Below are 50,032 nucleotides of genomic sequence, written 5' to 3'. Positions count from 1 at the left end.
GGTGGAAACCGGACTCATCAAGCCGCAGGAACTCAAGCGCGTGGTGGTGGACACCACCGTACAACCCAAGGCGGTGGCGCACCCGACCGACAGCCGCTTGCTCGAGACCGCGCGCACCAAGCTGGTGCAAGCAGCCAAGCAAGCCGGCATTGCACTGAAGCAGACCTTTGCCAAGGAAGGCAAAGACCTCAGCCGCAAGGCTGGGCGCTATGCGCACGCGCGGCAGTTTGCGCGCATGCGCCGGGTCATCAAGCGTCAGCGCACCATCGTGGCCAGGCTGCAGCGCGAGATCGAGCGCAAGGCCAGCCGCCTGGGGCAGGCCATCCAGAGCGCTCTTGGCCACACCCTCAACAAGGCGGCGCGTCTGGTGGCGCAGACTGCCAACCGAAAGACCGCCGACGGGACTCGAAAGCTCTACGCCTGGCACGCGCCGGAGGTGGAGTGCATCAACAAGGGCAAGGCCCGATGCCCTTACGAGTTCGGCGTCAAGGTCGGCATTGCCAGCACCCTGAAGCACAGCCTCATCGTCGGAGCCCGGGCCTTCCATGGCAACCCCTACGACGGCCACACGCTGCAAGCGCAGCTGGAGCAGGCCACGATCCTGATGCAGGACAGCGGCATCAAGCCCAACACGGCCTATGCCGACTTGGGCTACCGCGGGGTGGAGGCCGACATTGCGGATGTGCGCCTGGTGCACCGCGGCAAGATCAAGCGCCTGACGCACGAGGAGCGCAGACTGCTCAAGCGCCGCCAGGCCATCGAGCCGGTCATCGGGCACTTGAAGCAGGATCACCGCATGGACAGGTGCCATCTCAAGGGCGAGCAGGGCGACCGGCTGCACGCGGTGCTGTGCGCGGCGGGCTACAACATCCGCTGGCTGCTGCGCATGATCACGAAGAAGGGCGTGCCCTTCTTGAGGCGAGCTTTTTTGCGCCTCATTGCGGCCGTGCGCCTCATCGGCCGGTGGCTCGCCCAGCGGCGGCCAACCGAGACCAGTGGCGCCAACCCTGCCCAGCTGCGGCTAAGGGCGGCGTGAAAATGAATTTTTCAGGGACGACTATTTCACCGCAGGTGCCATTGTGATTGCCTAAACTGGTTTTTATGGCTTGTAACCATTGTTCATGTTGGTAAGCGATGAGCGACGAGCCCGCCGGCGGTATGGTGCAGATCTTGTTTAAATTGTAGAGTCCGTCACGGGCGCGAATGCGATCGATACGCAGTGCATCTAACATGTAGTAACCGAGCATGTTGGCTTGAGTGCGCAAATAGGCACTTTCGGCGTTCTTGAGGGCTTGAGCTTGCATGCGAACCATACCAATCACGCCTATCGAAAATACGATGATTGCGACCAATACTTCCACCAGTCCCGCGCCACGCTGGTGCGGGCGGTGAAGCCGGTTAGCCACAGTGATGGATTTCGGTGCTTTCATGGGCCAGGACAAGTCGCGTCGAGTGCGGGCGCAGCGTCGGATGCGATGCGCCCTGTTACGCTGATGACCAGGTCGCGCGCGCGCTTGCCGTCTTCGAGGTGGGGGCTGGTGCTACAGACGCGCAGCGTGCCGGCTAGCATGGCTCGGTTGAGCTGCCGACTTTGACCTTCGGCGGTAAACGAAACATATGTGGCCGTTCCATTGGCGCCTCCATTGCCAAGAACACGCAAGGGCGCGGGCAGCGCCTGTCGTGTGGATAGGATGGTGTCGCCCGAATCAACGGCGGGCGTCGCACCAACGGTGTTGTCCAAGAAAACGATCCAACCGTTGTGCCAGGCACCGCTGTTGTCACAGTTCGTCAGGCTGGTATTGGCTTTGCAAACCGTCACTCGCGCATTGCGTCGGATGGCCTCGATGCGAGCCAGTTGGAGTGAACCATAGAGGTCTTGGGTGGCGCTGCGCAGCTGATTGCTGGCAATAAACCCTTGAAAGCTGGGTAATCCAATGGCAGCCATGATACCCAGTACAGCCACCGCGACCATCAGCTCGACCAAGGTGACCCCGGAGCAGGCACGCAGTACCCGACGTGTGCGCCGCGCGCATCGGAGATTCATCGCATCCACTTGCATGTCCGAAATCGTAGCCCCAGTACGGACCGCCGGATCGCTTGGGCGATGGACGCGGTCGATCGACGGATGAGCGGCGTGTTTGCGCGCGTAGTTGGTGCGATGAGCGCCGAACAGCCGTGGTGCTGAGCTAGCCAGGGCTTGCGTACATCGTGTGGAGGGCGAAGGTGGGACAGGTGGGGTTTGATAGGTGGTGCGGCAGGTGATCGGGGACTTTGGGACCCCAGTAAGCGATGTGTGGCTCGTCCACCGGCGGCCGTGCCACTCTTGCGTTACGGTTCGTCCCGCACCACCACCTCCCCCCGCAGCGAGTGCGGCAGCGCCTGGGTGATGGTGACGTCGATCATCTGGCCGATGAGACGTTGGGCGTGTGGGCCGCCGTCGAAGTTGACGATGCGGTTGCACTCGGTGCGGCCCATCAGTTCGTGCGGGTTTTTCTTCGACGGGCCTTCGACCAGGATGCGTTGTACGGTGCCGACGCGGCTGGCGCTGATGCGCGCAACATTCGCTTCCAGCGCCTTCTGCAAGGTGTGCAGACGGCGCAGCTTGACGTCGTGCGGTGTGTCGTCGGGCAAGTCGGCCGCTGGGGTACCCGGGCGGGGGCTGAAGATAAAGCTGAAGCTGGCGTCGAAGCCCACGTCTTCGACCAGCTTCATCAGTTTGGCGAAGTCGTCTTCGTTCTCGCCAGGGAAGCCGACGATGAAGTCACTCGACACACTGATGTCGGGGCGCACCGCGCGCAGCTTGCGGATGGTGTGCTTGTACTCCAAGGCGGTGTAGCCGCGCTTCATCGCCGCCAGGATCCTGTCGCTGCCGTGCTGCACCGGCAGGTGCAGGTGATTGACCAGCTTGGGGATGCGTGCGTAAGCCTCGATCAGCCGCGGGGTGAATTCGTTGGGGTGGCTGGTGGTGTAGCGCAGGCGCTCGATGCCGGGGATGTCGGCCACACACTCCAGCAGCAGGGCGAAGTCCTCGCCTTCGCCGCCACGCCAGGCGTTGACGTTTTGGCCCAGCAGGGTGATTTCTTTGACGCCCTGCTCGGCCAGGCCGGCCACCTCGACCAGTACGTCCTCCAGCGGGCGAGAGACTTCTTCGCCGCGGGTATAGGGGACCACGCAATAGCTGCAGTATTTGCTGCAGCCTTCCATGATGCTGACGAAGGCCGAGGCGCCCTCGACCCGCGCTGGCGGCAGGTGGTCGAACTTTTCGATTTCGGGGAAACGGATGTCCACCTGCGGCCGCGCTTGCCTTTGGCGCTCGCGCAGCAGCTGCGGCAGGCGGTGCAGGGTCTGCGGGCCAAAGACCACATCCACGTACGGGGCGCGTTGGATGATGGCTTCGCCCTCCTGGCTGGCGACACAGCCGCCGACGCCGATGAGCACCCCCCTCTTCTTGAGATGCTTGACCCGCCCCAAGTCGGAGAAGACTTTTTCCTGCGCCTTTTCGCGCACCGAGCAGGTGTTGAAGAGGATGAGGTCGGCCTCTTCGGGGTCGTCGGTGGGGGTATAGCCTTCAGCGGCGGCCAGCACGTCGGCCATCTTGGCCGAGTCGTATTCGTTCATCTGGCAGCCGAAGGTGCGGATGTAGACTTTTTTGCTCATGATGCAGCGGCGCTGGTGTGGATCCAGGGGCTGAAAATGGATCAATTATCGCCCGAAAGTTCCATCAAACCAAGCGCCAGCGCCGCAACACGGCCTTTTCCAGCTCCAGCACCGCCAGCACCGCCACCCCCATGGCGGCGCACAACGCCAGCTGTGGCAGCGACAGCGCCGCACTGCCAAACCATTCGTGCATGAACGGGGTATAGGTGAAGAGGGCCTGCAAGGCGCAGGCGCCGGCGACGGCCAGCAGCACGCGCGGGGTGCCCTGTACCCCGGCCCAGGTGAACGAGGGTGCCCGCAGATAGCGCACGCTAAACAGATAAAACACCTCCATGGCCACCAGGGTATTGACGGCCAGGGTCTGCGCGGTGGCGTGGTCGTGTCCGTTGTCCAGCGCCCAGCGGTAGACGCCAAAGATACCGATGGCAAACAGCGCCGACACCAGGGCGATGCGCCACAGCACGAACGGCGTGAGCATCGGCTGCTTCGGTGGCCGCGGCGGGCGGCGCATCACGTCGGCTTCGGTGGGTTCGAAGGCCAGCACCGCCGCCAACGCGATGGAGCTGACCATATTGACCCACAGGATTTGTACCGGCGCGATCGGCAAGGCCAGCCCCAGCAGTACGGCCACCAGCAAGGACACCGATTCGCCGCCATTGATGGGCAACAAGAAGGTGATCACTTTGCGCAGGTTGTCATAGACGGTGCGGCCTTCGCGCACGGCGCGCGCGATGGTGGCGAAATTGTCATCGGTCAGCACCATGGCGGCGGCGCGCTGCGCGGCCTCGGTGCCTTTTTGCCCCATTGCCACACCCACGTCGGCGGCTTTGAGGGCCGGAGCGTCATTGACACCGTCGCCGGTCATGGCTACCACCTCACCGTGAGCCTGCAGTGCACGTACCAGGCGCAGTTTGTGTTCCGGCGCCGCGCGTGCGAAGACGTCGCAGTGCCGCACCGCACGGCGCAGCGCCGCCTCGTCGAAGGCTTCGATGTCGGCACCCGTCAGCACGTGGTCGGTGGCACGCAGCCCCAGCGCACGCGCGATGGCCTGCGCGGTCAAGGCGTGGTCGCCGGTGATCATCGTGACGCGTATGCCCGCGCCCTGGCACAGCGCGATGGCGGCGCGCGCTTCTTCCCGCGGTGGATCGATGATGCCGACCAGTCCCACCAGAGCGAGATCGGCGGGGAGGGTTTCGTGCGTGAGCGCAGCGCCGGCTGGCAGTGTGCCGCGCGCCATCGCCAGTACGCGCCGCCCCAGCGCCGCCTGGGCCTGAATGCGCTGCTCCCAAGCGGCCTGCTGCAGTGCCATGGACTGTCCACGCTCGTCGAGGGCGTGGGTGCATAGGGCCAACACACGCTCCGGCGCCCCCTTGAGCCACACTTCCAGCGAGCCATCGTCGCGCCGGTGGGCCGTGGCCATGTAGCGCCGACTCGATTCGAACGGTAGTACCGCGGTGCGCGGACGCTCCAGGGCCAAGCGCTGCGGGTCCAGCCCCGCCTTCATCGCCAGCGTCAGCAGGGCCCCTTCCGTGGGGTCGCCGGCGAGCTGCCAGTGGCCGTCTTCGGCGCGCAGCAGCTCGGCGTCGTTGCACAGCGCAGCCCCTTCGGCCAGCGCAAGCAGGGTCGGCGCTTCGCGCCAGAGTTCACCCGGCTGCAGGGGCGCGCCGTCGCGCAGCAGGGCGCCGGTGGGTGCGTAGCCCACCCCTTCGACGTCGATCAGCGCCTCGGCGAGCACGACCTGCTGCACCGTCATTTCGTTGCGCGTGAGGGTGCCGGTTTTGTCCGAGCAGATGACGGTGACGCAGCCCAGGGTTTCGACCGCTGGCAGCCGCCGCACGATGGCGCGCTGCTGGGCCATGCGCTGCACGCCGATGGCGAGCGTCACCGTCATGATGGCCGGCAGTCCTTCGGGGATGGCGGCCACGGCCAACCCCACCGCAGCCATGAAGGTGTCCAGCGCCGGCAGCCCGCGCACGCCCCATCCAAAGCCGAACAGCAAGGCCGCAGCGGCCAGCACGGCCAGTGTGATCCAGCGGCCCATCTGCGCCATTTGCCGCACCAGCGGCGTGCTGGTTTCGGCTACGTCTTGCAGCAGTTGGCCGATGCGGCCAACCTCGGTTGCCATCCCCGTGGCCACCACCACCCCCACCCCTTGGCCGGCGGTGGCCAGGGTGCCGGCGTAGCCCATGCTGCGCCGATCGCCGAGCGCGGCGTCGGCCGCCACCGCGGCCGGGTGTTTGCTCACTGGGACCGACTCACCGGTGAGGGCGGATTCATCGATCTGCAGTTCATGCGTGCTCAGCCACCGTACGTCGGCGGGCAGATTGTCACCTGCGTTGACCTGAATCACGTCACCCGGCACCAGATGGGCCGCATCGAGGGCCAGCAAATGGCCGTCGCGCCACACATGTGCTTGCGGGGCCAGCAGGCGGCGAATGGCCGCCAGGGCGCGCTCGGCTTTGCCCTCCTGCACCAGCCCGATGGTGACGTTGAGCAGCACCACGGCGACGATGACGGCGGCGTCGACCACGTGATCGATGGCGACCGTGATGGCCGCGGCCACCAGCAGCACCCAGATCAGCAGGTTGTCGAACTGCCGCAGCACACGTCGCCACAGGGGCATGGGCGGCGCTTCTCGCAGCCGGTTTTCGCCGTGCTGCAGCAGGCGCGCGGCGGCGTCGGCGGCACTGAGTCCGCGTGCGTGGCTGCCCAGATGCTCGAGGGTGGCGTCGGGCGGCAGGGCGTGCCAGAGGGGGGCACTGGAGGCGGGGTCTGACGTCTGGGAAGGTGCCGGGCGGGGCGGCAAGGGGTGCGGTGCGCGGGTCATGACCATGGGTAGTGTGGGGTTATCGGCTTTGAGTGTCCACCAGCGAACCCGTTCCGAGCCCAGACGCCCGACGCGGTCAGAGTTTGACCTAGCGCAAACGTCGCAGAGCGGCCGCCGCGCCGCGCACGAAAGCGGCCCATGCGGGATCCTGCCCATGTGCCGTCAACCACTGCGCGGCCAGCTGCAGGTCGCGCTGGGCACCGATGCGCGTTTGCCAATCGCGCGCGTGCCGTTGCCAGCGCAACAGGCGTCGCAGCAGCCGGCCACCCAGGGTCGGAGCGACCGCTTCGGCGCCGTAGCGCAGCCGTTTGGCCAGCAGGCGCGCCGCGTGCAGTATCTCGACGCGGTCTGGGCTGCCAGCCGGCTGCGCCGGCGCCGCGGCGGGCACGTTCGGCGCTTCTGGCGCGTCGGCCGGTGTGGCCGCTGGAGCCAGGGAGGCCGCGCCCGTGTCGCTCTGGGCCGCCTCTAGGGTGCGCAGCAGGCGCTGCTGCCAGCGGCGCAGACGCTCAGCCGCCCAGTCCTCGGGGGCGTCGATGCGGGCCGGCAGCGCGTGCAGCCACGCACTGCAGACCAGCAGAGCCTGGGTGACACTGGGCTCACGCAACAGGGCCCGAAGCCGTTGGCGCTGCTGCGCGGCGGCGTGCCGCAGCGCGCGCAGACTGCGTTGCACGGCGCGCTGCCGTTCGGGATGTTGAGTGGCGTCTTCGATAAAGGCGTCGGCCCAGGCGGGTAGGGTTTCCGTTTGGGCCACATCCAGATCACGCACCGCGCCCAGGGCATCAAGCAGCGGGCGCAACGCGGCGCGGTCGGGCGGTGGCGGCAACCACGGCCGCAGCAGGCGCAGCAGGCTGCGCCAGCGCCGCCAGCCGACGCGGGCTTGGTGAACGGCTTCCGGGTCGTCGCTGCGCGCAATCAGCAGCAGGTTGTCGCACAGTTGGCCCAGGGCGTCGCCCAGTGCAGCGCGTGCGACGGTGGCAGGGTCGGCGGCGCGCGGTAGGTTGGGCGTGCGCGCCCGCACCGCGGCGTCGAAGCATCCGTCGGCCAGACGCTGGGCCTGCTGCGCCTTGCTGGTTCGCGCCGGGATCAAGGGCAGGCGTGTGCCCAAGCGCGCGGCCAGTTCGTACAGGGCGGTCGCGTCGCCCTCGATCAGTTCCAATTCCAGCTCCAACAGGGGGGCGCGCCGCCCCACGGCGCGTAGGCGGCCCACGTCCAGCGCTACCTCGATGACGCTGCCGTCGCGTCGGCGCACCGTCCACAGGGTGCGCACGCATTGGGTTTCATAGACCGGTCGTAGGGCGGCAACCTGCGCCTCCCAATCGGGCAGTCCACCCAAGGGCGTGTTGGTCAACGCCGCGGTGTCGAGGGCAGTGCGGCGCAACGGTGTCGTCCACTCGCCGCGCGTACTCAAGGCGCCTTCACCCGCGGTTTTGAGGGTTTGCTCCCATTGCCGCGCGCCGCCAGGCGCCTTCGCATCGATGCCATTCAACGCGTGTTCGGTGGCGTCGAGCCGTTCGATGCCGCGCACCCGCAATGCGCAGCGCTGCTGGCGCAGCCAGCCGTCGGGGGTGTCGTAATAACGGTTGGTCAGGCGCAGGCGCTGTATGGGGCGGTGTCGCAGCAGCGGATGCGAGCGCAGCGCGCGCTCCACTTGGGCGCCATCCAAACCAGGAAGCGCCAGCTTCAGCTCGATTTCTTGCGGCACAATCCTTCTCCGTACCGAACGCATGCGCCCGTGCCCGATCAGCGTCATGCCGGCAGGCCCGGCGTGGCCCTGGGCTGCTGGATGGGATGCGAGCGCTTGCCGGTTGGTTTCCGATCGCCAGTCCACCCGGGCATCATCCTACTCCGAATCCCATGCTCCACACCAGCCGCGATCTGTCTCACCTGCAGCCCCGCGACCGCGCCGAAGTGCTGGCGCAGGCACTGCCCTACATCCGCAAGTACCACGGCAAAACGATGGTCATCAAGTACGGCGGCAATGCGATGACCGACCCCGAGTTGCAAGCAGCGTTTGCCGAGGACGTGGTGCTGCTCAAGCTGGTGGGTATCAACCCCGTGGTGGTGCACGGTGGCGGCCCGCAGATCGAGACCTTGCTCAAGCGCCTGGGCAAACAGGGCCAGTTCATCCAGGGCATGCGCGTGACCGATGCCGAGACGATGGAAGTCGTCGAGTGGGTGCTGGCGGGGGAGGTGCAGCAGGACATCGTCGGCCTGATCAACCGTGCCGGGGGCAAGGCGGTGGGCTTGACCGGGCGCGACGGCGCCATGATCCGCGCGCGCAAGCTGCGCATGGTCGATCTCAATGACCCCAGCGTCGAACACGACGTCGGCCAGGTCGGCGACATCGTCTCCATCGACCCGTCGGTGGTGCGGGCCTTACAGGAGGATCAGTTCATCCCGGTGGTCAGCCCGATCGGCTTTGGCGAGCACAACGAGAGCTACAACATCAACGCCGACGTGGTGGCAGCCAAACTGGCCACCGTGCTGCAAGCCGAAAAACTGCTGATGCTGACCAACATCCCGGGCGTGCTGGACAAACAGGGCCAACTGTTGCCTGAGTTGACGCCACGCCGCATCGACGAGTTGGTGGCCGACGGCACCATCAGCGGCGGCATGATCCCCAAGATCGCCGGTGCGCTGGATGCGGCCAAGAGCGGGGTGCGCGCGGTGCACATCATCGACGGCCGCGTGCCGCACGCCATGCTGTTGGAGGTGTTGAGCGATCAGCCCTTCGGCACCATGATTCGCTCTCACTGAGGGCGAACCCGCAGGCGGGCCGTGTGCGCCCGCCCCTCGGGTGGGTGGGTTTCATCCATCCGCCGGCGCGGGGCGGCGTGTCGTTGGGGCAGCGGCCGCGTGCGTTGGCCGGGGCGCGGCGCCCCGGCGCACATACCGGTTGACAAGACCGCAAACCCCTCTAAAATAGAACGATCGTTCGTTTTATTTTGGAGGTCCCGATGGCCGAGAGCGACGTTTCTCGCACCACTGGCAGTCGTGTCCGGGGAGCGCACACCCGCGCTGCCACCACCCGGGCCACGAAAGCGGTGCACAAGGGGCAGCAAACGAAAGCCGCCATTGTGGACGCGGCGCTGTCGCTGGCTTCCCAGGTCGGGCTCGAGGGTCTGAGCATCGGGGCCATCGGCGAGATCATGGGCATGAGCAAGTCGGGCGTCTTTGCCCACTTCGGCTCACGCGAGGAGTTACAGATCTCGGTGGTGCGCGAGTACCACGCTCGCTTCGAGCGCGAGGTCTTTCGTCCGGCGCTGGCCGCTCCGCGCGGGTTGCCGCGCTTGCGGGCGCTGTTCGATAACTGGATGCGGCAGACGTCGCTCGAAATCGACTCCGGCTGCATCTACATCAGCGGTGCGGTCGAGTTCGACGACCGTCCGGGACCGGTGCGTGACGCGCTGGTCGAGACCGTCAACACCTGGCAGGCGGCGGTGCGTCGCGCGGTCCAGTTAGCCATCGACGAGGGGCACCTGCGCGCCGACACCGACCCGGCGCAGATGGCCTTCGAGATCCACGGACTCATTCTGGCGCTGCACTACGAGGCGCGTTTTCTGCGCAGCCCGGGCGGCTTGCAGCGCGCGCGCACCGGCTTTGACAACCTGTTGGCACGGTACCGTCGCCAGGACACGTAAGCCGCCAGAGCGCAGGCGCCTGTGCCGTGCTACGCGTCGAATGCGTTTTCGTTTTCCACCCAACCCTGAACTCAGGAGACCCCCATGCCCCGATACACCCCTCCTCTGCGCGACATGCAATTCGTGCTGCATGAGGTCCTCAACGTCGTCGATGAATTGAAGGTGTGCCCGCCACACGCCGACGTGGATGCCGACACCATCAACGCCGTGCTGCAAGAGGGCGGCAAATTCGCTGCCGAGGTGATTTTTCCGCTCAACATCTCGGGTGATACGGAGGGTTGCACGCTCGACAAAAGCACCCACAGCGTGACCACCCCAAGCGGCTTCAAGGCGGCCTACCAACAGTATGTGCAAGGCGGCTGGCCCGCGCTGAGCTGCGACCCGCAGCACGGTGGCCAGGGCTTGCCGTTCGTGGTCAACCAGGCAATTTATGAGATGCTCAACAGCGCCAACCAGGCCTGGACCATGTACCCGGGCCTGAGCCACGGCGCCTACGAATGCCTGCACGCCCACGGCACCGAGGAGCAAAAGCGCCTGTACTTGCCCAAGCTGACCAGCGGCGAGTGGACCGGCACCATGTGCCTGACCGAGCCGCATTGCGGTACCGACCTGGGTCTGCTGCGCACCAAGGCCGAGCCGCAGCCCGATGGCACCTACAAGCTCACTGGGCAAAAGATCTTCATCTCCGCCGGTGAACACGATCTGGCGGAAAACATCGTCCACCTGGTGCTGGCGCGCCTGCCCGATGCGCCGGCCGGCACCAAGGGTATCAGCCTGTTCGTCGTGCCCAAGTTCAAGGTCAACCCGGACGGCAGCCTGGGTGAGCGCAACGCCATCTACTGCGGCGGCATCGAGCACAAGATGGGCATTCACGGCAACGCCACCTGCCAAATGATTCTGGATGGCGCCGTCGGCACCATGGTGGGCCAGCCCAACAAGGGGTTGCAGGCCATGTTCGTGATGATGAACGCGGCGCGCCTGGGCGTGGGCAACCAGTCGGTGGGTCTGACCGAGGTGGCCTTCCAAAACGCGCTGGCCTATGCCAAAGACCGTGTGCAGATGCGCGCGCTGTCGGGCCCCAAGGCCAAGGACAAGCCGGCCGATCCGATTATCGTGCATCCGGACGTGCGCCGTATGCTGCTGACCGCCAAAGCCTATGCCGAGGGCGGTCGGGCGCTGCTGATTTACTGCGCGCTGCTGCTGGACAAGGAACTGCACCACCCGGACGAGCGGGTGCGCCAGGACAGTGCCGAGCTGCTGGCACTGCTGACCCCCATCGCCAAGGCGTTCTTGACCGACAACGGATTCGTCGCCGTCAATGAGTGCCTGCAGGTGTTCGGTGGCCACGGCTACATCAAAGAATGGGGCATGGAGCAATTCGTGCGCGACGCCCGCATCAACATGATCTACGAGGGCACCAACACCATCCAGAGCCTGGACCTGTTGGGGCGCAAGGTGTTGGGCAACAACGGCGCCACCCTGAAGAAATTCGGCAAGCTGGTGCAGACCTTGTTGGAAGAGGAGGGCGTCAACGAAAAGATGAGCGAATTCATCAACCCGTTGGCGCAGCTGGCGGACCAGATGACCAAGTTCACCACCGAAATCGGCTTCAAGGCGCTGCAAAACCCGGACGAAGCGGGCGCAGCCGCGGTGCCCTACCTGCGCGTGGCGGGTCACCTGGTGTTTGGCTACTTCTTCGCCCGCATGGCCTCGGTGGCGCTGAAGGCGATCGCTGCCGGCAGCACCGACCCCTTCTACACCGGCAAGCTGCAGACGGCACGCTTTTACTTTGCCAAGTTGTTCCCGGAGGCCACGCTGCAGATGCGCCTGGCGCGCACCGGCAGCGCCGTGTTGCTCGACACCGAGGCGGCGTTGGCGTGAGCACAGCCCAACCCGCCGCCCGCAGCGTTTGACGCAGACCTTTGCTTTTCATAGAGAGGAGACGATCGATGAGACATACCCGCCATCCCATGCCGTCGGCGCTACGCCGCGCCGTCCTGGCGCTGTGCGTGGCCGCAGGCGCCGTTGCGCCGGCGTGGGCGCAAATGACCCCGGTGGGCCGCTGGCACACCATCGATGACGAGACCAAGGAGGTCAAGAGCGAGGTGGTGATCACCGAGAAGGAAGGCGTGCTCACCGGCCGCATCGAAAAACTGTTGCGCAAGGGCGCCGACCCGAACCGCCGTTGCACCGCTTGTACCGACGACCGCAAGGACCAGCCCCTGATTGGGCTGGAGATCATCCGCGGAGCGCGCCAGGTGCCGGGCAAGGCGGTGTGGGAAGGCGGCACCATCCTCGACCCGGAAAGCGGCAAAACCTACACGCTGCGCCTGACGCCGGTGGAAAGCGGGGCCAAGCTGGAGGTCCGCGGCTCGGTGCTGTTCATCGGTCGAACTCAAACCTGGGTGCGCGTGCCCTGACGCGCCCCGCGCAAGAGGCGCCGACAGGTGGCCTCTTGCATTCCACCAAGGATTCATACCCATGTCCCGATTCACCATTCAACGCGTCGCCGTGCTGGGCGCGGGCGTCATGGGTGCGCAAATCGCCGCGCACCTGATCAACGTTCGCGTGCCCGTGGTGCTGTTCGACCTGGCCAAAGACGGCGCCGACAAGAGTGCGATTGCGCGCCAGGCGATTGCCAACCTGAAAAAGCTCAAACCCAGTCCGCTGGGCGTGGCCGAGGAAGCCGATCTGATCCGGCCCGCCAACTACGACGAACACTTGGAGTGGCTGCGCGAGTGCGACCTGGTCATCGAGGCCATTGCTGAGCGCATGGACTGGAAGCACGCGCTGTACGCGCGCATTGCACCGTACTTGGCCGAGGGTGCCATCCTGGCGTCCAACACCTCGGGGCTGTCGATTGGCCAACTGGCCGAGCCGCTGCCCGAGGCGCTGCGGTCGCGCTTCTGCGGCATCCACTTCTTCAACCCGCCGCGCTACATGCCGCTGGTGGAGCTGATTGCCACCCCCGTCACGCGCGCCGATGTACTCGACACCCTGGAGGCGTTTTGTACCACCACGCTGGGCAAGAACGTGGTCCGCGCCAAGGACACGCCCAACTTCATCGCCAACCGCATCGGCATTGCGGGGATGCTGTCGACCATGCGCGAAGCCGAGCGCTACGGGCTGAGCTTCGATGTGGTCGATGACCTGACCGGCAAGCGCCTGGGGCGCGCCTCCAGTGGCACGTTCCGCACTGCCGACGTGGTGGGGTTGGATACGCTGGCGCACGTCATCCGCACGATGCAGACCCAGCTCTCGCCCGAGACGGACCCATTCTATGACAGCTTTGCCACCCCAGCCGTGCTGCAAGCCCTGCTCGACAAAGGGCACCTGGGGCAAAAAACCAAGGCGGGTTTCTACAAAAAGGTGGGGCGCGACGTGCTGCGCTTCGACCTGGCCCGCGGCGACTACGTGCCCGCGGGGCAAAAGGCCGACGAGGTTTATGGCCGCATGCTGAAAAAACCGGCGCCCGAGCGCCTGCGGCTGCTGCGCAACGCCGAAGGGCCTCAAGGGCAGTTTTTGTGGGCCATCTTGCGCAACGGTTTTCACTACGCCGCGCTGCACCTGCAGTCGATTGCCGAGACGGCGCGCGATGTGGACCAGGCCATGCGCTGGGGTTTTGGCATGCAGCAAGGACCTTTCGAGCTGTGGCAAGAGGCCGGTTGGCTGGAGGTGGCGCGTATGGTGCAAGAGGACATCGACGCTGGCCGCGCTCTGTGCAAAACACCGCTGCCGGCCTGGGTGTTCGAAGGCCCGGTGGCCGAGCGCGGCGGTGTGCATCAGCCCGAGGGATCGTGGAACCCAGCCAGTGGGCGGTTCGAGCCGCCGCGCACGCTGCCGGTGCATGGCCGCCAGCTCTACCGTGAGCGCGTACTCGGGGAGGCCGGCCCCGACTGGCGCACCGACGGCACCACCGTCTATGAAGACGACGCCATTCGCCTGTGGACGCTGACGCGCCCAGGGCTGGACGATGTGCTGATTGCCAGCCTCAAGACCAAGATGCACGCCATCAGCCCGGCGGTGGTCGAGGGGCTCGACCGCGCAGTGCAGGAGGCCGAGGCGCGCTTTGCGGGGCTGGTGGTGTGGTCGGGTGAGGAGCCGTTTTCGGTGGGCGCCGATTTACAAGCGACGTTGCCCGCCTTTGCCGCCATGGGGGTACAAGCCATCGAGTCGGTGGAGGCGGAGATGCAGCGCGTGATGTTGCGCCTGCGCTACGCCCAGGTGCCCACGGTGGCCGCGGTGCGCGGCATGGCCTTGGGTGGCGGCTGCGAGCTGGCGGTGCATTGCGCGCGTCGCGTCGCGCACATGGAGAGCTACATCGGCTTGGTGGAAGTGGGCGTGGGCCTGATTCCGGGCGCAGGTGGTCTGACCTACATCGCGCGCCGCGCCGCGGAAAACGCCCGTTTGCGCGCGGGCGGGGGCAGCGCCGACGTCGATCTGCTGCCCTTCTTGACCGAAGGCTTCAAGGCGGCGGCGATGGCCACGGTGGGCACCAGCGCGCTGGAAAGCCGCAAGCTGGGCTATCTGCTGGACAGCGACATCATCGTGCCGCACCGCGATGAGCTGTTGTACGTGGCCATCCGCACCGCGCAGGCGATGCGCGAAGCCGGCTACCGCCCGCCGCTCAAGCGCCCCTTTCCGGTGGCGGGGCGCAGCGGCAAGGCCACCATCCTTGGCTCGCTGGTCAATATGCGCGACGGCGGCTTCATCACCGCCTACGACTTCCACATCGCCCAGCGTATCGCCCATGTCGTCACCGGCGGCGACGTCGAGCCGGGTACGCTGGTCAGCGAGGAATATTTGATGCAGCTCGAGCGCGAGGCGTTTTGCGCCCTCATCACCCAACCCAAGACGCAGGAGCGCATCATGGCCCTGCTCAACAGCGGCAAGCCGCTGCGCAACTGAGAACCGATGCGGAGATACCCGACATGAAACACCTCAGAGATGCCTACATCGTCGCGGCCACCCGCACGCCCATCGGCAAGTCGCACAAGGGCTACTTTCGCCAGACCCGGCCCGACGATTTGCTGGCGCACGTGCTGCGCGCGGCGGTGGCGCAAGTGCCGGGACTCGACCCCGCCGCCATCGAAGACGTGATTTGCGGCTGTGCCATTCCCGAGGCGCAGCAGGGCCTCAACGTCGCGCGCGTCGGCGCCGTGCTGGCCGGTTTGCCCAAGAGCGTCGGTGGCATCACCGTCAACCGCTTCTGCGCCTCAGGCTTGTCGGCGGTGCAGATGGCGGCCGATCGCATCCGCGTCGGCGAAGCCGACGTGATGATCGCCGCCGGCGTGGAGAGCATGAGCATGGTGCCGATGATGGGTAACTCGCCGAGCCTGTCGCCCGCCATCTTTGCCAATACCGACAACGTCGATGACTACGGCATCGCCTACGGCATGGGCCTGACGGCCGAGAAGGTGGCACAGCAGTGGAAGGTCACGCGCGAAGCACAGGATGCCTTTGCCCTGCAGTCACACCAGCGCGCCATCCGTGCGCAGCAAGCCGGGGAATTCAAGGACGAAATCACGCCGGTGACGGTGCACAGCCGCACACTCGACCTCGACAGCGGCCAGGTACGCGTGGACAGCCGCACCGTCGAGCTGGACGAAGGGCCGCGCGCCGACACCAGCCTGGAAGCGCTGGGCAAGCTCAAACCGGTGTTTGCCACGCCGCGGCGCGCCGATTTGAGCGCCACCGGACTGGGAACGGTGACGGCCGGCAACAGCTCACAGACGTCCGACGGTGCCGGCGCTCTCATTCTGGCCAGCGAGGCGGCCATTCAGCGCTTTGGCTTGCAGCCGCTGGCGCGCTTCGTCAGCTACGCCTCGCGCGGGGTGCCGCCGCACATCATGGGCATCGGCCCCATCGAGGCCATCCCCGCTGCCTTGCGCGCGGCGGGGCTAAAGCAAGACGATCTGGACTGGATCGAGCTCAACGAGGCGTTTGCCGCGCAGTCGCTGGCGGTGATCAACCAGCTGGGGCTCGATCCGGCCAAGGTCAATCCAATGGGCGGTGCGATCGCGCTGGGGCACCCGCTGGGTGCAACGGGGGCGATTCGGTCGGCCACCGTGGTGCATGCGCTGCGTCGCCACCAGCTGCGCTATGGTATGGTCACAATGTGTGTGGGCATGGGGCAGGGCGCAGCGGGCATTTTCGAGCGGGTCTGAGGCTCGATCCCGCCGGTCGCGGCGATGCGTCTCGTCGACCCGTTGGCACGCCCGCTCCCGGCGGTCTGCAGAGCCCGTTCGGGACCGGTGGTGCGGTCTGGCTGTCGACTGTGACCGCGCGGAGGGATGGGGTTGGCCTGCGCGAACGCCGCAGCAGTGAAAGCGTGCGGCCGCGCGCGTGGCGCGCGGCGTGTCGTCGCCGCCCCTGCTCGGCAGGGCTCCGGCAGCCAGAGGATACACGTGCGGAGAATGCCCGCGACGCCAACCGTGCAAGCGCGGATCCATCTGTGAAGCCCACGCGCGCTACCCCGTGCTCGTCGCGGCGGCCTGCGTCTCCCGGTCAAAAACTTTCGTCATAATCATCGCCATCACGGCCAAACGTCCCCCATGTCTGACATCCTCGAACACACCGAAGCGGGCGTGCTGACGCTCACCTTCAACCGCCCCCAGCGCAAAAATGCGCTCACGGCGGCGATGTACGCCCAGCTCGCCGCTGCGCTGGTTCGTGCCGCTGACGATGCCGCGGTACGAGTCGCGGTCATCCAGGGGCAGGAGGCGATGTTCTGCGCTGGCAACGACATCGAAGAGTTTTTGCAGCAGCCGCCAACAGGACTGGACAGCCCAGTATTTCAATTCCTGCGCGCCATTGCCACCTTCCCGAAGCCCCTGGTGGCGGCGGTATGCGGCCCGGCGGTGGGTATCGGCACCACGCTTCTGTTTCACTGTGATCTGGTCTATGCAGGTGACAACGCGGCGTTTTCGATGCCGTTCGTCAACCTCGGGCTATGTGCCGAAGGGGCATCGAGCCTGATCGCGCCGCAAATGTTCGGCTACCACCGCGCCGCCGAGGCCCTGCTGCTGGGTGAGCCGATCTACGCCGACGCCGCGTTGGAGGTGGGGCTGGTCAACAAGATATTGCCGCCCGCCGAGGTCAATGCATACACGCAGCAAGTGGCGCGCAAGCTGGCGGCCAAGCCTCTGACATCGCTGGTCGAGACCAAGCGCCTGATGAAGGGGGCACAGCAAGAAACCGTGCTGCAACGTATGGCCGAAGAAGGCGCCATTTTTGGCCGCATGCTGCGCGAGCCGGCCGCCAAAGAGGCGTTTTCGGCGTTCCTGGAAAAGCGCACACCCGATTTCAGTCGTCTGTGACGCAGCAGGGGCCGCCGGCATGACACGCCTCATTCACCCGCCCGCACAACCGGTGGTCTTCGAACCCGAATTCGTGCAGGGCGTGCGTCAGATTTTCGAGGAAAAGATCGTCTTCAACCGGGTGCTGGGCTTGCGCGTGACCGATATCGCCGCCGAGCGGGTACGCGGACACATCTCGATGCGCCCGGAGCTGGTGGGACATTTTGCCTACAACCGCATCCACGGCGGGGTCATCAGCGCGGCATTGGATGCGATGGGCGGGCTGGCGGTGATGGCCGCCATCGGCGCGCGCCACCTAGACGAGCCGCCGCTGCAGCGCCTGCAGCGCTTCGCCAAGCTGGGTACCATCGACTTGCGCATCGACTACCTGCGCCCCGGGATTGGCGAGGCCTTCGACCTGGAAGCCGAAGTGCTGCGCTTGGGCTCGCGCGTGGCCAGTACCCGCATGGCCTTTCTGGGCACCGACGGCAAGTTGCTGGCGTCGGGGGCGGCGGCTTATATCGTATCGTGAGGTAAGCCGCGTCCTCCATGCTGCCCATCGTCTATATTAACCTGGATCGGGACGCGCAGCGCCGCGAGCGTATGGAGGCGGTGCTGGCGAACCTGCCGTTGTCATACCAGCGGCTGCCAGGCGTGCTGTGGACGGATCTCGATTCGGTGGCACAAGCCCAGCTCTATTGCCCCGCACTCAATGCGCAGCAATTTTGCCGTCCGCTGGTCGATGGCGAAAAGGGCTGCTACGCCAGCCATCTGCGTGCGTGCGAGCATCTGCTGGCATCGGCGGCGTCCGCGTTGGTCGTGCTGGAAGATGACGTCACTTTGCAGGAAGGGTTCGTCGATGTGGTGCAGGCGATCTCGACGTTGCCGCCCGATGGATGGGACATCATCAAACTCTACAGTCGTCCCAGCGAGCGCGCCGTCGGCCAGCGCATGCTGACTGCACGTCATCACTTGATTCGCTACCGACGCGTCCCCAGCATGAGCAATGGCTATGTCTTGAGCCGCAGCGGTGCCCGCAAGTTGCTACAGCACCGGCGCCCGTTCGGGCGCCCAGTCGATGTGGACGTGCGCTATTGGTGGGAGTGCGATTTACGTGTGTTGGGGGTGCTGCCGTCGCTGGTGATCCCGGGGGTTGCCGCCGAAGCCAGCAGCATCTGGCACAGTGGGCGGCCGCGTCGGACCAGGGGTGAGCGCTGGTGTCGATGGTGGTCGCAAATCGATTATTCAATGCGCAATCTGTGGCATCTCTGGCGCCAACCTCGGCCCGAAGTGCTTCAGGCCCCGTCTCGATGATCGGTGGCACCCGCTGCCGCGGGGCGCGGATCGCTGCCGGCAATCAGCGCCCGAAAAAGTGCGCGGTACTGGTCGCGCATGCGCTGCCGGCCGAAGGCTTGGCGCACGTGCCGTTGTCCGGCACTGGCGAGTTGGCGCCCGCGATCCGGGTCTGCGACGAGGTCGTGCAACCGATCGGCCAGAGCCTGCGCATCGGCATGAGCAAACAGCACCCCCGTGTGCCCGTCGGCGATCACCTCGCCGATCCCCTCGACGTCGGACCCGAGTGCACAACAGCCGCTGGCCATACCCTCCACCAGCGCCAGCGGCAGACCCTCGTAGTGTGAGCTGAGCAGGCAGTAACGTACGCGACCGTACAGGGCTGGTAGCTCCTGGGTAGGTCCGAGAAAACGCACCCAGCGTGAGACGTCGAGCTGCTCGACCAAGCGCTCGGCCCGTACACGCCAGCGCCGGTTGCCACCACCTGCAAAATAAAACACCAAAGGCGTGCCCCGATCGACCAGCAATCGTGCGGCGCGGATGGCGGTCTCGTGATCTTTTTGCCGTGCAAAGCGTGCCGCCATCACGACGGCAGACTCGCGCATTTCCCAGGGCGGCCCCGATGGCCAGCGAGACAGGTCGATGCCGTTGTGGATGGTGAGGCAACGCGACGCTGGGTGTCCCTGGCGCAAGAGCGCTGCGCGCACGGCGTCGGAAACCCCGACCAGAGCGTCGGTGTAGCGCCCCAACCAGCGTGACTGTTGCAGTCGCCACCAGCCATAGCGCTCGCGCACGTTGTGCTCGACCTGTACGAGGTGCGGCACTCCCGCTAGCAAGCCCGCGTAGCGACCCCAAAGGTGGTCACTGAAACCGTGTGCAACCAGAATATCGGGGCGCCACCTGCGGCAAATGCGCCACAGGCGCCAAATCGTTAACCAGTGGGGATGGCGGGGTACCAGTTCGACCGCTAGGCCACGCGCGCGCAGCTCGGCAATGCGGGCGCGCGGCGTGTTGGGGCGCCGCCGCAATACCAGCAGCGTTTGCTGCTCGGCGTCGTCTCCGCACAAATCGATGGCAACCTGCGTGGCGCCCGAGAATCCGGCGGTGGCGAAGTGCAGGATACGCATTCGCGCACCCTGCTGGTGGGCAGCAGCGGCGTGTGCGTTCATGCGCGGGTTGCGGTGGCAGGGCTGTGCAGCGCCCCCATCCACAGCAGATTCATGAAGAGGTACATCATGTTGCCACTGTTGTGGGCAAACATGACTTGTGTCATACCAAAGCCGATGAACCCAACCACCAAAACCAACCCGCAGACAGCAATGGTCAGCCGCCGGCTGCGATCGGGGCCGGGGGCGAGCGTTTTGGCGTCGCGTAGTGCACGTCCATAGAGCCAAAGCGGGACGCCGTAAAACAAGGTCAGCGCGCTGATCCCCAGCAATCCTGCCTTCGCCCACAGATCGAGCCACTCCTGGTGCGCATGACCGAATTGGAGCACCACGGGTGGCGCCTGGCCGAGTTCGACGAGCCGTTGCTTTTCCAGCGCGTAACCGGCTTCCCTCCAACCCAGCCATGGGCGCTCCAGTCCAAGCCGCCAGGCCAGTGCCCAGTGTGCCAACCGATGTCCAACCGAGTTCTCGCTGACGCCCTGGGCGTGGTACAGCGTCCACTCCTGATGGATCTGCGCCAGCCGGTTTTCGACCGCTGTCCAGCGGGGTGCCAAAGAGCCCAGCGCGAGCGCCGCGACGACGGCGACAACCGCCGCCACCCTCCAGTTTCTGCGGGTACCTTGCCCCGTGACGGGCCGTGGCCGATCATGCCAGTACGCCCAGGCTACCAACAAAACGAGCGCGGGCACCACCACCCAGCCACCCCTCGTACCCGACGCGAGCGAGGCGTAGCAGCCCGCGGCCACCGCTGCGGCGGCCCACCAGCGCTTCCACTCGGTGTCGGCGTGCCGCCACCACAGCGCGCTCCACGCTGCCAACAATAGGGCAATGTTGCCGAACTGAATCGCATTGGTGTAGCCGCTGGCCCGCTCCATTCCCAAGGCGTATACCTGCCACGCTGCCGTCAAACCGGCCAAGCACGCGCCGGTCCAGCAGCCGTACTGCAGCCAATTGGCGGGTGGCGCGGTGCGCCGCACCGAAAAGATGGCCAACAGCGCCAACAGGTACTTGGCGCTGCGGTCGAAATCACTGGGCTGCGGTCCGACGCTCCAATCGACATCCACGCGCACGATCCACACCACGGCCATGGCCAAAACGGCCAGCCCAAAAGCCAGCCAAGATGGATCTGCGGCGGTACGATCCCGCCACGACGTCGTGGCCAGCGCCCAAGCGCCGCCGAGCACCAGCAGCAGTGCACCCCACGAGTACCCGCTCGGAAGCCCCAAGCTGGCCGCGGGCAGCGCAAAAGCCGCAGCAGCCAAGAGGGCTTGCGCTGGGGGCTGCGAGCGCAGCCCTGGGGCGGCCGTCATGATCCGAGCCAAGCCAAGAGCCGTTTACGATGTCAGTGACCGGGTGCAGCCGCCACCGCCGCCGTCAGCCGATACACCGTCCCGCAATACGGGCAGGCTGCCTGCCCGGTCTTGGCGACGTCGAGGAACACCCGTGGATGGCTGTTCCACAGTTGCATGCCGGCCTTGGGGTGAGGGCAGAAGATGCCGCCGTGGGCATTGAGGTCGGCAGCGGTGAGTTCGACGACAGCGGGGGCAGACGTTGCGGTGCTCATGGCGGTTCAAACCAGGGTCAGCCAATGGGCGTACTTGGGGTTGCGTCCGTTGACGATATCGAAAAACGCGCTTTGAATCTTTTCCGTGATCGGGCCGCGCGCGCCGGCACCGATTTGCACTCGGTCGAGTTCGCGGATCGGCGTCACTTCGGCTGCCGTACCAGTGAAGAAGGCCTCGTCGGCGATGTAGACTTCATCGCGCGTGATGCGTTTTTGCACCACCTCCAAGCCGAGGTCGCGTGCAATGTGCAGCACGGTGTTGCGTGTGATGCCGTTGAGGGCGCCGGCAGACAGGTCGGGCGTGTAGACGACGCCATCCTTGACGATGAAGAGGTTCTCACCCGCGCCCTCAGAGACGAAGCCGCTCGGATCGAGCAGCAGCGCTTCGTCGTAGCCGTCGTCGGTGGCTTCCATATTGGCCAAAATGGAGTTGGTGTAGTTGGACACCGTCTTGGCCTGCGTCATGGTGATATTGACGTGATGGCGGGTATAGCTGCTGGTCTTGACGCGAATGCCGCGCTTGAGGCCCTCTTCGCCCAGGTAGGCGCCCCACGCCCAGGCCGCCACCATCAGGTGCACCCGGTTGCCCTTGGGGCTGACGCCCAGCTTTTCCGAGCCGAGCCAGATCAGCGGCCGGATGTAGCAACTTTGCAGACCATTGGCGCGGACGACCATGCGCTGTGCTTCGTTGACCTCCTCGACCGTGTAAGGAATGGTCATGCGCAGAATCTTGGCGCTGTTGAATAGACGCTGGGTGTGCTCTTGCAGGCGAAAGATGGCCGTGCCTTGGTCGGTTTTGTAGGCACGCACGCCCTCGAAGGCGCCGCAACCGTAGTGCAGCGTATGTGTGAGCACGTGCACCGTGGCGTCGCGCCAGTCGACGAGTGCACCATCCATCCAGATTTTGCCGTCACGGTCATGCAGCGGAAGCGGGGTGGCCATGGAGAGATCCTTCTGAGGGCGGGCCGATGGCGTGTGCCGGTTCGACCCGCATCGGTGAATCGGTGGCCTGATTGTACGTGGCCTGTCCGGTGTGTCGCGCTGCTGCGCGGGCGTGCCGGCGCTCGATCGCACGGGCGCGGGCGCATGTCGGCATTGGGGGAGGTGTCGGTCCTGCGGCTGAGCCATCTACAGCCATCGCAAAAGCTGGAAAAAGCCGGCGATTCGCCCTAAAGTTCCGCTCAAGACGGTCGATAAGGGAGTTGAACCCGGGGCGTGTGTCCGGGGGTGGGGTGTTCGCGAGAGGTGCACCATGTTGACGATATCTTCGATTGCCGTGGCGCCCATGCCGCAAACGACGCCGCCGGTGGCGCGTGCGCAGCCGGTGGCCGCTGCGCGCCCGAGCAATGCGGTGGCGCGGGAGCAGAGCGGTGTCAGCGTGGCGCCGCAGGGCGAGATTGCGCGCGTGCAGGCGCAAGCCGCGCCATCGCCACTGGCGCCGGTGGCTCCGGTGCAGGAGGGGCAGCGTGCCGATGCGATGACCAATGCGGCAGCGCCGGAGCGCTCGGGCTTGCCGCTGCCGACGGCTGTTGAGCGCGGCGGGCCGGCAGGCGCAGTGTCGGCGAATGGAGCAACGGGTGGGCGCCCGGTGCAGGAGCAGGCCGACGCAGAGCGCGATGCGCGTGCGCCATCGGACGCGACGGCCCGGGCGACCGACCCACGGCAACGGACGGAGCGTGCGGCGGCGCAGGCGCCCGACGACCCCGCTGCCCGGCGCGAGGGTGCCGACCGCTCCGCAGCGGCTGAAGCGACCGCAGCGCAGCCGGACACACCGCTGGTCAAGGTCAAAAACCCGGCCCAGGAGGCGCTGGAGACCCAGATCAAAGAGTTGTTGCCGAACATGTGGAAGGCCAGCCGCGCCGCGGTGGATATGATGATCGGGGAGGAGGCGCGAGAGGCGGCCCAGGAGCGCGCCAAGCGGCTGGAGGCGCTGCAGGCGCGGCTGCTGGCACAACCTTTGGCAGCCCTGCCGCCCGAGGAGGCGGCGCAGACCTATTCCGAAGCCGCCCAAGGACAGCCCTCGTCCACCGCAGGCACTCGCATCGATCGGTTGGCCTGAGGCAGATCAACCCATTTCGGCAGCCGTCTCGGCGCAGTGCATGCCCGCGTGCGATGGCGGGCGGCGGCCTCAAACCCTGTGCCGTACGCCGGCCAGCGCCACGCGTTCCATGATGGCGCGCGCGATTTGCTTCAGCGGCAGCACCTCGTGCACCGCACCGGCCTGAATGGCCATCTTGGGCATACCAAACACCACACAGCTGGCCTCGTCCTGCGCGATGTTGTAGGCGCCGGCGTCGCGCATGGCTTTCATGGCTTGCGCGCCATCGCCGCCCATGCCGGTGAGCATGACGCCGATGGCGTTGGGCCCCAGTACCTGGGCGCAGGAGCGAAACAGCACCTCCACCGAAGGCTTGTGGCGGTTGACGGGCGGGGAGTCGTCCACCACCGCGATGTAGTTGGCGCCGCTGCGCGACAGGTAAAACTGTTTGCCGCCGGGGGCGATGTAGGCGTGTCCGGGCAGGATCCGCTCACCGTCGCGTGCCTCGGCCACGCGAATGCGGCACAGACTGTCGAGACGGGCGGCAAAGCTGGCGGTAAAACCCGCTGGCATATGTTGCGTGATGACGACGGCGGGCGCATCTGGCGGCAGTTCCATCAGGATTTCTTTGATGGCCTCGGTGCCGCCCGTGGAAGCGCCGATGCAAATGACCTTTTCGGTGGATAGGCGCAGCGGGGAAGCGCTGCCCACCGACGCCGGGGGCGGTGCAGCGGTGGCGCCATGTGCCGACGCCCGGGCGGGTGCAGGGTTTGGCGTGCTGGGGGCAGCAGGCAGGCGTCGCACGTGCGCACGCGCTGCGATGCGGATCTTCTCGACGATGTCGTCGGCGAGCTGCTGCAACCCGGTAGCCAGGCCGATGCGCGGTTTGGCAACGAAATCGACCGCGCCCAGCTCCAGCGCACGCAGTGTGGTCTCGGCGCCGTGTTCGGTCAACGTCGACACCATTACCACGGGCATCGGGCGCAGGCGCATCAGACGGGCGAGAAACTCCAAGCCATCCATTTTGGGCATTTCGACATCGAGCGTGATGACGTCTGGATTGCGTTCGCGGATGATCTCGCGCGCCATGTACGGATCGCCGGCGACGCCGACACAGGTCATGTCGGGTTGCTTATTGATGATTTCGCTCAGCAGACTGCGCACCAGGGCGGAGTCGTCGACCACCACCACTTTGATTTTTTCGGCCATGCCAATTCAGGATTTAGATCAGAACAGGTCCACGGTACCGCCGGCATTGGTTTGCGCCAGCCGCGTCGCCATGCCGTGCCGCTCTTGGGTTTCCAGCGTTTCCGGGTGGGCGTGGGCGAGGCGCTTGACCATCGCCTTGCCAGTCACCGGGAAGAACACCACTTTGCGCGGGTATATGTCCATGACGTCCTTGGACACGACGGGAATGCGCTCGGTGGCCAGATAATCGAGTACAAACTGGGTATTGCGTTCGCCAACGTTCATGGTGGTCATGCCGGAAATGACGGCGGCGCCACCGAACACCTTGGCCTGCATGTACTCGCGGGTGGATCCGCGCTTGATCAATTCGTTGATCAGCAATTCCATCGCGTAGGAGCCGTAGCGCCCGCTGGTATCACCCGCTCCCTCGGGCAGCATGAAGTGGTTCATGCCGCCGATGCGCAGTCGCGAGTCCCAGATGCACGCAGCGATGCACGAGCCCAGCACCGTCATGATGAGAATGTCCTCGTCGCTGACGAAATACTCCCCCGGCAGGACCTTGGCGGCCGCGTATTTGAAGTGCTGGTCGTAGAAAAAAAAGGACGCCTCGGTCGGCTTGCGCGGCCGCGTCTTGAGCACCTGAACGTGCTGGGGGGTACGCACGGGGGAGGTCATACCTTCTCGTAAATGGTTTTTCCGCGCAGGCGAAACAGTTCGCGCGCGTCACTGAAATTTTCGGCGTGCCCAACGAACAACGTGCCGTGTGGCTTGAGCAGCCGATGCAGCCGACGCAGTACTTGGCGCTGGGTCGTGTGATCGAAATAGATCATGACGTTGCGACAAAAGATGGCATCGAACTCCTCGCGCAGCGGCCAGTGTTCTTCGACCAGATTGAGCGTGAAAAACTGCAGGTGGCGCTGCAGTTCGGGCTTGACGCGCGCCAGCCCCTCGTTGGCTCCAGTGCCGCGCAGAAAGTAGCGCCGCAGCTGCTCCGGGCGTACGGCGCGTAGCTGCTCGAGCTTGTAGATGCCGCGCTGGGCCGTCTGCAGCACACGGGTGTCGATATCGCTGGCCCAGACGCGAAAGGACCCTTGCAATCCCAAGACGTCGGCCAGCGTGATGGCGATCGAGTACGGTTCTTCTCCCGTGGAAGACGCGCTGCACCAGACCTTCCACTCCCGCCCGGGGCCGCCGTCGCGCACCAGCCGTGCAAGCTCCTCGAAGTGGTGCGCCTCGCGGAAGAAGGCCGTCAAATTGGTGGTCAGGGCGTTGACGAATTCCTGCCACTCGCCGCTGTCGGGGTGGCGCTCCAGCCAGTCGAGGTAGTCGCGAAAACTCTGGTGGCCCGTCTCACGCAGCCGCCGCGAGATGCGGCTGTAGACCATGGCTTGTTTGCCCTCGTGCAAGCTGATGCCGGCGTGGCGATAGATGAGCTGCCGAATGCGCTCGAAGTCCTGTGGTGTCCACACGAACTCATGGGCTTGCAGCGTGGCGGCGGCATCCGGCATCATGACGAGGAAGCGGTATGGCTGGATTTACTGGCGCACGCGCCGCACCAAGGCCGAGGTGTCCAGGATCAGCGACACGCTGCCATCACCCAAAATCGTGGCTCCGGAGACATTGGGCACCTTGCGATAGTTGGCTTCCAGGTTTTTGATGACCACCTGCTGCTGGCCGAGCAGCTCATCGACCACCAGCGCCACGCGCGCGCCATCGGACTCGATGACGACCATGATGCTGTTGGCCGATGGATCGTCGGCCTGCCGGGGGACGGCGAAGAGCCGATCGAGCTGAATGACTGGCATGTACTCTTCACGCACCTTTACCAACTGAGCGCTCTGCGCCACCGTGTTGATGTCGGTGGCCGTCACTTGGAACGATTCCACCACCGACGACAGCGGCAGGATGTAGACCTCGTCGCCGACGCGCACGGTCATGCCGTCCATGATGGCCAACGTCAGCGGCAGGCGTACTTTGACGCTCATGCCATAACCCTCGGCGGAGTCGATTTCGACCGAGCCGCCCAGGGACGCAATGTTCTTTTTCACCACGTCCATGCCGACGCCGCGGCCCGAGATGTCGGTGACCACTTCGGCTGTCGAAAATCCCGGCGCGAAGATGAGCTGCCACACTTCCTGGTCGCTCATGTCGTCGGAGCAGGGAATGCCACGCTCGCGCGCCTTGGCCAGCAGCTTGGCGCGTGAGAGGCCGCGCCCGTCGTCACGTACCTCGATGAGGATGGAGCCACCCTGGTGGGCCGCCGACAGGGTGATGGTGCCCACCTCCGGTTTGCCCTTGGCCAAACGCTCGTGCGGCAATTCGATGCCGTGGTCGCAGCTGTTGCGGATCAGGTGGGTCAGCGGATCGGTGATCTTCTCGATCAGGCCCTTGTCCAATTCGGTGGCTTCACCGTACGTGACGAGCTCAACCTTTTTGCCCAGTTTGCTGGCCAGGTCGCGCAGCATGCGCGGAAAGCGGCTGAAGACGACCGACATCGGGATCATGCGGATCGACATCACCGATTCCTGCAGGTCGCGCGTATTGCGCTCCAGATCGGCCAAGCCAGACAGCAGCTGTTGATGCAGGGTGGCATCCAAATTGCGACTGTATTGCGCCAGCATGGCCTGGGTGATGACCAGCTCACCGACCTGGTTGATGAGCTGGTCGATTTTGCTGACCGACACACGCAGCGTGGTCGTCTCCAGCTGCGCGCTGGCGGCAGCGCGTGCCGCCTTGGCCTGGTCGCGCGCCCGGGCATCGGCTTGCGCGGCGTGGCTGACAGAGGCCGCGTCGGCGGGCGCGGTAGCACCACCGGCGGCGGCGCTCGGTCCGTGAACGCTGGCGGCATGCTCGGCTGGCGTGACCGGGTTGCCAGGGGCACCGGTAAACAAGCCATACCCCTGCACCAAATCCTGCGCGGGACTGGCCACACCGCGTGCATCGGTGACCGTGGCGGCCACGGGGCTGCCCGGGGCACCCGCAAACAAGCCAAAGCCCTCCTCGATCACATCGCGGCTGTGCTCCTCGGCGCCTTTGTCGGCAGCGCCAGCGTCGCCCATGGTCAGCGGCTCCAGCGCCACCTGTTCGCGCGTCACATGGAAAGCGAACAGGTCCAACAGTTCGGCGTCGCTGCTGGTGGTCTCGATCTCGTAGATGCGCACGTTGCCTTCATCGCGTTGCGCCAAGATCGTGCCCAGACCCGCGATGTCGCGGAATAACTCCTGAATGGCGTCGGCCTGGGCCATATGCGCCAGCGGACCAATGCGCGCGCGCAAGCGCCGCGGCGCGCCTGGCGGCGCAGCAGCCGGCATGCCCCCCGCACTGAGCGCGCTGCCCGATGCCGGGGCTGGCGTCGGCTCGGCAGCCGGTGTGGGCGCCGCAGCCGCCGGGGGGGTGACTGCGGTGGCGGCTGCAGGGGCAGGGGCCGCAGGTGCGGCCTGGCCCTGAGCGAGCGCCCGAATGCGGGCCACCAGGGCGCCGGTTTCGGGAGCGTCGCCGCTGAGTCCTTGGTGGCGTGCCAACAAACCCTTGAGGGCGTCGCTGGATTCCAGCAGCACATCGACCATCGGTGCCGTGGGCTGCAGCTCATGCCGGCGCAGCTTGTCCAGCAGCGACTCCATCTGGTGCGTCAGCTCCGCCACGTCCTCGAAGCCGAAGGTCGCCGCCCCCCCTTTGATGGAGTGCGCGCAGCGGAAAATCGCATTCAGCGTTTCATCATCGACGGTGTCCAGGTCCAGATTGAGCAGCAGCTGCTCCATCTGCTCCAGATTCTCTGCCGCCTCCTCGAAGAAGATCTGATAGAACTGCGTCAGGTCGAAGCCGTCGGTTGCGGTATCTGCCATGGCGTTGCTTTCAGGGAGACGAGGGGTCAGCGGATGACCTTACGGATGACTTCGATGAGCCGGTTTGGGTCGAACGGCTTGACCAGCCAGCCGGTGGCGCCTGCCGCACGGCCGGCCTGTTTCATCTGGTCGCTGGACTCGGTGGTCAAGATCAGAATCGGCGTGGTCGCATACTGCGGGTGCTCGCGCAGTTTGCGCGTCAGGCCGATCCCATCCAGCCGTGGCATATTTTGGTCGGTGAGCACCAGGTCGAACTTTTGCTTTTGCGCTTTTTCGTAGGCGTCGATGCCGTCCACCGCTTCCACCACCTGAAAGCCGGCGCCGACCAGCGTGAAAGACACCATTTTGCGCATGGACGCGGAATCATCTACGGCCAGGATCGAGTGCATGAGGCAAACCTTTGGGCGTACGGGTGACGTCAGAACAGCTCGACGGAGCCTGCGTCCATCTCGCTTTGGGTAACGGGATTGGGATTTTGCGGCAGGTGCGTCACCACCATGCCGACTTCCTCTTCTTCGGGCTCCATGACCTGCTCGGCCAGCATATAGGCACAGCCGCGCAACACCTTGCCAGTGTGCACCAGCAACTGGGTGGCCATATCGTGGAACTGCAGCTCCAGCACGGCTTGATTCAATGTCTGCCGCAGTTCGACCGGCGTCGAATTGTTGCCGTGCTCGGGCAGCAAGCTGTCCATCAGGGCGATGGCGCGGTTGAAGCGATCCAGCAGATTGCCGGTGGCGTGATCCAGCAAGCCCTCCAGACGCTTGAGGTCGTTCATCGCCACCAGCAGCGAATCTTGCAAATCGGCCACCGCAGCCAACCGCACTGGCACCGTCGGCTCGTCTTCCACGTCGGGGGGGGCCGGCCGCGGCTCGACCACGGTGACCTCTTCCCGCGGCCAACGCCGGCGTTGCGGGGATGGGGGTGAGGCGGTGCTGTCTGCCATTGTTCGACCCTGTAGACGGTCTGAAGCCGAATGTACTAACTATAACGGCAATCCAGCGCGAGAGTGCCATTTTGGAGTCGCGGCGTCGCTGGTTTTTGTAGCCAAACGCCCTCGCGGTCGGAGGCAGTGCGTCTCGGGTGCTGGTTTTCGCTCACAATAAATGAGCGCGGAGAAAACCGCGGCGGCTCCGCCCCGTTCGGCGGAGCGCGGGTGGTGTGCGGTTCACCGCGTCGCCACGCCCTGTTTGGCTGCATCATCCGTCCATCGTGCTGCGACTGTTGCATTTGGAAGACAACCCCATCGACCACCAGTTGGTGCTGCGCGCCTTGCGGCGCGCCGAAGTGGAGGCGCAGGTACTGTTGGTCGAGACGCTGCCGGCATTCCAGGCGGCGCTGGCACCCGAGGCGGCGCCGGTGGACGCGGTGCTGGCTGACTACCACTTGGGCGGGTTTTCTGGGATGCAGGCGTGGGAGTGGCTGCAGGCCAGCGGGCGCGAGCTCCCCTTCATCCTGGTGTCGGGCGCCATCGGCGAGGCCACCGTGGCCGATGCCATGGTGCGCGGGGTGAGCGACTATGTGGACAAAAATCAGCTCTCGCGTCTGCCGCATGTGCTGCAGCGGGCGCTGGAGCTGGCGCAGACCCGGCGCGCCCAGGCCGAGGCGGCGCGTGAGCTGGCCGCATCGCGCCAGCGCCTGCTGGAGTTGACCGAGCATCTGCAGACCAGCATCGACCGCGAGCGCGCCGACATCGCGCGCGAAATCCACGACGACATCGGCGGTGCACTGGCGGCCGTCAAGCTCGATTTGGCGTGGCTGGCGCGCCGGCTGCAGGACGCCGAGGCGCTGCGACATGTTCACGCGGCGCTGGCGATGACCGAGCAGGCGCTGGGAGCGAGCCAGCGCATCATGCGCAACCTGCGCCCAGCCGTGCTCGACCAGGGGTTGATGCCGGCCTTGGACTGGTTGACACGCACCTTTGCCGAGCGCACCGGGCTGCAGGTGCAGCTGCGTGGTCGGCTGCAGAGCCCGCTCGCGCCACGCCTGGAGATGGTGGCCTACCGCACCGTGCAAGAAGCCTTGACCAACGTGCTCAAGCACGCGCAGGCTCGCCGTGTCATCATCGACGTCAGCGACCTGGAGGGGCATCTCATGGTCGAGATCGCCGACGACGGGCGTGGGGCGCGTGCCGAGGATCTTGCCAAGGAACGCTCGTTTGGACTGTTGGGCCTGCGCGAGCGCGCGCAGTCGGTCGGCGGCTGGCTGGATGTCGTCACCGCGCCGGGGCAGGGTATGACCCTGATTTTGTCGCTGCCGCTCGATGGCGCGGTGGCGCTGAGCACCGAGGAGGACGAGGCATGATTCGGGTGGTATTGTGCGATGACCACGCCGTGGTACGCCGCGGTATCCGCGACACGCTGCAGGAAGCCACCGACATCCGGGTGGTGGCCGAAGCCGACAGCTACCCGGCGCTGCGTGAAGCCCTGCGCCGCGAGCAACCCGACGTGCTGTTGCTCGACGTCGACCTGCCTGGGCGCAGTGGCCTGGAAATCCTGTCCGTGCTGCACGACGAAGGCAACCCGGTGCGTACCGTCATGGTCAGCATGTACCCTGAGGATCAGTACGCGATTCGTTGCTTGCGGGCGGGTGCCATGGGCTATCTCAACAAGGGAGGGGATCCGCAGGCACTGATCGCTGCCGTGCGCACGGTGGCCCAAGGGCGCAAATACATCACGCCCGAGCTGGCCGAGCTGCTGGCCAACCACCTGCAAGCGCCCGAGGGCGGCGAGCTGCACGACAGCTTGTCCGAGCGTGAGTTGCAGACGCTGCGCCTGATTGCCTCGGGCAAAAAACTCTCGCAAATCGCCGAGGCGCTGATGATCAGCCCCAAGACGGTCAGCGTCTATCGCGCGCGCGTGCTGGAGAAGCTGGGTCTGAGCAACAACGCCGAACTCACCGTCTACGCCATCCGCAACAAGTTGGTGTGAGGCGTGGCCGGGCCGTGGTCGTTGGTGTGAGGGCGCAGCGCAGCCGTGAAGCGCCTTGGTGGGCAGCGGCGCCGAAGAGAGCGCCGCGGCTGTGGCCCGCCGTCTTTCACCCTGGAGTTGGCCAACCGCTGGCGCCAGGTGTCTGGCGCATCGGCCGCCAGCCCCCGGCCGGGCGTTCATCCCCGCGCACCGATCGGCAGCAAGCAGACGTTCGATGTCGTGCCCTCATATCCCGTACAGATCGGCCAGGCGCTGCATCAGCCGTTGCACGGGTTCGTCCAGCATCGGCAACATCACGGCGATGCCGATCAGGCCCACCGACAGCGTCAGCGGAAAGCCAATGGCAAAGACATTCATCTGCGGCGCGATGCGCGAGATGATGCCCATGACCACATTGACGAACAGTAGCAGCGCAATCAAAGGCAGCGCGATGCCCAGGCCATAGGTGAACACGAGTGCACCCAGTTCGTGCAGGCGCAGCGCACGCAGCGCGGCCCACGAGCCGTCGCCCACGGGGAAGGTGGTGAAACTGGCCGCCACCGCCTGCAGCAGCAACAGGTGACCGTTCATCACGATGAACAGCAGCATGGTGGCGTTGCCATAAAAGCGCCCCACGGTACTGGTTTGCGAGCCGGTGCCGGGATCGAAGAACCCGGCGAAGTTCAGGCCCATCTGCAGGCCGACGATTTCACCGGCCATTTCGATGGCAGCAAAGACGATACGGGCCGCCAGGCCAATCGCCAGCCCGATGGCGAGCTGCTGCACCACCGCGCCCAACGCCTGCGGGCTGTTGAGCGACAGCGTGATGGGGGCGGGCAATGCCGGCTGCAGACACACCGCCATCACAAACGCCACGCCGATGCGGGTGCGCACCGGCACCGAGCGCGCCGACAGCAGTGGCGCAGCCGAAAAGACCCCCAAGATGCGCAAGAACGGCCAGAAGATCGGCGCCAGCCAGCCCATCAACTGGGCTTCGGTGAAGGTCAGCGCCGGAAAATCCATCGCCGCGGCATACCTCAAACCGCATACTCAGGCAGCGCCAGCAGCATGCGTCGCAAAAAATCCACCAGCGTGGTCAGCATCCACGGGCCAACCAGCAGCAGCACCGCGATGGCGGCGATCAGCTTGGGCACGAAGGACAGCGTGGCTTCGTTGATTTGCGTCAGTGCCTGAAAGAGGCTGATCAACAGACCGACGACGAGTACCGCGCCCAGTACCGGCGCCGAAACCCCAAGCAGCGTGAACATGGCTTGCTGGGCGAGGGTGAGGACGGCTTGTGGTTCCATGCGTTGGCCTGAGCGTCGTGGTCGGTGGGGACTAGCGGTATGCGGTCATCGGGGCTAATCTAAGGCGCGGCAAAGCTGGCGGCCAAGGAGCCGACCAGCAGATTCCAGCCATCGGCCAGCACGAACAGCATCAGCTTGAAGGGCAGCGCCACCAGCACCGGCGACAGCATCATCATACCCAGCGACATCAGCACGCTGGCCACCAGCATATCGATGATGAGAAAGGGAATGAAGATCATGAAGCCGATCTGAAAGGCCGTTTTCAGCTCACTGATGACGAAGGCCGGCACCAGCACGCGCAGCGGTGCCTCGTCCACCTGGGTGTCGGGCGGCAGCTTGGCCAGATTGACGAAAAGCTGAAAATCGGCTTGGCGGGTTTGCGCCTTCATGAACTGGCGCATCGGCTGCTCGGCCGCCGCCACCGCTTGTTCGAAGCTGGCCTGCCCGGTGCTATACGGCAAATAGGCGGTTTCGTAGACGCGGTCGAGCGTCGGCCCCATGACGAAAAAGGTCAGAAACAGCGACAGCCCGATGATGACCTGATTGGGTGGAGAGGCCTGGGTGCCCAGGGCCTGCCGCAACAGCGACAGCACGATGACGATGCGCGTGAAGGCCGTCATCATCAACAGGATGGCGGGCAGAAACGACAGGGCCGTGAAGAACAGCAGGGTTTGGATCGGCACCGAGTAGGTCGTGCCACCCGGTCCCTGGCCGATGACCAACGGCAGTTGGCCGGGCGCCACCTGGGCTGCGGCTGGGCCCGCCCAGGCCAACAGGAGCCCCCCGGCACGGGCAAGACACAACGGCGATATCTTCATCGTTGCGCTCCCGCCCCGTCGTCCGCGGCCTGTGCCTGGGCGGCACGCAGCACGCTGGCATAGTCGGCCTGGGCCGGGCCTGCGGCGCGAGCCTGCCCGGTGGCTTGCGCCGAAGCAGTCGTCGCGCCGCTGACGGGGCGCACGTGCAGGGTACGCACGTGCTGGGGCGTCACGCCCAGGGTCAGCTGCACGGGCCCACCGGGGCCGTCCAATTCGACCACCACCACGCGCTGCTGCGGACCCACCGTCAAGTGCGCGACCACACGCAACGTCGCAGCCCCGCCGGTGCTCGCCGGCATGCGACGGCGCATCCATTGCACCCCCCAGGCCAGTGCACCCAGCAGCACCAACAGCGCCAGGGCGGGGGCCAGTGTCATCCAAGTGGCGTTCATAGCGCACGTGCGCCCAGGAGGGCAGCCGCTGTGCTCGCCGGTTGCGGCCAATGCTCGCGCTCGTCCATGGTGGCAGGTGGGCGGCGAGGAATCAGTGTTTGCTCAGGCGCCGCAAGCGCTCCGAGGGGGTGACGATATCGGTCAGGCGAATGCCGAACTTTTCGTTGACCACCACCACTTCGCCTTGCGCGATCAGGTAGCCGTTGACCAGTACATCCATCGGCTCGCCAGCCAGGGCGTCGAGCTCGACGATGGAGCCTTGGGCCAGCTGCAGGATGTATTTGATGGGCACCTTGGTGCGGCCCAACTCCACCGACAGGGTGACGGGGATGTCCAGCACCATGCTGATGTCGTTGTTGCCGGTGGGGGCGGGTGCCGCACCGTCGAAATGCGGGGCACTGGCGAAGGCGCTGTCGCTGCCGCTGGCAGCGGTTTGCTCTTGCAGGGCCTGCGCCCACTCGTCGGCCAGCGCTTGTTCGTCCACCGGGCCGGGCGGGGTGTCGTTGTCACTTGTCATAGCTCGTCGCTCCGTGTCCGTGCCAAGTCTGGTCGCTGCTGCGGATGGTGCGCACCACCTTCAGCGCGTACTTGCGATTGTGGGTGCCGTATTCACATTCGAGCACGGGCACGCCATCCACCTTGGCCTGAATGATGGGCGTGCGCTCCAGCTCGATGAAGTCGCCCACCTTCATCGCCAGCAGCTGCTCGATGGTGACTTCGGTCGAGGCCAATTCGGCCACCAGCTCCACTTCGGCGGCTTGGATCTCCTGGCTGAGCAGCTTGACCCAGCGGCGGTCGACTTCCATCGAATCGCCCTGCGTGTTGGAGTACAGCAGGTCGCGGATTGGCTCCAGCGTCGAGTACGGGATGCAGAGGTGCAGCGACCCGCTGATGTCACCGATCTCCAGCGTGAAGCTGGTGCTGACCACGATTTCGCTGGGTGTGGCGATGTTGGCAAATTGCGGCTGCATTTCGGAGCGCTGGTACACCAGCTCCAGCGGGTAGATGCCCTTCCACGCCTTTTTGTTTTCTTCGGAGACGACGTCGACCAAGCGGTTGATGATGCGCTGCTCGGTGGGCGAAAAGTCGCGCCCTTCGATGCGGTAATGGAACTTGCCGTTGCCGCCAAACAAGCTGTCGATGACGCCGAAGATGAGCGTGGGTTCGCAGACGATGAGGCCGCTGCCACGCAAGGGTCGCACCGCCATGATGTTGAAGTTGGTCGGCACCACCAGGTCGCGCAAAAACATGCTGTACTTTTGCACCTGCACCGGTCCCACCGACACCTCGGGGCTGCGGCGGATGAAATTGAACAACCCGACGCGCAGATTGCGCGCAAAGCGCTCGTTGATGACCTCCATCGTGGGCATGCGCCCACGCACGATGCGTTCCTGACTGGAGAGGTTATAGGTGCGGATGCCGCCAGTCTGCACCTCCTCCTTGGCCAGCTTCTGGCTTTCGCCGGTGACGCCCTCGAGCAGGGCGTCGATCTCGTCTTGGGAGAGAAACGCGTCGCTCATGGTGTCGTCCGGGAGGGTTCGGGCCCCTGTTTACTGCACGATGATGCTGGAAAACAACACCGCCTCCACCGGGCTGTAGCCGCGGTACTCTTCGGTGTCGGTAGCCTTGCGGATCAGGGTCAGGATCTCGTTGGCCAGCTCTTCTTTGCCTTCGGCACTGAGCAGCTGATCGGCCGTGCGGCGCGAAATCGCTATCAGGATGCCATTGCGAATCGCAGGCATATACTGTTTGACCAGGTCAGCCGTAGCAGCGTCTTCCACCTGCAGGGTGATACCCACTTGGGCGTAGCGCGTCGACCCCGTATCGGCCAGGTTGACCACGACCGCATCCAGCGGCATGAAGGTGGGCGGAGCGGCGGGCTTTTTCGCCTTGGCTTTGCTCTCGTGCTTCGCTTTAGGGGGAGCTTCCGTGTCTTCCTCGTCCTCATGCGCGCCTTTGCTCATCAAAAAGAACGTGGCCGCGCCGCCGCCGAGCACCACCAGCAGCGCGGCGATGATGATGATCAGCAGCTTCTTACTTTTGGGTTTTTCGCCGGCGGCGGCGTCTTCAGTCTTGGCCATGGTGATGTGAGGTTCGACGATGGATGGGACGGAGGGGCGTCAGCGCTGCGCAAACAGCGCCGACGGCACCGCTGCTATGGACCTCCTTATTGTGGCACGCACCGCTGTGCCGGAGGCGAGCCTGCCGCAATTGTGGATTGTGATGCGGTACCGCCAAAAGTCCGAACAGCGCCATTTCTTTCCGGTTGTTGTTGGCTTGGGGCGGCCGGGGTGGTGGCGCGGGTGCGCTACTCGGGACGCACCGCGGCCGTCTCCTCGCCGCTGGTGTGGCGGTGGCACGCGCGCTGGCCCGCGCTTTGCGCTTTACGCGTAGACATCCAAGCTCGTCCCGGCGCGCGGGGCGAGCGCGCGCGCGCCACTGGGGGCAGCAGACGTCGGACTCGTCAGGGCGATGCGCGCACGCGACCCCGCCCGTTCATCGCTCCCATCGGCACTGGGGCCGCCGCCCTGGCCGCGCGCACCCACATCCACCTGGCCCAACGCCACGCCGGCGCGCGCCAGAGCGTCGGCCAACGCGGTGGGGGCCTGGGCTTGGATCAGTTGGCGCAGCACCGCATCATCGGTGCGAAATTGCAACTGGGCCACACCGTCGCTCAGTTGCAGGTCCACGGTCAGTGGGGCATCCAGCCCGTCGCGCAGCTCGAAGCTGGCGCGCTGGGTGCGCCCGGCGGCCCACAGGCTCACTTGGGTGCCGATGTTCTCAAAAGCGCCTTGCAGCGCCTCGCCCAGATGGAGGCCGAAGTCCGCCGCGCCGGGTGTGCCATCGCCAGCCAGCGCGGCGTCCGGCCCGGGATTGTGCGCGCCGGCAGCCGCTGCGCTGCGGCCGTCGCTGGCGGCACCATGGTCAGCCGATCCGGCGCCGGCGTGCTCACGGGTGCCGGCGGGGTTGGCTGCTGCGGTGGCCAGGGTCAAACCCGGCTCCAACCGATCCGTGCCCGGGGTGGAGGCGCCAGCCGCGGCGGCATGCAGTGGGCGTGCTGCGGGCGCCGGGTCGGCCACTGCGGCGACCAAGGCATGCGCCAGCGCCTGGGCACTGTCGTTGCCGGTCCGCCCGGTCCCGAGCTGGCGCCCCTTGCCCCGCGCCGCCAGTGCGGCGGTGGTGCCAGGGGTGGTTCGCTCCTGCGGCGATGGCTCGTCTACCTGGATTGTGGCGCGGTCGTCCGTGAGTTGCTTGAGGCCAGGCGAGGCATCACCAGCGGCCGGCGCGACGGCCTCGCTGGGGGATTCCGAGGATACGGGCTGCGCGCTCCAAGCCGATGTGAGGGTGGCGTGCGTTGAAGGCGCGCCGATGCGGCCAGCGGCGCTATCCCCCGGCGTTTGCTTCGCCGTGTCTTCCGTTACCGTCGCGGCGGCACTGGTGTCACCGTCGGCGATGGGGGCGGGGTTGCCCAGCCCCAACAGAGCAGCCAGCAGGGGCGCCTCGGCGTTGGCCGCCGTCTCGGCGGACCCGGGGCCATCGGTGCTGCCGCGGCGCCCCGGCGCCGCCGAGTTGCCATCGGTGGCTTCGTCGCCGGTCAGCGTCGTGCTCGCCGCCGTCTCTTCGGCCGCGATCAGATCGTCGAGCAACAGCGCAAAGGCGTCGCCGTTGGCAGGCGCGCTGCTGGGGCCGCGCGCTGCGGCGTGCGGGGGGGCGGTGCTGGCTGCGACGTGGCTGGCGGTTTCGGCTTTCATGGGCAACTCCGGTCAAAGTGGGGCGGTGGCGGTGCGCCGGCGATGCTGGGCGGCGGCCATCTCGTCGGTGACTTTTTGTTCGGCGCGGCGTTGTCGGTCCAGCCAGCGCTGTAAGCGCCGCTGTTGAATGCGTTGCAGCGTCGCCAAGGCGCGCTCGGCGTGCTGCACCTGCGCCTCGGCCTGTGCCACACGCGCCTGCAGCTGTTGCAAAACGTCGGTTTGAAACGCGATGGCTTCCTGCAGCCGCGCCACGAATTGGCGCTGGGTGGCCAGCAACGTCGGCGTCACGCCGCCGCTGGCGCGTTGCAGCCAGCGCGCATCGGCCTCGCGCGTGTAGTGCTGCAGCTGTGCCATCTGGTTTTGCGCGGTCTGCTGCTCACGGCGCACGGCGGCCAGCGCCTGCAAGGCGTCGTCACGCCGGCGTTGCGCCAGCTCCAGCAGCACGGCCAGGTCACGGGTCGGCTTCATGCACGGTCTCCTGCGCCGCGCGGGCCGGCGCCCATCGCCGGGGCCAGCACCTCGGCCAGCTGGCGCACGCTGTGCTCGAACGACGCTCCTTCGCGCATGTCCTGGGTTAGCAGCGCTACCATGGCCGGGTGCAATTGAATGGCGAGATCGGTTTCGGGGTCGCTGCCGCTGACGTACGCGCCCAGTTGGATGAGGTCGCGGCTCCTTTGGTAGCGTGCGTACAGCTGTCGGAAACGCCGCGCCAGCGTCCAATGCTGCGGGCTGACGACGTTGTGCATCACGCGCGAAGCCGACGCTTCGATGTCGATGGCTGGGTAGATGCCGGATTCGGCCAGCGCGCGTGACAGCACGATGTGGCCATCCAAGATGGCGCGTGCGGCGTCGGCGATGGGGTCTTGCTGGTCGTCGCCTTCCGACAGCACGGTGTAGAACGCGGTGATGGAGCCACCCCCCTCCGGACCGTTGCCGGAACGCTCCACCAGTTGCGGCAGGCGCGCAAAGGCGCTGGGCGGGTAGCCTTTGGTGGCAGGGGGCTCGCCGATGGCCAGGCCGATTTCACGCTGCGCCATCGCATAGCGGGTGAGCGAATCCATCAGCAGCAGCACGTGCCGCCCCTCGTCGCGAAAGCGTTCGGCGATCGCGGTGGCATAGTGTGCCCCTTGCAGCCGTACCAGCGGCGGCGCGTCGGCGGGGGCGGCTACCACCACCGCCCGCCCGCGGTCCTGCGGGCCCAGAATGTCTTCGATGAACTCCTTGACTTCGCGGCCGCGCTCGCCGATCAAGCCGACGACGATGACGTCGGCGCGTGTGTAGCGCGCCATCATCCCCAACAGTACGCTCTTGCCCACGCCAGAACCCGCAAACAGCCCCAGGCGCTGTCCGCGCCCCACGGTGAGCAGCGCGTTGATGGCGCGCACGCCCGTGTCCAGCGGTTCGCGAATGGGGGCGCGCTGCATGGCGTTGATGGGCGGGCGCTCCAGCGCTTGGACCTGCACACCGTGCAAGGGGCCGCCGCCGTCCAGCGGCTGACCGTAGGCGTCGACTACCCGGCCCAACAGGCCCGCGCCCAGCGGCAGGCGCAGCACACCGCGGTCGCTGGGCGGCAGGGGGTGGGGTGCATCGCCCAGACGCGGGCGGGGGCGGTAGGGCGGCAACGGCCGCACGCGCGCCCCGGGTGCCAAGCCCAGCACTTCACTGGCCGGCATCAGGTAGGCGCGCGGGCCGGCAAAGCCCACCACCTCGGCCAATACGGTGCCACCATGGCCGTCGTCGGGTGCCAGCGGGTCGGGGTTGGGGTCGATCACGCACTGCGAACCCACCGGCGTGCGGATGCCTTCGGCCTCCAGCACCAAGCCGGCCAAGCGCGTGAGCTGTCCGCTGGCTTCCAGTGGCGTGGCTTGGGTGGCGGCCTGGCGTGCCGCCGCCAAAAACGCCTCCCACGTGCGCAAGTCAGCCATGGGCCGCCTCCTGGGGATCGGGGGGCGTATCGGTGGCGCCGTCGGCCTCGTGGGTGGGCGCGCTGGGGTAAGCGGCAGTGCCCGCCCACGCGCTGGCCGGCGCCGGTTGCCACGGTTCATCGAGCCCCAGGTTGGCCACGGCGCGCGCCCAGCGGCGCTGTAGCGTCCCGTCCACCACGCCCAGGCGCGTCTGTAGCACACAGCCGCCGGGTGTGACGCGCTCATCGGCTTGCAGCCGCACTTGCTGGCGTTGCAGCGCCTCGCCCAAGGCCGGCTGCAAACGCTCGGCGTCATCGGGGTGCAGACGCAGTACGGCAGGGCGGGCGTCGTCGGTCAGCATCGTCAGGGCTTCTAGCACCACGGCCTGCACCGCGCTCAGCGGCTGCGTCAATTCACGCCGCACCACCTGCCGTGCCACGTCGCAGGCCAGCAGAAGCACCTGCTGGGCCAGCGCCTGCTGTACGGCGTCCAGCTCGGCCTGGGCCTGGGCCAGGATGCCCGCCACGCGCTGTGCCAGCTCTTCGGCTTGGTGGCGCAGTGGCTCGGTCAAGGCATCGCGCATTTCCTGCGCGCCGGTTTGCCGCCCCTGTTCGAAGCCCTCGGCAAAGGCTTGCGCGCGGGCCGCCTCCACATCCTCGGGGGTGATCGGGGGCGGTTCCGGTTCGCTGGCGGGCGCGGGGGCCGCCTCGCCCACCGGCGCGAACGTCCAGGCGCTGACGGCCTGCACCTCTTCGCGAGGAATGAAGCGTTGATAGGGATGCGTGCCGCGGTTAGACGAAGGCATCGTCGCCGCCTCCACCGATGACAATCTGGCCTTCGTCCACCAGTCGGCGCACGATCTTCAGGATTTCCTTTTGCTGCGCATCCACTTCGGACAGACGCACCGGCCCGCGCGACTCCAGGTCTTCCTTGAGCGCTTCGGCGGCGCGGCTGGACATGTTGGACAGGATTTTGTCGCGCAACTCCTGCGAAGCGCCCTTGAGCGCCACCACCAGCACGTCGGCCGACACCTCCTTGAGGACCATCTGCAGCGACTTGTTGTCGAGCTTGAGCAGGTCCTCGAAGGTGAACATCTTGTCCATGATCTTTTGCGCCAGATCCGGGTCTTGCTCGCGGATGGCATCCAACACGCTGGCCTCCAGGCTTGTGCCCAGCAGGTTGATGATCTCCGCGGCGGTCTTGACCCCGCCGAGCGAGCTCTTGCGAATCTTGTCGCCGCCCGCCAGCACTTGGTATAGCGCTTCGTTCAGATCCTTCAGCGCCGTTGGCTGGATGCCTTCCAGCGTGGCAATGCGCAGCATCACCTCGTTGCGCGTGCGCTCGGTGAAGTGCTTGAGAATATTGGCGGCGTGGTCTTGGTCCAGGTGCACCAGGATGGCGGCCAGGATCTGCGGATGCTCGTTGCGCAGCAGTTCGGCGACCGAGATCGGGTCCATCCACTTCAGGCTCTCGATGCCGGAGACGTCGCCGCCCTGCAGGATGCGGTCGATCAGCAGCGCCGCCTTGTCGTCGCCCAGCGCGCGTTTGAGCACCGAGCGCACATAGTTGTCCGTGTCCGACACCAGCAGGCTTTGCGACTGGGCTTCGCGCGTGAAGCGCTCGATGACCGATTCGACCTTCTCTTTGGGCACGGCGCGCATGCGTGCGATCGCCTCGCCCAAGCGCTGCACCTCCTTGGGCGAAAAGTGCTTGAAGACTTCCGCCGCCTCTTCCTCGCCCAGCGACATCAGGAAGATGGCCGCTTCTTGCAGTCCGTCGTCGGTATCGGCCATGTCTGCTCACCTCACACGTGCGCCGGCTGCGGTCGGCTTCAGCTGCCGTCGGTACCCATCCAACCCTTGAGGATGTTGGCCACCGCCATCGGGTTTTCTTTGGCCAGGCGGCGCGCGTCGGCCAGCCGCAGGTCTTCGGCAGTGGGCACATTATCGGCCGGTTGCGGCAGGCCGGGGCGCTCCACCACTTCGTCCACCACCGCATCGACCTGGCTGCCGGGCCCCGGCAGGGCCGGCGCGCCGGCTGTGCTGGCCTCTACCGGGGGCGGCGGCTGCATCATCTTCAGCGTCGGCCGCACCAGGCCCAGGAAGATCAGCAGCCCCACCAGTAGCAGCCCCAGCGAGGGCGCGGCGCTGCGCAGCAAATCCTGCACGTCCGGGTCGCGATACCACGGCAGCTCCACCGGCTCCGCCTTGGGCAGGTTGAAGGGGGCGTTCATCACATTGATGGAGTCGCCGCGCTCGCCGTTGAAGCCAATCGCATCGCGCACCAGGGCCTGGATCTGCTCCAGTCGCTCGGGCGGCAGGGCTGCGGTGGCGGGGCCACGCTTGGCGTCCGGGTTGGGCAGATGGTTGATGACCACCGCGGCCGTCAAGCGCCGCACGGTGCCGCTGGCCTCGCGCGTGACGGCAATCGTCTTGTCCACCTCGTAATTGACCACCTGTTCGCGCCGACGGACCCCGTCGGTCGTGGCGGTGGCGACATTGCCGGCACCCACCACGCCCACCGGTGGCGTGGGGCCGTTGATCGGCGCCTGGGTGGGGCCGGGGGCGATGTTCGACACCGCCCCGGGGACGCCCGCCGGCTGTGGGCTGCCGGGGGCGTTTTCCTCCACCGTCTGTGAGCTGCGCACCGCAGCCGGCTCGGTGCCCTGGTTGGGGCGATGCTGCTCGCTGGTGCGCTCGGTGACGGAAAAATCGACGTCGGCCGTCACGGTGGCGCGCACATTGTCGCGACCCACCACAGGCTCGAGCAAATCCAAAATCCGCTGGGTGTACATGCGCTCCAGCGTGCGCACATACTCCAACTGGCGCGAATCGATGCCGCTGTCGCCCTCGGCGCGCTGCGAAAGCAACGTGCCGTTTTGGTCGATCACGCTGACTGCCTTCGGGTCCAGTTCTGGCACCGAGCTGGCCACCAGGTGCACGATGCCGGCAATCTGCGTGCGGTCCAGCGTGCGCCCAGGGTGCAAGGTCAACAGCACACTGGCCGACGGCTTTTGCTGCTCACGAAAAAACCCATTCTGGTTCGGCAGAGCCAAGTGCACACGCGCATCGGCCACTGACTGCAACGACAAAATGGTGCGCGTGAGCTCCCCCTCGAGGCTGCGCTGGAAGTTCACCCGCTCCTGAAACTGCGTCATGCCCAGTCGGGTGTTGTCCATCAGCTCAAAGCCGGCCACGGCGCCCTTGGGCAGCCCCAGGCTGGCCAGCTTCATGCGCACGTCGTTGACGCGGTCGGCCGGCACCAAAATCGCGTTGCCGCCATCGGCGTGCTTGTAGGGTACATTCATCTGCGACAGCTGGGCCAGAATGGCGCCACCGTCTTTGTCGGAAAGATTGGCATACAACACCCGATAGTCGGGGCGGTTGAGCCAATAAAACGCCAACGCCAGCAGCGCCACCATGGCCAAGACCCCGGCGCCCAGCGCGGCCTTGCGCGGGGTGCTCAGGCGCTGCCAGCCCGCCAACAGCGGCGAGGTCGGACGCGCGACGTCGGTGTCGGGCAAAGCCGGATCCAACTCGGCAACGGCAGTGGTCGAAGTAGCCATGCGCCGCATTATCCGCACAGCGGTGCGCGCCGCTAAAGCGCGAACAGACGGGCGGCAATCGGCTTATTCGTGCTTAAGCGCCGTGCCGATGTGGCCCTACCATTGGCTGGCCGGTGAGCGGCTTGTGCCGCCCCCCCGCGACCGCCCCCTCTTCACCCTCTCGAAACGGAGTCTGTTCCATGGATTTGCGTTTGCTGCCCATGCACACCGCTTCGATGAGCCCGGCTCAACTGGCTGCCTTGCGCGCGGCGCAAAAAGCGCTGGCGGCCAAAGCGGCCGGCGCCGATGCTGCGAGCGCCGCGCCGTCCGTGGCTGGCGCCACGCCGGCCACCGGGGCGGCCGGCTCGGTGGGGTTCGGCACGGCGCTACGCAATGCCCTGCAGGAAGTCAGCGCCGCCCAGCAGCGCGCCAGTGCCCTGCAAAACGAAGTGCAAAAAGGCAATCGAAACGTCAGCCTGGAAGAAACCATGGTGGCGATGCAAAAGGCGCAAATCGGTTTTCAGGCTGCCCTGCACGTGCGCAACCGCATGATGCAAGCCTACACCGACGTGATGAACATGCAGGTTTGAGCTCCCTGCGTGTTGATCCAGCGCGCGGGGGCCCAACAGGGCGCCCACCGATGCGCGCCACCCACCGGTGGTGGGGCGCGCCCCCGCACCCCCACGGCGCGATGCGGTGGCGGCGCTGCGGTGTTTCAGTGCAACAAGACCGAGCGACTGCCCAACCCCACGTCGCCCCACACGTCCAGCCACGGTTCGGCCAGGGCACGAATGCGCGCATCGTGGCGCAAGATGGCCAGCATGATGCGGTGCTTCTCGGCACGTTGCTCCGGGCTCAACGCCGCCTCGCCTTGCGCGCGCAGCTGCTCGATCAGCACCGCGCACGCTTCTTCCATCTCGACCACGCGGTCCCAGTCGTCCTGCTCGGCGGCCTGCAGCATGCGCTCGCTGACGTCTTGCAGCGCGCGGTAGAAGTCCAATACATCGACGGTAGGGGCGTTCATGGTAGGTTCCTGGCTCTTGGCCGACGGCGGATCGATGGGGTGGGCTCCGCCGCCCAGGCAGTCGAGTTCGAGATAAGCTGGAATTTTTCGGGTGCTGCAGTTTCACTGTGGGCGGATCTGCTGCCAGGCGTCAGCGACGGCTTTGATCAGGTCGATGACCTCATCGATGCGCTTGACATCGTTGTGCAAATTGGCCCACGTCAGCTGGCGTCCACAGTAGTCATACAGTGCCTCCAGTCGCCCGGACAACTCGCCTCCCTCGGGTGACAGCCCGGCGCGCAGCCCCTCTTCCAGAATGCGCACGGCTTTGCCGATCGCCTGCCCTTTGGCGGCCACATCGCCGCGCTCCATGGCCCCCTTGGCGCTGAGCAACGACGCCAGCAAGCCATCGAACAGCATCATGATCAACTCGTGCGGGCTGGCACTGGCCACCCGACTCGCGGCGGCCTCCCGCGCATACGACGCGGCCAAACGTTGGCTAGGTGCGGTGTACATGGTCTTATCCTTTGACATCGGCGATCACTCAGACACCTGCTATATCGGGCGGCCGGGCCGCGACTTGAACGAATCCTTGCCGAACGAAGGCGCAAACAACGGCTGCGGGCAACGTGTGCTCATTCTTTATATCACGCTTGGTGCATGTGCCTGAATGCCGGCGGCCACGTCGGCCCTCGGGTATTGGATTGCCGGCAGGGCAGGGGTGGGACGGTGGAGTCCACATGGGGAGCCGCGGGTGCCCGCTTACCCCGAACCCACACCGCGCAAGCCACTGCGCGCAGCGCCGGGCTGGCCGCGCAGGCTACACGGCCCGGGCGCTTGCGCGCTGCCAGCGCTTGCGCGCAACCGATGCCGACAGCGCAAAAAAAAACAGGCCCCGCCGAGGCCTGTCTGGGCTTGGGTGCACGCGGGCGAATCAACCCTGCAGCAGCCGCAGCACATTCTGCGGCAACTGGTTGGCCTGGGCGACCATGGCGGTGCCGGCCTGCTGCAGGATCTGCGCGCGCGACAGCGCGGCGGTCTCGGCGGCGAAGTCGGCGTCCTGGATGCGGCTGCGCGCGGCGGCGATATTTTCGGAGGTCGTTTGCAGGTTGGTAATCGTGCTCTCGAAGCGGCTCATCAGCGCGCCGTAGCTGGCCCGGGTGGCGCTGATGGTTTGCAGCGCCTGATCGACGATTCGGATGGCCATGCTGGCCTTGTCGAACGTGCTCAGATTGATGGTATTGACGGTGTTGCTGCCATCGGATGTGGTGTTGGCTGCAGCAAACACGTTGGTGCCACTCTGACTCACCGAAAAGCCGCTGGCCGCATCCAGGCTCACGTAGCCTAAAGAGGTGGCGTTGTTCCCGGTTGTGATATTCGCTACCGCGCTTGCAGTGTAATTGCCGGAATTGTCGATGCGCCCCTGGGCGAGGGTGACGTCGCCAGGGCCGCCGGCGCTGTTGGTGATGGTGATATTGTCGCCGCGGCTGTTTTCCAGCAAGATGGCGTTGCCGGCCTCGTTCAGCCGTGCCGACACCCCGGTCTGCGAGGCTACCTTGTTGATCTCGGCCACGGCCTGCGACAGCCCCTCGGAAGAGTTGGCATTGCTGACGTTGAAGCTGATCGTGACGGCAGCGCTGTTGCTGGAGGTAATCGAAAGCGTAAATGCGCCGGTGGCGGCAAAGTCCAGCGTCGCCAAGGAGCGGGCCTGGGCGGTCACGCCGGTTTCGGCAGAGACGGCGTTGATGCGGTCGGCCACCACTTTGGCGGTGTCGTTGGCGGCGATGGCGACTGTTTTGCTGGTCAAGCCGTTGATGGTGAGGGTGCCGGCGTTGTAGCCTGCTGAGGCGCCGGGCGTTGCGGCAGCACTGACGGCGGTGTTGAGGCCGTACTTGTTGGTGCGCACATCGGCACCGCCGACGGTGATGGTCTGGTAGGCGTTGGCGCCGACTTGGAAGGTTTGCGAGCCGAAGGCGCCGTTGAGGACCTTCAGGCCATTGAACTCGGTGGTGTCGGCGATGCGCTGCAGCTCGGCGACGAGCTGGCCGGCTTCGGCGTTGAGGGCTTGGCGGTCGGCGCCGGAGTTGGAGCCGTTGGCGGCCTGCACGGCCAGCTCGCGGATGCGCTGCAAGATGGCGGCGGAGGAGCCCAGAGCGCCTTCGATGGTTTGCGACAGCGAGATGCCGTCGTTGGCGTTGCGCACGGCCTGGTTGAGGCCACGTACCTGGGTGGTCATGCGCTCGGCGATGGCCAGCCCGGCGGCGTCGTCGCGCGCGGAGTTGATGCGCAGCCCCGAGGACAGGCGGGCGATGGTGGTGCTCATGCCCGACTGCGAGGCCGACAGATTGCGCTGCGCCGTCAGCGACATGAGGTTGGTGTTGATGGTTTGCGGCATGGCAGTGCTCCAAATCGAAAAGCGATCGAACATGGTCGGCAACGCACCCCAAAGCGCGCCGATCGGCCTGAGGAAGCACGACGGACGCCGTTACCCTGGTATGCGCCGCCGCAGTTCCGTGCACACATCGTGCCCGAGATCGCGGCGCAGCAAAGGCGAAAAAAAGCGCCGCAATCGGCGCTTATCACTGATATGGTTGCTCTGCCTTTGGCTATTTGCTGGGCTTGTTCCAAGCCGCCACCTGTTGATTGACATATTGCCCCAAGGCATTCAAGCGACCGAGGTTGGCGTCGAGCCGCGCATACTGCGCCAGCAGACGTTCTTCCGTCCGGGCTGCCTTCTCGGTGATGCGTTGCGCTTGCTCGTTGAGACGTTGCAGTTCATTTTCGATCGCCTTGGTCTTCAGGCCGATGCGTCCATCGCTGGCCAGCGCACCGCCGACGAAATCGCGCAGCCGGCGCGCCAACCCCGGTGCATCGCTGCTGCCGACCAGCAATGAGCGCAGCGCCTGCGGGTCTTGCTGCGCCGTTTCGAACGCGGCGCCGTCAACGCTCAAACTGCCGTCTCGCCCTTGCCGCACCCCGATATCCGACCAGGTGCGCGTATCGAGAGGATTGGTCGACGGCGTACCCAACAGGCGCCGCAGCGCGCTCTGTAAGGTCACGATCGTGCTGTCGCCCTGCAGGGGGCCGGCTTGCCGGGTTTTGGCGTCGTAGCGGGTGGCCTCACTCAACGTGGTGTTGAGCTGGTTGTACGCCTGCACGAACGCATCCAGCGCCTTGCGCACCGCAGCGGGATCGCGCTCGACGTTCAACGCCACCGGGCTACTCGTGACGGATTTGACACTGAGCGTCACACCCGGAATGACACCGGAGACCGTCTGATTGGCAGACGACACTTCCACCCCATCGACGTCCACGCGCGTGTCCTGCGCCGACTGTGTCAGTGTCAAACCCAAAGTGCCCGCGGCGGAATCGTAGGCCAGGCGCGAAAGCCCGGCGGCGTCGGTGTCGTTGCCGTCGGCGTCGTTGGCTTGGATACGAAAACCTTGATCGACGCCCGTGCCAATCGACCGAACCACCAAACGCTGCTGGCTGCCGTCTTGCACCACCGCGGCGCGCACGCGGTCGGTGCTTGCGTTGATCTTGTTGGCGACATCGGCCAGCGTGTCCGTGGCCGAGATGTTGACGACGATGGGCGCATCTGGGCCAGGCACGAAGCTCGGGCCGCCGTCCCATCGGCCCAGCGCAATGGTCAGTTGCCCCGCACCGACCGGCGCGCCTGTGTTGATCAGGTCAGAGCGCGCCACCTGTCCGCGCGCGACTTGCAGCACCTGCACCGAGTACACGCCCGTGGAGGCCGCCCCGCTGATGCTGCCACTGACGGCTTCGCTGCTGCTGTTGACTTTGAGGGCGTTGTAGCTACTGTCCAGAGTCAAGCCGCGCAACGCATCGTCCAGCGCGGCCAACTGCCCGCGAATTTGCCCGACCGTGGACAGCCGAAGCTGCGCGGCCGATGTGCGCAATTGAACCGTCGTCAGCGGGCGCTTTTCCAGCTCGACGAGCTGGGCCACGATGCCGCGAACGTCCAGGCCGCTGCCGATGCCGGGGGAGGAGAGGTTGGCCATGAGAGCAGCTCCTTTCAACGTGGCCGTAACAGCTGTGCCAGATCAATCGTAACCGCTCAGGCGCCCACCGGCAAGAGGCCGATGGGCGCCACGTACCCGCGGCAGGGTATCAGCGCCTTAACGCAACAGCGCCAAGACGTTTTGCGGCAGCTGGTTGGCCTGGGCGACCATGGCGGTGCCGGCCTGCTGCAGGATCTGCGCGCGCGACAGCGCGGCGGTCTCGGCGGCGAAGTCGGCGTCCTGGATGCGGCTGCGCGCGGCAGCCACATTTTCCGCGGTCGTCTGCAGGTTGGCAATCGTGTTGTCAAAGCGCGACTGTATGGCCCCGTAATCCGCCCGCAGCGAACTGATGGTCTTGATCGCCTGATCGACGATTCGGATGGCCATGCTGGCCTTGTCGAACGTGCTCAGATTGATGGTATTGACGGTGTTGCTGCCATCGGATGTGGTGTTGGCTGTAGCAAACACGTTGGTGCCACTCTGACTCACCGAAAAGCCGCTGGCCGCATCCAGGCTCACGTAGCCTAAAGAGGTGGCGCTGGCGCCGGTTGTGATATTCGCTACCGCGCTTGCAGTGTAATTGCCGGAATTGTCGATGCGCCCCTGGGCGAGGGTGACGTCGCCAGGGCCGCCGGCGCTGTTGGTGATGGTGATATTGTCGCCGCGGCTGTTTTCCAGCAAGATGGCGTTGCCGGCCTCGTTCAGCCGTGCCGACACCCCGGTCTGCGAGGCTACCTTGTTGATCTCGGCCACGGCCTGCGACAGCCCCTCGGAAGAGTTGGCATTGCTGACGTTGAAGCTGATCGTGACGGCAGCGCTGTTGCTGGAGGTAATCGAAAGCGTAAATGCGCCGGTGGCGGCAAAGTCCAGCGTCGCCAAGGAGCGGGCCTGGGCGGTCACGCCGGTTTCGGCAGAGACGGCGTTGATGCGGTCGGCCACCACTTTGGCGGTGTCGTTGGCGGCGATGGCGACTGTTTTGCTGGTCAAGCCGTTGATGGTGAGGGTGCCGGCGTTGTAGCCTGCTGAGGCGCCGGGCGTTGCGGCAGCACTGACGGCGGTGTTGAGGCCGTACTTGTTGGTGCGCACATCGGCACCGCCGACGGTGATGGTCTGGTAGGCGTTGGCGCCGACTTGGAAGGTTTGCGAGCCGAAGGCGCCGTTGAGGACCTTCAGGCCATTGAACTCGGTGGTGTCGGCGATGCGCTGCAGCTCGGCGACGAGCTGGCCGGCTTCGGCGTTGAGGGCTTGGCGGTCGGCGCCGGAGTTGGAGCCGTTGGCGGCCTGCACGGCCAGCTCGCGGATGCGCTGCAAGATGGCGGCGGAGGAGCCCAGAGCGCCTTCGATGGTTTGCGACAGCGAGATGCCGTCGTTGGCGTTGCGCACGGCCTGGTTGAGGCCACGTACCTGGGTGGTCATGCGCTCGGCGATGGCCAGCCCGGCGGCGTCGTCGCGCGCGGAGTTGATGCGCAGCCCCGAGGACAGGCGGGCGATGGTGGTGCTCATGCCCGACTGCGAGGCCGACAGATTGCGCTGCGCCGTCAGCGACATGAGGTTGGTGTTGATGGTTTGCGGCATGGCAGCCTCCTGTAGGCAGTGGTTAACGCGACCCCCTCGGACAGCGTGCTCAGCACAGCGGCCCTCGAGGATGCCTGTGTTATCGGCTGCGCCAGAAAAAACTTAAGACGGCGGCGCTGGGTTGGAGCGGTCGTCGAACTCAGCGGGCGCAGGCCAGGCGCCGCGAGGGCCGCAGCGAACGATGCGCGCATTGGGAAACCACGGGCTGCGATCGCCTGCCAGCATCCAGCGCCACTCCGGCGGGTTGGGTACGAACACCGTGCACGGCAGCCCCAGACTGGCCGCCAGGTGC

At 66.1% G+C, this 50,032-nt stretch carries 48 protein-coding genes (1 of these 48 only partly in view); 14 read left to right on the top strand and 34 right to left on the bottom strand.

The features are described from left to right. A partial coding sequence (locus Tchar_RS01550) for an IS5 family transposase (RefSeq protein WP_236640087.1) occupies positions 1–1,036 on the top strand: 1,036 nt, incomplete at its 5' end. Here Tchar_RS01550 and pilV read toward each other — a convergent pair. The 5 genes from pilV to Tchar_RS01525 form a co-directional block, all read right to left on the bottom strand. Then, positions 954–1,430, bottom strand: coding sequence for a type IV pilus modification protein PilV (gene pilV / locus Tchar_RS01545; RefSeq protein ID WP_144327331.1), 477 nt, complete (start codon positions 1,428–1,430; stop codon positions 954–956). The genes Tchar_RS01550 and pilV overlap by 83 nt on opposite strands. Continuing rightward, on the bottom strand, positions 1,427–2,059 hold the full coding sequence (locus Tchar_RS01540) for a GspH/FimT family pseudopilin (protein WP_144327330.1): 633 nt from the start codon (positions 2,057–2,059) through the stop codon (positions 1,427–1,429). Before Tchar_RS01540 ends, pilV begins: the two co-directional genes overlap by 4 nt. A 269-nt stretch (positions 2,060–2,328) precedes the next feature. Further along, the gene (gene miaB / locus Tchar_RS01535; RefSeq protein ID WP_144327329.1) at positions 2,329–3,657 is read right to left on the bottom strand and encodes a tRNA (N6-isopentenyl adenosine(37)-C2)-methylthiotransferase MiaB; all 1,329 of its coding nucleotides are present in this window, start codon (positions 3,655–3,657) and stop codon (positions 2,329–2,331) included. Between the two features lie 64 nt (positions 3,658–3,721). Next, entirely contained in the window at positions 3,722–6,490 is a 2,769-nt protein-coding gene (locus Tchar_RS01530) for a cation-translocating P-type ATPase (protein WP_236640086.1), read from the bottom strand. 82 nt (positions 6,491–6,572) lie between these two features. After that, complete coding sequence (locus Tchar_RS01525; protein ID WP_161595426.1) at positions 6,573–8,186, bottom strand: CYTH and CHAD domain-containing protein; 1,614 nt, start codon at positions 8,184–8,186, stop codon at positions 6,573–6,575. Positions 8,187–8,338: 152 nt separating this feature from the next. Here Tchar_RS01525 and argB point away from each other — a divergent pair, with 152 nt between their 5' ends. The 9 genes from argB to Tchar_RS01480 all read left to right on the top strand — a co-directional run bounded on the left by argB (position 8,339) and on the right by Tchar_RS01480 (position 18,737). Beyond that, positions 8,339–9,241: an acetylglutamate kinase gene (gene argB / locus Tchar_RS01520; protein WP_144327327.1), complete on the top strand. Its 903-nt coding sequence runs from the start codon at positions 8,339–8,341 to the stop codon at positions 9,239–9,241. 200 nt (positions 9,242–9,441) lie between these two features. Continuing rightward, positions 9,442–10,125: a TetR/AcrR family transcriptional regulator gene (locus Tchar_RS01515; protein WP_144327326.1), complete on the top strand. Its 684-nt coding sequence runs from the start codon at positions 9,442–9,444 to the stop codon at positions 10,123–10,125. An 84-nt stretch (positions 10,126–10,209) separates the two neighbouring features. Beyond that, entirely contained in the window at positions 10,210–12,006 is a 1,797-nt protein-coding gene (locus Tchar_RS01510) for an acyl-CoA dehydrogenase C-terminal domain-containing protein (RefSeq protein WP_144327325.1), read from the top strand. An 89-nt stretch (positions 12,007–12,095) separates the two neighbouring features. Then, complete coding sequence (locus Tchar_RS01505) at positions 12,096–12,545, top strand: DUF2147 domain-containing protein (protein ID WP_408033524.1); 450 nt, start codon at positions 12,096–12,098, stop codon at positions 12,543–12,545. 61 nt (positions 12,546–12,606) lie between these two features. Further along, entirely contained in the window at positions 12,607–15,033 is a 2,427-nt protein-coding gene (locus Tchar_RS01500; RefSeq protein WP_144327323.1) for a 3-hydroxyacyl-CoA dehydrogenase/enoyl-CoA hydratase family protein, read from the top strand. Between the two features lie 23 nt (positions 15,034–15,056). Continuing rightward, on the top strand, positions 15,057–16,292 hold the full coding sequence (locus Tchar_RS01495) for an acetyl-CoA C-acyltransferase (RefSeq protein ID WP_144327322.1): 1,236 nt from the start codon (positions 15,057–15,059) through the stop codon (positions 16,290–16,292). Positions 16,293–16,679: 387 nt separating this feature from the next. Beyond that, the gene (locus Tchar_RS01490) at positions 16,680–17,444 is read left to right on the top strand and encodes an enoyl-CoA hydratase (protein WP_144327321.1); all 765 of its coding nucleotides are present in this window, start codon (positions 16,680–16,682) and stop codon (positions 17,442–17,444) included. 19 nt (positions 17,445–17,463) lie between these two features. Next, positions 17,464–17,955, top strand: a complete 492-nt coding sequence (locus Tchar_RS01485) for a thioesterase family protein (protein ID WP_144327320.1) — start codon at positions 17,464–17,466, stop codon at positions 17,953–17,955. 17 nt (positions 17,956–17,972) lie between these two features. Continuing rightward, on the top strand, positions 17,973–18,737 hold the full coding sequence (locus tag Tchar_RS01480; RefSeq protein WP_144327319.1) for a glycosyltransferase family 25 protein: 765 nt from the start codon (positions 17,973–17,975) through the stop codon (positions 18,735–18,737). On the opposite strand, the gene Tchar_RS01475 is transcribed toward Tchar_RS01480, so the two are convergent. From Tchar_RS01475 to Tchar_RS01460, 4 genes are read right to left on the bottom strand one after another with little or no spacing between them, the layout of a single operon-like run. Next, positions 18,719–19,885 carry a glycosyltransferase gene (locus tag Tchar_RS01475; protein ID WP_236640085.1) on the bottom strand — a complete coding sequence of 389 codons (1,167 nt, stop codon included), beginning with the start codon at positions 19,883–19,885 and terminating at the stop codon, positions 18,719–18,721. The genes Tchar_RS01480 and Tchar_RS01475 overlap by 19 nt on opposite strands. Continuing rightward, entirely contained in the window at positions 19,882–21,192 is a 1,311-nt protein-coding gene (locus Tchar_RS01470; protein ID WP_144327317.1) for an O-antigen ligase family protein, read from the bottom strand. Before Tchar_RS01470 ends, Tchar_RS01475 begins: the two co-directional genes overlap by 4 nt. A 32-nt stretch (positions 21,193–21,224) precedes the next feature. Continuing rightward, entirely contained in the window at positions 21,225–21,446 is a 222-nt protein-coding gene (locus Tchar_RS01465) for a zinc-finger domain-containing protein (protein ID WP_144327316.1), read from the bottom strand. A gap of 6 nt (positions 21,447–21,452) precedes the next feature. Next, positions 21,453–22,388: a branched-chain amino acid transaminase gene (locus Tchar_RS01460; protein WP_144327315.1), complete on the bottom strand. Its 936-nt coding sequence runs from the start codon at positions 22,386–22,388 to the stop codon at positions 21,453–21,455. Positions 22,389–22,698: 310 nt separating this feature from the next. Here Tchar_RS01460 and Tchar_RS01455 point away from each other — a divergent pair, with 310 nt between their 5' ends. Beyond that, entirely contained in the window at positions 22,699–23,505 is an 807-nt protein-coding gene (locus Tchar_RS01455; RefSeq protein ID WP_144327314.1) for a hypothetical protein, read from the top strand. 69 nt (positions 23,506–23,574) lie between these two features. On the opposite strand, the gene Tchar_RS01450 is transcribed toward Tchar_RS01455, so the two are convergent. The 6 genes from Tchar_RS01450 to Tchar_RS01425 are packed head-to-tail and all read right to left on the bottom strand — an operon-like array spanning position 23,575 to position 29,460. After that, positions 23,575–24,693 carry a protein-glutamate methylesterase/protein-glutamine glutaminase gene (locus Tchar_RS01450; protein ID WP_144327313.1) on the bottom strand — a complete coding sequence of 373 codons (1,119 nt, stop codon included), beginning with the start codon at positions 24,691–24,693 and terminating at the stop codon, positions 23,575–23,577. 18 nt (positions 24,694–24,711) lie between these two features. Beyond that, positions 24,712–25,347, bottom strand: coding sequence for a chemoreceptor glutamine deamidase CheD (gene cheD / locus Tchar_RS01445; RefSeq protein ID WP_144327312.1), 636 nt, complete (start codon positions 25,345–25,347; stop codon positions 24,712–24,714). Continuing rightward, a complete protein-coding gene (locus Tchar_RS01440) occupies positions 25,344–26,183 on the bottom strand; it encodes a CheR family methyltransferase (RefSeq protein ID WP_144327311.1) in 840 nt (279 codons plus the stop codon). The genes cheD and Tchar_RS01440 overlap by 4 nt, the downstream gene beginning before the upstream one ends. 24 nt (positions 26,184–26,207) lie before the next feature. Further along, complete coding sequence (locus Tchar_RS01435) at positions 26,208–28,514, bottom strand: chemotaxis protein CheA (protein WP_144327310.1); 2,307 nt, start codon at positions 28,512–28,514, stop codon at positions 26,208–26,210. A gap of 26 nt (positions 28,515–28,540) precedes the next feature. Continuing rightward, complete coding sequence (locus tag Tchar_RS01430; RefSeq protein ID WP_144327309.1) at positions 28,541–28,903, bottom strand: response regulator; 363 nt, start codon at positions 28,901–28,903, stop codon at positions 28,541–28,543. A 29-nt stretch (positions 28,904–28,932) separates the two neighbouring features. Continuing rightward, positions 28,933–29,460 carry a hypothetical protein gene (locus Tchar_RS01425; RefSeq protein WP_328592024.1) on the bottom strand — a complete coding sequence of 176 codons (528 nt, stop codon included), beginning with the start codon at positions 29,458–29,460 and terminating at the stop codon, positions 28,933–28,935. Positions 29,461–29,726: 266 nt separating this feature from the next. Here Tchar_RS01425 and Tchar_RS01420 point away from each other — a divergent pair, with 266 nt between their 5' ends. Beyond that, positions 29,727–30,818: a hybrid sensor histidine kinase/response regulator gene (locus Tchar_RS01420; RefSeq protein ID WP_408033523.1), complete on the top strand. Its 1,092-nt coding sequence runs from the start codon at positions 29,727–29,729 to the stop codon at positions 30,816–30,818. Then, entirely contained in the window at positions 30,815–31,444 is a 630-nt protein-coding gene (locus Tchar_RS01415) for a response regulator (protein WP_144327308.1), read from the top strand. The genes Tchar_RS01420 and Tchar_RS01415 overlap by 4 nt, the downstream gene beginning before the upstream one ends. Before the next feature lie 225 nt (positions 31,445–31,669). Here the strand turns inward: Tchar_RS01415 and fliR are convergent, their stop codons facing one another. The 13 genes from fliR to fliF form a co-directional block, all read right to left on the bottom strand. Beyond that, positions 31,670–32,446 (bottom strand): flagellar biosynthetic protein FliR, encoded by a 777-nt coding sequence (gene fliR, locus Tchar_RS01410; protein ID WP_236640084.1) that lies wholly within the window; start codon positions 32,444–32,446, stop codon positions 31,670–31,672. A gap of 14 nt (positions 32,447–32,460) precedes the next feature. Continuing rightward, positions 32,461–32,730 carry a flagellar biosynthesis protein FliQ gene (fliQ, locus tag Tchar_RS01405; protein WP_144327307.1) on the bottom strand — a complete coding sequence of 90 codons (270 nt, stop codon included), beginning with the start codon at positions 32,728–32,730 and terminating at the stop codon, positions 32,461–32,463. Positions 32,731–32,789: 59 nt separating this feature from the next. Then, a complete protein-coding gene (gene fliP / locus Tchar_RS01400; protein WP_144327306.1) occupies positions 32,790–33,548 on the bottom strand; it encodes a flagellar type III secretion system pore protein FliP in 759 nt (252 codons plus the stop codon). Then, on the bottom strand, positions 33,545–33,925 hold the full coding sequence (locus Tchar_RS01395; RefSeq protein WP_236640083.1) for a FliO/MopB family protein: 381 nt from the start codon (positions 33,923–33,925) through the stop codon (positions 33,545–33,547). Before Tchar_RS01395 ends, fliP begins: the two co-directional genes overlap by 4 nt. Positions 33,926–34,031: 106 nt before the next feature. Then, on the bottom strand, positions 34,032–34,457 hold the full coding sequence (gene fliN, locus Tchar_RS01390; RefSeq protein ID WP_144327304.1) for a flagellar motor switch protein FliN: 426 nt from the start codon (positions 34,455–34,457) through the stop codon (positions 34,032–34,034). Continuing rightward, positions 34,447–35,460: a flagellar motor switch protein FliM gene (fliM, locus tag Tchar_RS01385; RefSeq protein WP_144327303.1), complete on the bottom strand. Its 1,014-nt coding sequence runs from the start codon at positions 35,458–35,460 to the stop codon at positions 34,447–34,449. Before fliM ends, fliN begins: the two co-directional genes overlap by 11 nt. A gap of 30 nt (positions 35,461–35,490) precedes the next feature. After that, entirely contained in the window at positions 35,491–36,021 is a 531-nt protein-coding gene (locus Tchar_RS01380) for a flagellar basal body-associated FliL family protein (protein ID WP_144327302.1), read from the bottom strand. 303 nt (positions 36,022–36,324) lie between these two features. After that, positions 36,325–37,692, bottom strand: a complete 1,368-nt coding sequence (locus tag Tchar_RS01375) for a flagellar hook-length control protein FliK (protein WP_144327301.1) — start codon at positions 37,690–37,692, stop codon at positions 36,325–36,327. A 12-nt stretch (positions 37,693–37,704) separates the two neighbouring features. Beyond that, complete coding sequence (gene fliJ, locus Tchar_RS01370; RefSeq protein ID WP_144327300.1) at positions 37,705–38,160, bottom strand: flagellar export protein FliJ; 456 nt, start codon at positions 38,158–38,160, stop codon at positions 37,705–37,707. Then, a complete protein-coding gene (gene fliI, locus Tchar_RS01365; protein ID WP_144327299.1) occupies positions 38,157–39,617 on the bottom strand; it encodes a flagellar protein export ATPase FliI in 1,461 nt (486 codons plus the stop codon). Before fliI ends, fliJ begins: the two co-directional genes overlap by 4 nt. Then, a complete protein-coding gene (locus Tchar_RS01360) occupies positions 39,610–40,401 on the bottom strand; it encodes a FliH/SctL family protein (RefSeq protein WP_144327298.1) in 792 nt (263 codons plus the stop codon). Before Tchar_RS01360 ends, fliI begins: the two co-directional genes overlap by 8 nt. Further along, the gene (gene fliG / locus Tchar_RS01355; RefSeq protein ID WP_144327297.1) at positions 40,388–41,389 is read right to left on the bottom strand and encodes a flagellar motor switch protein FliG; all 1,002 of its coding nucleotides are present in this window, start codon (positions 41,387–41,389) and stop codon (positions 40,388–40,390) included. Before fliG ends, Tchar_RS01360 begins: the two co-directional genes overlap by 14 nt. A 38-nt stretch (positions 41,390–41,427) precedes the next feature. Beyond that, a complete protein-coding gene (gene fliF, locus Tchar_RS01350; protein ID WP_144327296.1) occupies positions 41,428–43,161 on the bottom strand; it encodes a flagellar basal-body MS-ring/collar protein FliF in 1,734 nt (577 codons plus the stop codon). 179 nt (positions 43,162–43,340) lie between these two features. On the opposite strand from fliF, the gene fliE reads away from it, so the two are divergent. Further along, positions 43,341–43,730: a flagellar hook-basal body complex protein FliE gene (gene fliE, locus Tchar_RS01345; protein WP_236640082.1), complete on the top strand. Its 390-nt coding sequence runs from the start codon at positions 43,341–43,343 to the stop codon at positions 43,728–43,730. A 125-nt stretch (positions 43,731–43,855) separates the two neighbouring features. Here fliE and Tchar_RS01340 read toward each other — a convergent pair whose 3' ends face one another. The 6 genes from Tchar_RS01340 to Tchar_RS01315 form a co-directional block, all read right to left on the bottom strand. Continuing rightward, the gene (locus tag Tchar_RS01340; protein ID WP_144327295.1) at positions 43,856–44,164 is read right to left on the bottom strand and encodes a flagellar protein FliT; all 309 of its coding nucleotides are present in this window, start codon (positions 44,162–44,164) and stop codon (positions 43,856–43,858) included. Positions 44,165–44,266: 102 nt separating this feature from the next. After that, positions 44,267–44,659 carry a flagellar export chaperone FliS gene (gene fliS / locus Tchar_RS01335; protein WP_144327294.1) on the bottom strand — a complete coding sequence of 131 codons (393 nt, stop codon included), beginning with the start codon at positions 44,657–44,659 and terminating at the stop codon, positions 44,267–44,269. A 418-nt stretch (positions 44,660–45,077) separates the two neighbouring features. Then, complete coding sequence (locus Tchar_RS01330) at positions 45,078–46,538, bottom strand: flagellin N-terminal helical domain-containing protein (RefSeq protein ID WP_144327293.1); 1,461 nt, start codon at positions 46,536–46,538, stop codon at positions 45,078–45,080. A gap of 211 nt (positions 46,539–46,749) precedes the next feature. Further along, positions 46,750–48,165, bottom strand: a complete 1,416-nt coding sequence (gene fliD, locus Tchar_RS01325; RefSeq protein WP_144327292.1) for a flagellar filament capping protein FliD — start codon at positions 48,163–48,165, stop codon at positions 46,750–46,752. A gap of 117 nt (positions 48,166–48,282) precedes the next feature. Continuing rightward, a complete protein-coding gene (locus tag Tchar_RS01320; protein ID WP_144327291.1) occupies positions 48,283–49,740 on the bottom strand; it encodes a flagellin N-terminal helical domain-containing protein in 1,458 nt (485 codons plus the stop codon). A gap of 102 nt (positions 49,741–49,842) precedes the next feature. Then, positions 49,843–50,032: the end of a tetratricopeptide repeat protein gene (locus Tchar_RS01315; protein WP_161595425.1), read on the bottom strand. 1,814 nt of this gene lie beyond the right edge of the window; 190 of the gene's 2,004 nt are visible here — the last part of the coding sequence; the start codon falls outside the window, past its right edge; the stop codon is at positions 49,843–49,845.

Source organism: Tepidimonas charontis (genome assembly GCF_007556685.1).
GTDB lineage: Bacteria > Pseudomonadota > Gammaproteobacteria > Burkholderiales > Burkholderiaceae_C > Tepidimonas > Tepidimonas charontis.
The sequence above is the reverse complement of the archived record's forward strand: the minus strand, read 5'-3'. Positions and strand labels throughout refer to the sequence as shown.

What these genes read in the sequence shown, in the direction of transcription:
- Tchar_RS01340 (WP_144327295.1), bottom strand. Translation starts at nt 44,164, where the DNA reads ATGAACGCCCCTACCGTCGATGTATTGGACTTCTACCGCGCGCTGCAA.
- fliI (WP_144327299.1), bottom strand. Translation starts at nt 39,617, where the DNA reads ATGGCTGACTTGCGCACGTGGGAGGCGTTTTTGGCGGCGGCACGCCAG.
- miaB (WP_144327329.1), bottom strand. Translation starts at nt 3,657, where the DNA reads ATGAGCAAAAAAGTCTACATCCGCACCTTCGGCTGCCAGATGAACGAA.
- Tchar_RS01440 (WP_144327311.1), bottom strand. Translation starts at nt 26,183, where the DNA reads ATGATGCCGGATGCCGCCGCCACGCTGCAAGCCCATGAGTTCGTGTGG.
- Tchar_RS01430 (WP_144327309.1), bottom strand. Translation starts at nt 28,903, where the DNA reads ATGCACTCGATCCTGGCCGTAGATGATTCCGCGTCCATGCGCAAAATG.
- Tchar_RS01495 (WP_144327322.1), top strand. Translation starts at nt 15,057, where the DNA reads ATGAAACACCTCAGAGATGCCTACATCGTCGCGGCCACCCGCACGCCC.
- fliQ (WP_144327307.1), bottom strand. Translation starts at nt 32,730, where the DNA reads ATGGAACCACAAGCCGTCCTCACCCTCGCCCAGCAAGCCATGTTCACG.
- Tchar_RS01395 (WP_236640083.1), bottom strand. Translation starts at nt 33,925, where the DNA reads ATGACACTGGCCCCCGCCCTGGCGCTGTTGGTGCTGCTGGGTGCACTG.
- Tchar_RS01500 (WP_144327323.1), top strand. Translation starts at nt 12,607, where the DNA reads ATGTCCCGATTCACCATTCAACGCGTCGCCGTGCTGGGCGCGGGCGTC.
- Tchar_RS01475 (WP_236640085.1), bottom strand. Translation starts at nt 19,885, where the DNA reads ATGAACGCACACGCCGCTGCTGCCCACCAGCAGGGTGCGCGAATGCGT.
- argB (WP_144327327.1), top strand. Translation starts at nt 8,339, where the DNA reads ATGCTCCACACCAGCCGCGATCTGTCTCACCTGCAGCCCCGCGACCGC.
- fliS (WP_144327294.1), bottom strand. Translation starts at nt 44,659, where the DNA reads ATGTACACCGCACCTAGCCAACGTTTGGCCGCGTCGTATGCGCGGGAG.
- Tchar_RS01530 (WP_236640086.1), bottom strand. Translation starts at nt 6,490, where the DNA reads ATGGTCATGACCCGCGCACCGCACCCCTTGCCGCCCCGCCCGGCACCT.
- Tchar_RS01485 (WP_144327320.1), top strand. Translation starts at nt 17,464, where the DNA reads ATGACACGCCTCATTCACCCGCCCGCACAACCGGTGGTCTTCGAACCC.
- fliN (WP_144327304.1), bottom strand. Translation starts at nt 34,457, where the DNA reads ATGACAAGTGACAACGACACCCCGCCCGGCCCGGTGGACGAACAAGCG.
- pilV (WP_144327331.1), bottom strand. Translation starts at nt 1,430, where the DNA reads ATGAAAGCACCGAAATCCATCACTGTGGCTAACCGGCTTCACCGCCCG.
- Tchar_RS01480 (WP_144327319.1), top strand. Translation starts at nt 17,973, where the DNA reads ATGCTGCCCATCGTCTATATTAACCTGGATCGGGACGCGCAGCGCCGC.
- fliE (WP_236640082.1), top strand. Translation starts at nt 43,341, where the DNA reads ATGGATTTGCGTTTGCTGCCCATGCACACCGCTTCGATGAGCCCGGCT.
- fliG (WP_144327297.1), bottom strand. Translation starts at nt 41,389, where the DNA reads ATGGCCGATACCGACGACGGACTGCAAGAAGCGGCCATCTTCCTGATG.
- Tchar_RS01360 (WP_144327298.1), bottom strand. Translation starts at nt 40,401, where the DNA reads ATGCCTTCGTCTAACCGCGGCACGCATCCCTATCAACGCTTCATTCCT.
- Tchar_RS01510 (WP_144327325.1), top strand. Translation starts at nt 10,210, where the DNA reads ATGCCCCGATACACCCCTCCTCTGCGCGACATGCAATTCGTGCTGCAT.
- Tchar_RS01320 (WP_144327291.1), bottom strand. Translation starts at nt 49,740, where the DNA reads ATGCCGCAAACCATCAACACCAACCTCATGTCGCTGACGGCGCAGCGC.
- Tchar_RS01380 (WP_144327302.1), bottom strand. Translation starts at nt 36,021, where the DNA reads ATGGCCAAGACTGAAGACGCCGCCGCCGGCGAAAAACCCAAAAGTAAG.
- Tchar_RS01425 (WP_328592024.1), bottom strand. Translation starts at nt 29,460, where the DNA reads ATGGCAGACAGCACCGCCTCACCCCCATCCCCGCAACGCCGGCGTTGG.
- Tchar_RS01465 (WP_144327316.1), bottom strand. Translation starts at nt 21,446, where the DNA reads ATGAGCACCGCAACGTCTGCCCCCGCTGTCGTCGAACTCACCGCTGCC.
- fliF (WP_144327296.1), bottom strand. Translation starts at nt 43,161, where the DNA reads ATGGCTACTTCGACCACTGCCGTTGCCGAGTTGGATCCGGCTTTGCCC.
- Tchar_RS01540 (WP_144327330.1), bottom strand. Translation starts at nt 2,059, where the DNA reads ATGCAAGTGGATGCGATGAATCTCCGATGCGCGCGGCGCACACGTCGG.
- Tchar_RS01415 (WP_144327308.1), top strand. Translation starts at nt 30,815, where the DNA reads ATGATTCGGGTGGTATTGTGCGATGACCACGCCGTGGTACGCCGCGGT.
- fliD (WP_144327292.1), bottom strand. Translation starts at nt 48,165, where the DNA reads ATGGCCAACCTCTCCTCCCCCGGCATCGGCAGCGGCCTGGACGTTCGC.
- Tchar_RS01505 (WP_408033524.1), top strand. Translation starts at nt 12,096, where the DNA reads ATGCCGTCGGCGCTACGCCGCGCCGTCCTGGCGCTGTGCGTGGCCGCA.
- Tchar_RS01450 (WP_144327313.1), bottom strand. Translation starts at nt 24,693, where the DNA reads ATGGCCGAAAAAATCAAAGTGGTGGTGGTCGACGACTCCGCCCTGGTG.
- Tchar_RS01435 (WP_144327310.1), bottom strand. Translation starts at nt 28,514, where the DNA reads ATGGCAGATACCGCAACCGACGGCTTCGACCTGACGCAGTTCTATCAG.
- cheD (WP_144327312.1), bottom strand. Translation starts at nt 25,347, where the DNA reads ATGACCTCCCCCGTGCGTACCCCCCAGCACGTTCAGGTGCTCAAGACG.
- Tchar_RS01375 (WP_144327301.1), bottom strand. Translation starts at nt 37,692, where the DNA reads ATGAAAGCCGAAACCGCCAGCCACGTCGCAGCCAGCACCGCCCCCCCG.
- Tchar_RS01470 (WP_144327317.1), bottom strand. Translation starts at nt 21,192, where the DNA reads ATGACGGCCGCCCCAGGGCTGCGCTCGCAGCCCCCAGCGCAAGCCCTC.
- fliR (WP_236640084.1), bottom strand. Translation starts at nt 32,446, where the DNA reads ATGGATTTTCCGGCGCTGACCTTCACCGAAGCCCAGTTGATGGGCTGG.
- Tchar_RS01515 (WP_144327326.1), top strand. Translation starts at nt 9,442, where the DNA reads ATGGCCGAGAGCGACGTTTCTCGCACCACTGGCAGTCGTGTCCGGGGA.
- fliM (WP_144327303.1), bottom strand. Translation starts at nt 35,460, where the DNA reads ATGAGCGACGCGTTTCTCTCCCAAGACGAGATCGACGCCCTGCTCGAG.
- Tchar_RS01330 (WP_144327293.1), bottom strand. Translation starts at nt 46,538, where the DNA reads ATGCCGCAAACCATCAACACCAACCTCATGTCGCTGACGGCGCAGCGC.
- Tchar_RS01490 (WP_144327321.1), top strand. Translation starts at nt 16,680, where the DNA reads ATGTCTGACATCCTCGAACACACCGAAGCGGGCGTGCTGACGCTCACC.
- fliJ (WP_144327300.1), bottom strand. Translation starts at nt 38,160, where the DNA reads ATGAAGCCGACCCGTGACCTGGCCGTGCTGCTGGAGCTGGCGCAACGC.
- fliP (WP_144327306.1), bottom strand. Translation starts at nt 33,548, where the DNA reads ATGAAGATATCGCCGTTGTGTCTTGCCCGTGCCGGGGGGCTCCTGTTG.
- Tchar_RS01455 (WP_144327314.1), top strand. Translation starts at nt 22,699, where the DNA reads ATGTTGACGATATCTTCGATTGCCGTGGCGCCCATGCCGCAAACGACG.
- Tchar_RS01460 (WP_144327315.1), bottom strand. Translation starts at nt 22,388, where the DNA reads ATGGCCACCCCGCTTCCGCTGCATGACCGTGACGGCAAAATCTGGATG.